Source organism: Microbulbifer yueqingensis (assembly GCF_900100355.1).
Lineage (GTDB): Bacteria > Pseudomonadota > Gammaproteobacteria > Pseudomonadales > Cellvibrionaceae > Microbulbifer > Microbulbifer yueqingensis.
Window position 1 is genome coordinate 229,387 of record NZ_FNFH01000005.1, and the last position, 57,671, is coordinate 287,057.

45 protein-coding genes (2 of these 45 only partly in view) are annotated in these 57,671 nt (G+C 64.0%); 10 read left to right on the forward strand and 35 right to left on the reverse strand.

From position 1 onward, the window contains the following. The 4 genes from BLT26_RS12980 to BLT26_RS12995 all read right to left on the reverse strand — a co-directional run. Positions 1 to 677, reverse strand: partial view of a hypothetical protein gene (locus tag BLT26_RS12980; RefSeq protein WP_139169550.1) — the start only. Its footprint begins 3,604 nt before the window's first position; 677 of the gene's 4,281 nt are visible here — the first part of the coding sequence; it begins with the start codon at positions 675 to 677; its stop codon lies beyond the left edge, outside the window. A gap of 309 nt (positions 678 to 986) precedes the next feature. Beyond that, positions 987 to 1,415 carry a YqaA family protein gene (locus BLT26_RS12985; RefSeq protein ID WP_091515033.1) on the reverse strand — a complete coding sequence of 143 codons (429 nt, stop codon included), beginning with the start codon at positions 1,413 to 1,415 and terminating at the stop codon, positions 987 to 989. Next, a complete protein-coding gene (locus BLT26_RS12990) occupies positions 1,412 to 2,080 on the reverse strand; it encodes a gamma-glutamyl-gamma-aminobutyrate hydrolase family protein (RefSeq protein ID WP_091515036.1) in 669 nt (222 codons plus the stop codon). Before BLT26_RS12990 ends, BLT26_RS12985 begins: the two co-directional genes overlap by 4 nt. Then, on the reverse strand, positions 2,053 to 3,039 hold the full coding sequence (locus BLT26_RS12995; RefSeq protein ID WP_245720705.1) for an amidoligase family protein: 987 nt from the start codon (positions 3,037 to 3,039) through the stop codon (positions 2,053 to 2,055). The genes BLT26_RS12990 and BLT26_RS12995 overlap by 28 nt, the downstream gene beginning before the upstream one ends. 152 nt (positions 3,040 to 3,191) lie before the next feature. Here BLT26_RS12995 and BLT26_RS13000 point away from each other — a divergent pair, with 152 nt between their 5' ends. Then, positions 3,192 to 4,208, forward strand: coding sequence for a succinylglutamate desuccinylase/aspartoacylase family protein (locus tag BLT26_RS13000; protein ID WP_091515039.1), 1,017 nt, complete (start codon positions 3,192 to 3,194; stop codon positions 4,206 to 4,208). Between the two features lie 58 nt (positions 4,209 to 4,266). Here the strand turns inward: BLT26_RS13000 and BLT26_RS13005 are convergent, their stop codons facing one another. The 13 genes from BLT26_RS13005 to BLT26_RS13065 all read right to left on the reverse strand — a co-directional run bounded on the left by BLT26_RS13005 (position 4,267) and on the right by BLT26_RS13065 (position 19,644). After that, positions 4,267 to 5,493 carry a lytic murein transglycosylase gene (locus BLT26_RS13005; RefSeq protein ID WP_091515041.1) on the reverse strand — a complete coding sequence of 409 codons (1,227 nt, stop codon included), beginning with the start codon at positions 5,491 to 5,493 and terminating at the stop codon, positions 4,267 to 4,269. 132 nt (positions 5,494 to 5,625) lie between these two features. Beyond that, a complete protein-coding gene (gene trhA / locus BLT26_RS13010; RefSeq protein ID WP_091515042.1) occupies positions 5,626 to 6,291 on the reverse strand; it encodes a PAQR family membrane homeostasis protein TrhA in 666 nt (221 codons plus the stop codon). A 239-nt stretch (positions 6,292 to 6,530) separates the two neighbouring features. Continuing rightward, positions 6,531 to 7,853, reverse strand: coding sequence for an adenylosuccinate synthase (locus BLT26_RS13015; protein WP_091515045.1), 1,323 nt, complete (start codon positions 7,851 to 7,853; stop codon positions 6,531 to 6,533). 76 nt (positions 7,854 to 7,929) lie between these two features. Continuing rightward, a complete protein-coding gene (locus BLT26_RS13020) occupies positions 7,930 to 9,114 on the reverse strand; it encodes an ATP phosphoribosyltransferase regulatory subunit (protein WP_091515049.1) in 1,185 nt (394 codons plus the stop codon). A gap of 185 nt (positions 9,115 to 9,299) precedes the next feature. After that, positions 9,300 to 10,175: a protease modulator HflC gene (hflC, locus tag BLT26_RS13025; RefSeq protein ID WP_091515053.1), complete on the reverse strand. Its 876-nt coding sequence runs from the start codon at positions 10,173 to 10,175 to the stop codon at positions 9,300 to 9,302. 11 nt (positions 10,176 to 10,186) lie between these two features. Beyond that, the gene (gene hflK, locus BLT26_RS13030; RefSeq protein WP_091515056.1) at positions 10,187 to 11,332 is read right to left on the reverse strand and encodes an FtsH protease activity modulator HflK; all 1,146 of its coding nucleotides are present in this window, start codon (positions 11,330 to 11,332) and stop codon (positions 10,187 to 10,189) included. Between the two features lie 80 nt (positions 11,333 to 11,412). Continuing rightward, positions 11,413 to 12,711, reverse strand: coding sequence for a ribosome rescue GTPase HflX (gene hflX / locus BLT26_RS13035; RefSeq protein WP_091515060.1), 1,299 nt, complete (start codon positions 12,709 to 12,711; stop codon positions 11,413 to 11,415). A 143-nt stretch (positions 12,712 to 12,854) separates the two neighbouring features. Then, positions 12,855 to 13,142, reverse strand: coding sequence for an RNA chaperone Hfq (gene hfq, locus BLT26_RS13040; protein WP_091515063.1), 288 nt, complete (start codon positions 13,140 to 13,142; stop codon positions 12,855 to 12,857). A 183-nt stretch (positions 13,143 to 13,325) separates the two neighbouring features. Beyond that, positions 13,326 to 14,249, reverse strand: coding sequence for a tRNA (adenosine(37)-N6)-dimethylallyltransferase MiaA (gene miaA, locus BLT26_RS13045; RefSeq protein ID WP_091515273.1), 924 nt, complete (start codon positions 14,247 to 14,249; stop codon positions 13,326 to 13,328). Positions 14,250 to 14,301: 52 nt separating this feature from the next. Then, positions 14,302 to 16,182 carry a DNA mismatch repair endonuclease MutL gene (gene mutL, locus BLT26_RS13050; protein WP_091515066.1) on the reverse strand — a complete coding sequence of 627 codons (1,881 nt, stop codon included), beginning with the start codon at positions 16,180 to 16,182 and terminating at the stop codon, positions 14,302 to 14,304. 59 nt (positions 16,183 to 16,241) lie between these two features. Beyond that, positions 16,242 to 17,624 (reverse strand): N-acetylmuramoyl-L-alanine amidase, encoded by a 1,383-nt coding sequence (locus BLT26_RS13055; RefSeq protein ID WP_091515070.1) that lies wholly within the window; start codon positions 17,622 to 17,624, stop codon positions 16,242 to 16,244. Positions 17,625 to 17,680: 56 nt separating this feature from the next. Beyond that, a complete protein-coding gene (tsaE, locus tag BLT26_RS13060; RefSeq protein WP_091515073.1) occupies positions 17,681 to 18,163 on the reverse strand; it encodes a tRNA (adenosine(37)-N6)-threonylcarbamoyltransferase complex ATPase subunit type 1 TsaE in 483 nt (160 codons plus the stop codon). Further along, complete coding sequence (locus BLT26_RS13065; protein WP_091515076.1) at positions 18,163 to 19,644, reverse strand: NAD(P)H-hydrate dehydratase; 1,482 nt, start codon at positions 19,642 to 19,644, stop codon at positions 18,163 to 18,165. Before BLT26_RS13065 ends, tsaE begins: the two co-directional genes overlap by 1 nt. 167 nt (positions 19,645 to 19,811) lie before the next feature. Here BLT26_RS13065 and queG point away from each other — a divergent pair, with 167 nt between their 5' ends. Then, a complete protein-coding gene (gene queG, locus BLT26_RS13070; RefSeq protein ID WP_091515079.1) occupies positions 19,812 to 20,933 on the forward strand; it encodes a tRNA epoxyqueuosine(34) reductase QueG in 1,122 nt (373 codons plus the stop codon). On the opposite strand, the gene orn is transcribed toward queG, so the two are convergent. Next, positions 20,930 to 21,469, reverse strand: a complete 540-nt coding sequence (gene orn / locus BLT26_RS13075; RefSeq protein ID WP_091515081.1) for an oligoribonuclease — start codon at positions 21,467 to 21,469, stop codon at positions 20,930 to 20,932. The genes queG and orn overlap by 4 nt on opposite strands. Positions 21,470 to 21,595: 126 nt before the next feature. On the opposite strand from orn, the gene rsgA reads away from it, so the two are divergent. The 4 genes from rsgA (at position 21,596) to BLT26_RS13095 (ending at position 25,716) form a co-directional block, all read left to right on the forward strand. Then, entirely contained in the window at positions 21,596 to 22,624 is a 1,029-nt protein-coding gene (gene rsgA, locus BLT26_RS13080) for a small ribosomal subunit biogenesis GTPase RsgA (protein WP_091515083.1), read from the forward strand. A gap of 72 nt (positions 22,625 to 22,696) precedes the next feature. Next, entirely contained in the window at positions 22,697 to 23,503 is an 807-nt protein-coding gene (locus BLT26_RS13085; protein WP_217631440.1) for a sulfurtransferase, read from the forward strand. Between the two features lie 64 nt (positions 23,504 to 23,567). Next, a complete protein-coding gene (asd, locus tag BLT26_RS13090; protein WP_091515086.1) occupies positions 23,568 to 24,425 on the forward strand; it encodes an archaetidylserine decarboxylase in 858 nt (285 codons plus the stop codon). A gap of 61 nt (positions 24,426 to 24,486) precedes the next feature. Then, positions 24,487 to 25,716 carry an MFS transporter gene (locus BLT26_RS13095; RefSeq protein ID WP_091515089.1) on the forward strand — a complete coding sequence of 410 codons (1,230 nt, stop codon included), beginning with the start codon at positions 24,487 to 24,489 and terminating at the stop codon, positions 25,714 to 25,716. Here BLT26_RS13095 and BLT26_RS13100 read toward each other — a convergent pair. From BLT26_RS13100 to BLT26_RS13150, 11 genes are all read right to left on the reverse strand, one after another. Further along, entirely contained in the window at positions 25,713 to 27,086 is a 1,374-nt protein-coding gene (locus BLT26_RS13100) for a cyclic di-GMP phosphodiesterase (RefSeq protein ID WP_091515091.1), read from the reverse strand. The genes BLT26_RS13095 and BLT26_RS13100 overlap by 4 nt on opposite strands. Before the next feature lie 188 nt (positions 27,087 to 27,274). Then, the gene (hemE, locus tag BLT26_RS13105) at positions 27,275 to 28,354 is read right to left on the reverse strand and encodes a uroporphyrinogen decarboxylase (protein ID WP_091515281.1); all 1,080 of its coding nucleotides are present in this window, start codon (positions 28,352 to 28,354) and stop codon (positions 27,275 to 27,277) included. Positions 28,355 to 28,463: 109 nt separating this feature from the next. Further along, entirely contained in the window at positions 28,464 to 29,882 is a 1,419-nt protein-coding gene (locus BLT26_RS13110; RefSeq protein ID WP_091515094.1) for an FAD-dependent oxidoreductase, read from the reverse strand. Between the two features lie 15 nt (positions 29,883 to 29,897). Next, on the reverse strand, positions 29,898 to 34,361 hold the full coding sequence (gltB, locus tag BLT26_RS13115; RefSeq protein ID WP_091515098.1) for a glutamate synthase large subunit: 4,464 nt from the start codon (positions 34,359 to 34,361) through the stop codon (positions 29,898 to 29,900). A gap of 245 nt (positions 34,362 to 34,606) precedes the next feature. Further along, positions 34,607 to 35,692, reverse strand: a complete 1,086-nt coding sequence (aroB, locus tag BLT26_RS13120; RefSeq protein WP_091515102.1) for a 3-dehydroquinate synthase — start codon at positions 35,690 to 35,692, stop codon at positions 34,607 to 34,609. Between the two features lie 119 nt (positions 35,693 to 35,811). After that, a complete protein-coding gene (gene aroK, locus BLT26_RS13125; protein ID WP_217631443.1) occupies positions 35,812 to 36,339 on the reverse strand; it encodes a shikimate kinase AroK in 528 nt (175 codons plus the stop codon). Positions 36,340 to 36,347: 8 nt separating this feature from the next. After that, positions 36,348 to 38,573, reverse strand: coding sequence for a type IV pilus secretin PilQ (locus tag BLT26_RS13130; protein WP_091515109.1), 2,226 nt, complete (start codon positions 38,571 to 38,573; stop codon positions 36,348 to 36,350). Beyond that, positions 38,573 to 39,103 carry a pilus assembly protein PilP gene (locus tag BLT26_RS13135; RefSeq protein ID WP_091515113.1) on the reverse strand — a complete coding sequence of 177 codons (531 nt, stop codon included), beginning with the start codon at positions 39,101 to 39,103 and terminating at the stop codon, positions 38,573 to 38,575. Before BLT26_RS13135 ends, BLT26_RS13130 begins: the two co-directional genes overlap by 1 nt. Then, positions 39,100 to 39,720 carry a type IV pilus inner membrane component PilO gene (locus tag BLT26_RS13140; protein ID WP_091515117.1) on the reverse strand — a complete coding sequence of 207 codons (621 nt, stop codon included), beginning with the start codon at positions 39,718 to 39,720 and terminating at the stop codon, positions 39,100 to 39,102. Before BLT26_RS13140 ends, BLT26_RS13135 begins: the two co-directional genes overlap by 4 nt. Positions 39,721 to 39,731: 11 nt before the next feature. After that, on the reverse strand, positions 39,732 to 40,328 hold the full coding sequence (locus tag BLT26_RS13145; RefSeq protein WP_091515120.1) for a PilN domain-containing protein: 597 nt from the start codon (positions 40,326 to 40,328) through the stop codon (positions 39,732 to 39,734). Positions 40,329 to 40,330: 2 nt separating this feature from the next. Further along, complete coding sequence (locus tag BLT26_RS13150) at positions 40,331 to 41,407, reverse strand: pilus assembly protein PilM (RefSeq protein WP_091515124.1); 1,077 nt, start codon at positions 41,405 to 41,407, stop codon at positions 40,331 to 40,333. 155 nt (positions 41,408 to 41,562) lie between these two features. Between BLT26_RS13150 and BLT26_RS13155 the strand changes: the two genes are divergently transcribed. Next, a complete protein-coding gene (locus BLT26_RS13155; RefSeq protein WP_091515284.1) occupies positions 41,563 to 44,235 on the forward strand; it encodes a penicillin-binding protein 1A in 2,673 nt (890 codons plus the stop codon). 87 nt (positions 44,236 to 44,322) lie between these two features. Here BLT26_RS13155 and BLT26_RS13160 read toward each other — a convergent pair whose 3' ends face one another. The 6 genes from BLT26_RS13160 to pilG form a co-directional block, all read right to left on the reverse strand. Continuing rightward, positions 44,323 to 44,805 (reverse strand): chemotaxis protein CheW, encoded by a 483-nt coding sequence (locus BLT26_RS13160; RefSeq protein ID WP_091515127.1) that lies wholly within the window; start codon positions 44,803 to 44,805, stop codon positions 44,323 to 44,325. A gap of 34 nt (positions 44,806 to 44,839) precedes the next feature. Beyond that, positions 44,840 to 50,845: a hybrid sensor histidine kinase/response regulator gene (locus tag BLT26_RS13165; RefSeq protein ID WP_091515131.1), complete on the reverse strand. Its 6,006-nt coding sequence runs from the start codon at positions 50,843 to 50,845 to the stop codon at positions 44,840 to 44,842. Positions 50,846 to 50,984: 139 nt separating this feature from the next. Continuing rightward, positions 50,985 to 53,129: a methyl-accepting chemotaxis protein gene (locus BLT26_RS13170; protein WP_091515135.1), complete on the reverse strand. Its 2,145-nt coding sequence runs from the start codon at positions 53,127 to 53,129 to the stop codon at positions 50,985 to 50,987. Between the two features lie 161 nt (positions 53,130 to 53,290). Continuing rightward, positions 53,291 to 53,833: a chemotaxis protein CheW gene (locus tag BLT26_RS13175; RefSeq protein ID WP_091515139.1), complete on the reverse strand. Its 543-nt coding sequence runs from the start codon at positions 53,831 to 53,833 to the stop codon at positions 53,291 to 53,293. 15 nt (positions 53,834 to 53,848) lie between these two features. Next, a complete protein-coding gene (gene pilH, locus BLT26_RS13180; RefSeq protein WP_091515142.1) occupies positions 53,849 to 54,211 on the reverse strand; it encodes a twitching motility response regulator PilH in 363 nt (120 codons plus the stop codon). A gap of 260 nt (positions 54,212 to 54,471) precedes the next feature. Beyond that, on the reverse strand, positions 54,472 to 54,867 hold the full coding sequence (gene pilG / locus BLT26_RS13185; RefSeq protein WP_091515145.1) for a twitching motility response regulator PilG: 396 nt from the start codon (positions 54,865 to 54,867) through the stop codon (positions 54,472 to 54,474). A gap of 311 nt (positions 54,868 to 55,178) precedes the next feature. Here pilG and gshB point away from each other — a divergent pair, with 311 nt between their 5' ends. The 3 genes from gshB to BLT26_RS13200 form a co-directional block, all read left to right on the forward strand. Then, on the forward strand, positions 55,179 to 56,135 hold the full coding sequence (gene gshB / locus BLT26_RS13190) for a glutathione synthase (RefSeq protein ID WP_091515148.1): 957 nt from the start codon (positions 55,179 to 55,181) through the stop codon (positions 56,133 to 56,135). A gap of 75 nt (positions 56,136 to 56,210) precedes the next feature. After that, a complete protein-coding gene (locus BLT26_RS13195; RefSeq protein ID WP_091515152.1) occupies positions 56,211 to 57,137 on the forward strand; it encodes an energy transducer TonB in 927 nt (308 codons plus the stop codon). A 47-nt stretch (positions 57,138 to 57,184) separates the two neighbouring features. Further along, a protein-coding gene (locus BLT26_RS13200) for a YqgE/AlgH family protein (protein ID WP_091515155.1) crosses the window boundary here: on the forward strand, positions 57,185 to 57,671 show its 5' portion. The gene runs 98 nt beyond the window's last position; only the first 487 of its 585 coding nucleotides appear in the window; it begins with the start codon at positions 57,185 to 57,187; its stop codon lies off the right edge, out of view.

The window sequence follows — 57,671 nt, forward strand, 5'->3', positions numbered from 1 at the left end:
TCCCCTTTGCTCCCGGGAAGCACTAAATCGACGCCCGAGCGCAGCCGGTATGGCTGGATATATACGCGCGACGCGCCGGAGCTCAGCACCATATCCACGTAATAGCTGTGCCCCGGTAACTCTTTCGTTTCGTCGATTTCCGAGCCTTCATTCTTCGAAACCAATCCCAGCCAGCTCTCCCCACCCTGCGCCTGGATTTCACGACTGATCGCACGGGTATCGATGATCGACAGGCCAGAGGCCCCGCCGGAGCTCCCGAGAACCCTGCCACTGGCATCGGCAAGCAGGTAGAGAACGAAGTCGCTGCCTGGATCGGGCAGAAGATCACTGATGGAAACCTTGTAAGCCTTGCCGGAACCGAGACAGCCGATGATGCGACTCCCCTTCAGGGTAAAGACGGAATCGTGCTCCATCTCCTTCTCCTTCTCCGGTCGTACCGCCGCGCGGACTCCGGGGCAATCCGCTTCAACGGCGGGTTTAAGCGTCGGGAAAATAGCAATCCTGGTGACTTTGCTCTCGCCCCACCAGTGTACGTTGTAGAGTTGCTGCAGGCGTGTATCCAGCTCCGCAGCGACTTCCTGAAGGGTGCGGAAGTAGGAGGTATTGGTGAAGACTTCCTGCTGTTCCTGGTAACGGAAGTAAAAGTAGAGCGATGCCAGCGACGCCAGTGCCAGCATTATCAGCCAGCCGCGTACCCGCCGCTTACTGCCGGCCCCCCCGTTTTTCTCGTTTTGCCTGTCCGCCGCCATGTTTCCAGCCCGACAAGAGAGGGTACCCCCGGACCCGGCGTCGGTCGGGGCAGGCCCTCAGGTACATTGACAGAATAGTTGGTATGCAGTCCCAGCCTAGTTCAGCGCCCCGGGCCACGCTAGCGCCGGCCGCGCATGGGAAGCTGCAATACAGGAAGTCACAATGGTGAGCATCGCCCTGTCCCGGCGAAGAGAGGGGAAGTGAAAACAAAGTTTTCGGCCAAAATCTTTGCGACGTTACCAGGCCGACAATCCCTGGAGGTAAACCACCGACAGGTACCGCAATCCCTTGCCGATACCCACCAGCAGCACAAACAACCACAGCCGCACACGCATGATCCCGGCAATCAGGGTGAGGGCATCGCCGCCAATTGGCATCCACGCCAGCAACAGGGTCCAGAAGCCATAGCGCTGGAACCACTCCTGGGCACGGGCAATCTGTTTGTGGGAAAAGTAGAACCAGCGCCGGTCCTGGAAGTGCAGCAGGTAACGCCCCAGGAACCAGTTCACCACTGCACCGAGCGTGTTACCCAGCGTTGCCACCGCTACCAGGAGAGCAGGATCACCTCCTTCCCGCAGCAGCGCGAACAATATCACCTCAGAGTAAAACGGCAGGATGGTTGCGGCCAGGAATGCCGAGGAGAAGAGGATCAGGTATTCGATCATGCCCGGCCCGCCCGTACCAGCCAGCGGAATAACGCGAGATGCGAGGGCAGGTACAGCAGGTATTCGGGATGCCACTGCACGCCCACCACCTGCTGGTCGTTGGTACCCTCAACCGCCTGCACGAAGTCATCGAGGTCGCGCCCCACTACCCGCAGGCCGTTGCCGAGCCGGTTGATGGCCTGGTGATGGAGGCTATTGACGCGCAGCTTGCTCTTGCCGGTCAGCTCTCCGAGCAGCGTGCCGGACTCGACGAAAACCTGCTTGGTGGGCAAGAGTCCCGGGCGGTTGTAGGTCTTGCGTCGCAACGGCCCGATATCCATGTGCAGGTCGCCACCCAGCACCACATTGATCAGTTGCGCGCCACGACAGATTCCCAGCAGCGGCAGGCCCTCGCGCAGTGCTCGCTCGATCCAGCGAATCTCCAGCAGGTCGCGCTCCGGGTCAGCCTTGACCTTTTCTCGCAGGTCGCCGTGATAGTGCTCTGGACTGATGTCGTCACCGCCGCCGATTACCAGTGCATCCAGCGGCTTACCCGAGGGTTTGTGATGCACACTGATACGCTCGGGCGTCGCACCGACGAGTCGCAGGGCCAGCGCCGTGCTCCACCACCCCGGAGACCAGCGCCTGGCGGTTCCGGTTACACCAATTCGCGGTCGCGCAGCCATTCCGATACAAATCCTGTCCAACGAAAACGGTTGATACCCAGCAGGCCATCGGCCTGTTCCAGAAACGCGTCGCCCAACTGCTCCAGCTCGGCCGGCTGATTGGCCAGGCGCTCGACCACGCACCAGATGTTCCAGCTCAAGGCAAGCGACCAGCCGGCCTTCTCTATCTGGCAGTTGGGCAGCCGGTAATGGAAGGCCGGCCGTGGCTTGATGCGCGGGTCGTCGATAGCCCGCCGTACCCGCTCTTCGTCGATATGGGCGAGCAGTGGCAGCAGGTCCAGGGCCCGGTTGCGCGAGGCGTTGTGCTCCAGGTAATCACTGAACAACTGGTCCATGGTGGGCTCGACCCTCGCCAGCAGTTGCCGGATATAGGCCTCCGGGAACAGGTCGATGTAGGGGCTTATACGCCGGGCGGGATCCACCTCATGGGCCTCCAGTAGCCACCACTGCAATAGCGCAAAGGCGCGCAGGTAGGCAGCCAGTGTAGGCGCGTTGAGCCGTGGGATTTCGGCATTGATATGTACACCGTAGGCGGCGATCAGGCTTTCCTCGGTTCCGGTGGCACCGGCGTCGCGCAGCGCTTCCACCAACGGGTGGAGTTCCTCGAGCCGATCGAGGGGCACCGGTGGGCACACCACTTCGAGAGGCACCACCAGGGCGGCGGTGCGACTTAGCAGCTCCAGCCAACGGTCGTCCCCGCCCTCACCTCCTGCATCGGCAGCAGTGCGCTTGAGGAAATCCCAGTCGACCTCGATATTGAAGCGGCCCAGGTCAGCATCCAACGTCAGCTCGGCCACGGATTCTGGCTTCAGCTCACCCCCGGCGGCCGACTGCACGGCTTGTCCGGCCTGTTCCAGGGTGACGCCGGAAAACTCCAGCTCAAAACCCACCCGCCGCACCTCACCGCTCTCAGCGGTGGTTTGCGGCGGCATCTCGAATCGTGTCATCTCATCCGGCATTGCTGCTGTTCCTTATTAGTTGCGGCACGCGCGGCTCCCGCTTTTTTGCGTTACACCGACCAAGTTAACATTTCAGGGTGCAATGACATAACCGCACATGGCACCCGCCTTTGCGGCTACAATGCCCAATCACCCCTCAGCGACGGATCGTCATGGCAGAAGAGTTTACGATAGGGGGCGTCAGCGTTGCCCCCGGAGAGACACGACGTATCGAGCTTCCCGTGGTGCGACTCTACACCGGCACCGATATGGCCATTCCCGTGTACGTCAAACGCGGCAAAAAGTCAGGACCCACCATGTTCGTCTGCGCCGCCATCCACGGTGACGAACTCAACGGGATAGAGATCGTCAGCAGGCTGATCAATAGCCGCTCGCTGAAGTCCCTGCGGGGCACGCTGATTGCGGTACCGGTGGTCAATGTCTACGGAGTGCTGGAACAGTCGCGTTACCTGCCGGACCGGCGCGACCTCAACCGCTCCTTCCCCGGCTCGGCCAAGGGGTCGCTCGCAGCGCGCATGGCGCACGTGGTCCTCGATGAGATTGTGTCAAAGTGCGATTACGGCATTGACCTGCATACCGGCGCGCTGCATCGCAGCAACCTGCCGCAGATCCGTGCCAATCTCGACGACCAGCCGACCCGTGATATGGCCAGGGCCTTCGGGGTACCGGTACTGCTGAATTCCACCCTTCGCGACGGTTCGCTACGCCAGGCTGCAGCCGACCTGGGCGTGCGCATACTGCTATACGAGGCCGGCGAGGCACTGCGCTTTGATGAATTTTCCGTGCGCGTCGGCTACAAGGGCATCATCAATGTGATGCGCCACCTGCAGATGCTGCCGCAGGTCAAGAAGAAGGGAAATATCGAGCCGTTTATTGCCCGGCGCAGCGGCTGGCTGCGCGCCACCGACAGCGGTATCGTCAATCACCGCAAGCGACTCGGTGACCACGTACTCGAAGGGGAGACCCTGGCGACCATTTCAGACCTCTATGGCGAGGAGCTCGATCGGGTGACCTGCAACGCGGACGGCATTATCATCGGCCGCCAGAACATCCCGCTGGTGCAGGAGGGCGAGGCCATGTTCCATATCGCGTATTTTCACGAACCGCATGAGGTGGCAGAGAACCTGGGGCTGCTGCAGGACAGCCTGCTGCCGGGCGAGAACTTCTGAGGCGGCGCCAATAAAGAATGCCGGGCGAACCCCGGCATTCTTAAGCACATTTCGTTGTTCATTGCCGCTTGCGCAGCTCCTGCAGCACTTCCTTGCTGGGATAGCCCTCGGCTTCCACCCCGATCTCCTTCTGGAACTGCTGGATCGCCCTGCGGGTTCCGGAACCCGCCTTGCCATCTATCTCGCCCTCGTAGAAGCCGCGCGCCTTGAGCAGTTGCTGCAATTCCTCCACCTCTGAGGTATCGAGGGGCGTAAACGGCCGCGGCCATTCCTGCACCAGGCCCTTGCCACCGCCGATCTGGTCGGCCAGCAGGCCCACGGCGGTGGCATAGCGATCGGAGTTGTTGTAACGCTTGATGACAAAGAAGTTCTTCAACATCAGGAATGCGGGGCCCTCGCGCCCGGCGGGCAATTTCAGCTCGGCGATATCGCCCGGGCGGGGAAATGACTTGCCCTTGACGCGCTTTACGCCCAGCTTTTCCCACTCCCGCAGTGACAGTTTGCCGGCCGGCAACTTACGCTCGGGGATGGTTACCTCGTAACCCCAGGTCTGGCCCTGGCGCCAGCCGTTTTTGGAGAGCAGGCTGGCAGCGGTGGCGAGGGCATCCGGCACCGAGTTCCAGATATCACGCCGTCCGTCACCGTCGATGTCCACGGCGTACGCCTGGTAGCTGGTGGGAATAAACTGGGTATGCCCCATGGCGCCGGCCCAGGAGCCCTCCAGGTGGTCCTTGTCGATGTCGCCGCTCTGCAGGATTTGCAGCGCCGCCAGCAACTGCTGGCGCCCGAACTTGCTGCGCTTGGGATCCGCGTACGCGAGGGTAGCCAGAGAGCGCACTACATTGCGGATCACCTTGTCGTTGTCGAGAATGGCTCCGAAGCTCGATTCGATGGACCAGATCGCCAACAGGACGTTCGGGTTGACCCCGAAACGTCGCTCGATCTTGTCCAGCCAGGGCGCCAGCTCCTCCTTCTTGGCGCGGCCCGTGCGGATAGCCCGCTTGGTCACGCGGTTGTCGAAGTACTGCCATACCGGCGCCTTGAATTCCGGCTGGTAGCTGGCCTTGTCGAGCACCCACTGGTCCGGGGAATCGATGCCCTTGAAGGCGCGATCGAAGACTTCCGGCGAGATGCCCTCCTTCAACGCAGTCTGGCGGAACTCCTTGATCCACTGCTGGAAGCCCTTGTCGGAGACCTCGGCAGCCGCCAACGGCAGGGAGAACAACAGGCAGAGAGACAGCGCGAGGCGGGAAAAGCCCCGGTGCAGGGCGGGCAGACTGGACATGTAAACTCCTTCGGCAGTCAGGTGCTCGCCATAGGGTAGAGCGAGGCACGGCAAACCGAAAGGCGAATCGACGATACCGTGACAGCGATCAAGGCGGGCCTGTCCACTCGCCCGGGTCGTGCCCGCCTAGCGTCATGGAATAACGTAGATCAGTACCGCGAAGAAATGCAGTATGCCGCCGGCCAGCACGAACAGGTGCCAGATGGCATGGTGAAAGCGCAGGCTGCGCCACAGGTAAAAGATGATGCCCCCGGTATAGCAGAGCCCGCCGAGCAACAGCAGCCACAGTCCGCCCGGAGCCAGGTTGTCCATCAGCGGCTTGGCCGCCACCACCACTACCCAGCCCATCAGCGCGCTGAGGGTGATCGACAGCGCGCGGATCTTCTTCAGCGGGGTGAACTGGATCACCAGGCCCGCCAGGGCGAGTCCCCAGATAATCCCGAACAGCCACCAGCCCCAGGAGCCCAGCCCGGTACTGGCCTCGCGCAGGGACACCAGGGTAAAAGGCGTGTAGCTGCCAGCGATCAGCAGGAAGATGGAGCTGTGGTCGATGGTGCGCAGCACTTCCTTGGCGGGGGGATGGGTAATGCTGTGGTACAGAGTCGAGGCGCCGAAACAGAGGATCAGGGTGGCCGCGTAGATGCTGGAGCTCACGATATGCCAGACATCGCCGTTCAGTGTTGCAAAGGCACACAGGACGCCGAGACCGGCGATGGCCAGCAGAGCGCCGACTCCGTGTGTCACGCTGCTGGCGATTTCCTCGGCCAGGCTGTAACGGTTGGCAAGACTCTCAGACATACATTCTCCCCGGTTGTGTGACGATGCCAGTCTGCGGCAAAAATGTGACCAGTTGTTTAAATCCAGTCCAATCATCGACATGTGCGACCGCTAACGCAAGGGGTAAACGGGACTGGCTGTCCACGCTGGTTCGGGAGCAGAGGCTGCGCTGTGGGAAGGGAGGAGAGGGTCGCACCGGTACAGATTGGCGCGACCGGGACTGAAGCCCGGTCGCGCATCGCCGTCAGCGAGTGGCGAGATCAGGTACTGGCTTTGTGGATGCCCATCTCGCACAGGGCCGAGGACTCGCGCACGATGGTCTCGTTGCGATCGGGGCCGGTGGAAATGATATCGATGGGCGCGCCAACCAGCTCCTCGATGCGGGCGATGTAGGCGCGCGCGCTGTCCGGCAGGTCCGCTTCGCGACGCACACCGAAAGTGGTTTCGCTCCAGCCGGGCATGCTCTCGTAGACCGGCTCCACGCCTTCCCAGCCCGCGGCATCGAACGGCACCGGCACTTCCTCACCGGCACTGTTGCGGTAACCGGTACAGATCTTCACCTCTTCCAGCCCGTCGAGCACGTCCAGCTTGGTCAGGCACAGGCCGGAGATGCTGTTGATGCGGATGGCGTGGCGTACCGCCACGGCATCAAACCAGCCGGTACGGCGCTGGCGGCCGGTGGTGGCACCGAATTCGTGGCCCTTTTCACCCAGGTGACGGCCCACGTCACAGCCCAGCTCGGTCGGGAAGGGTCCGCTGCCCACGCGGGTGGTGTAGGCCTTGGTGATCCCCAGCACATAATCCAGGTAGAGCGGGCCGAAACCGGAGCCGGTGGCGGTGCCGCCAGCGGTGGTGTTGGACGAGGTCACGAACGGATAGGTGCCGTGATCGATATCCAGCAGGGAGCCCTGGGCACCCTCGAACAGGATGTGCTCGCCGCGTTCCCGCGCGCAGTGCAGCCAGTCGGCCACATCAGTGATCATCGGCACCAGCTGGTCGCGCCACTCCCGCGCCTCGGCCACCGTATCCTCGTAACTGACCGGATCCACCTTGTAGTACTGGGTGAGTGCGAAGTTGTGGTATTCCAGCAACTCTTTCAGTTGCTCACAGAAGCTGTCCCAGTTGCACAGGTCACCCAGGCGCAGGCCGCGACGGGCCACCTTGTCTTCGTACGCCGGGCCGATGCCGCGGCCGGTGGTGCCAATCGCCTTCTCGCCACGCGCCTTCTCGCGCGCCTGGTCCAGGGCAACGTGGACCGGCAGGATCAGTGGGCAGGCTGGCGACAGGCGCAGGCGCTCGCGCACCGGCACACTCTTCTCCTCGAGTTCGCCCATTTCCTTCAGCAGCGCTTCCGGCGAAAGCACCACACCGTTGCCGATCAGGCAGGTCACTGACGGGCGCAAGATGCCGGAGGGAATCAGGTGCAGCACGGTCTTCTCGCCGTCGATCACCAGGGTGTGGCCGGCGTTGTGGCCGCCCTGGAAGCGGACCACCAGCGATACTTTCTCGGTCAGCAGGTCGACGATTTTGCCCTTGCCCTCGTCGCCCCACTGGGTGCCCAGAACTACTACGTTTTTGCCCATGTGCGTAAATCTCTGCGTCAACGTTTCCCGCGGCAGCGGGCCATTGGCCGCTACCGCAAATTCAATAATCTTAGGTTCAGCCCCGCGGCTGCACCACCCAGTCACCATTGCGCTGGACCAGTTCACGGTCGCAGCGCTCCAGCACCTCGCGCTCGCTGCAGTCCGGCATGGCGGTAATCACCACCTCGCCCCGGCCACGCAGCTCGTTCACCACCTGCCAGAGTGACTCGCCGTCAGCAGCCGGAGCAAATATTGCGCCCGGCTCGGCGGCGGCCTCGCGACCGAGGGTATTGAGGGATACCAGGTCAGTACTGAACCCGGTCGCGGCCCGCTCGCGCCCGAAAACGGCGCCGATGCCGTTATAGCGGCCGCCATTGGCCAGGGCCTGGCCGTAGCCCGGGGTGTAGGCCGCGAATACCAGCCCGGTTTCGTAGTCGTACCCGCGCACTTCGCTCAGGTCAAAGAAGAGCTCCACGGCCGGGTAGCGCAGTGCCAGGGCGTCTGCCACCTGGCGCAGGTCGGCCAGCGCGTCGCGCAGCGCCAGCGGTGCGTCGGCAAAGAGTTCCTGCGCCCGCTCCAGGCAGTCATTGCCGCCGGCCAGCCCCGGCAGTGCGCAGAGCCAGCTGGCGGTGCGGGTCTCGCCCACATTGTCGGCGACCCAGCTCTGGATATCGGCGGAGGCCTTGCTCTGCAGGAGCCGGAACAGCTCGCCCTGCTGCTCCGCGTCCAGGCCGGCGGCCGCCGCCAGACTGCGGTAAATCGCCACGTGACCCAGGTCCAGGTGAATCTGCTCGACGCCTGCCAGCAGCAGGCTCTCGAGCATCAGGGAGATGACCTCGATATCGGCCTGCAGGCTGTCCACGCCGTAGAGTTCGGCACCGATCTGGATGGGTGCGCGGGACCCCAGGGCCGTGCGCGGCCGGGTGTGCAGCACCTGCCCGGCGTAGCACAGGCGATTGGCGCCGCTACGGGGAAAACTGTGCGCGTCGATACGCGCCGCCTGGGGCGTGATATCAGCGCGGATACCGAGTGTGCGGCCGGAGAGCTGGTCGGTGACCTTGAAGGTACTCAGGTCGATGTCGCGCCCCATGCCGATCAGCAGGGAATCGGTGAATTCCACCATCGGCGGGATGATCAGGTCATAGCCCCAATTGTGGTAGAGGTCGAGCAAGCGGCGGCGCAGAGTCTCGATCCGCTTGGCATCCGCGGGCAGGATTTCGGCGATGCCTTCGGGCAGCATCCAGCGGTCAGGTTGGGTCATGATGGCAACAGGTGCTGATTACAGAGCAACGGGTGCCGGCCGGGGCCGGTCGGGATCCCACACAAAAAAACCGGGCAACGCCCGGTTTGGGTGATTTTACCATCAACTCGCCGGGGGAAGGTAGGGGTAACGGGGTGGCTCTCCACCGCATTTTTCTCCCTACCCGTCCCGGCCGGGCCGGGACGCTATTCGCGGCCCCCGGCGTCCTTGAGGTAACGGAAGAACTCGCTGTCCGGCTCGATCAGTATCATGTCCGAGCGATCGCTGAAGGACTCCCGGTACGCCTTGAGGCTGCGGGTAAAGCTATAGAATTCCGGGTCCTTGTTGAAGGCCTGGGCGTAGATGGAAGCCGCCAGGGCATCGCCCTGACCGCGCAGCTCCTCGGCCTTGCGCTCAGCCTCGGCCTCGATCTCCACCACCTGGCGGTCGGCGTTGGCGCGGATACGCTCACTGGCCTCCTGGCCCTTGGCCCGGTGGTCACGAGCTTCCAACTCACGGCCGGCGCGCATGCGCTGGAATACCGACTCGGATACCTCCGGCGGCAGGTCGATGCGCTTGACCCGCACGTCGATCACTTCCACGCCCAGGTTGCCCTGGGCAACCTGGTTGAGGTTCTTGGTGATCTCGGACATCAGCTCGTCGCGCTGGCCGCTCACCACCTCGTGCAGGTCGCGCACACCGAACTGGTTGCGCAGGCGGTCGTTGATCTGCTCTGACAGCAGCCGCACCGCATTGCGCTCGTCACCGCGGGTGGCGACGTAGAAGCGGCCCACATCAAAGATGCGGAACTTCGCATAGGAGTCCACCATCATGAACTTGTTTTCCGCATTCAGCATCCGCACCGGCTGGGAGTCCACGGTCTGGATGCGGGCATCGAACTTGCGCAGTTCGTGCACCAGCGGGATCTTGAAGTAGAGGCCCGGCCCGTAGTCGGTCCGCACCAGCTCACCGAAGCGCAGCAGCACGGCTTTTTCCGTCTCCTTGACCACGAAGGCACTGGAGGAAATCGCCAGTATTGCCAGCAGCAGCGCGGCAATGATTACCAGAGTTCTGTTGTTCATGCTTCTCCCCCTTAGCGTACGTCGCGGCTGCGGCGGCTGTTGGCGGCCTCGGTGCGGAGCCGGTCCACCACACGCTGGTAGACCTCGTCCACCACCTGGGTGGTCACGCCCTTGCGCTGCGCGCCGTTGTCGGCGCTGCGTTCCGCCAGTTTATCCAGCGGCAGGTACATAACGTTGTTGCCACCCTCGACGTCGACCATGACCTTGGAGGTGTTGCTCATCACGTCCTGCACCGCATCCAGGTATAGGCGCTCGCGGGTGACCTCCGGTGCCTGCTGGTATTCGTTCAGCAGCTGCTCGAAGCGCACCGTTTCACCGCGGGCCAGCTCGACCACGCGGGCCTTGTAGGCCTCGGCTTCCTCGAGGATGCGCTGGGCGCTACCACGGGCTACCGGGATCACCTGGTTGGCGTAGGCCTGGGCCTCGTTCTGCAGGCGCACCTCGTCCTCGCGGGCCTTGGTCACATCGTCAAACGCGTCCTGCACCTCGCGCGGTGCCTTGGCGTCGGTCAGGTTGACTACGTCGACGCGGATACCGGTCTGGTAGAGGTCAAGGTACTGCTGCAGGCGCTCCTGGGTCTCGGCGGAAACCTGGGTCCGGCTCTGGGAAATGACCCCGTTGAGGGTCGCGGATCCAACCACATGGCGCAGCGCGCTGTCGGTGGCCTCCTGCAGGCTCTTCAGCGGATCGGCCACGCGCAGGACGAAGGATTCGGCGTCGTCGATGTGCCACTGCACCGTGAGCACCACCTCGACGATATTGGCATCCTCGGTCAGCATCTGGCCGGTGGTACGCTCGGTACGCACCTCGGTCATGTTCACCTTGGTGACACTGTCGATCAGCGGTGGGTTCCAGTGCAGGCCTGAAGTCTCGCTGCTGTGATATTTGCCCAGCCGCAGGACAACGGCCTGCTCATTGGCGTCCACCTGGTAGAACCCCAGCAGGCCGTAGAGCACGGCCACCACGATGGCCACCAGCGCCCAGGGGAAACGCCCCTCGCCGCCGGTATCACCGCCCCCGCCGCCAAACAGGCCACCAAGCTTGCGCTGCAACTTGCGCAGCAGCTCGTCCAGGTCCGGCGGGCCGTCATTGCGGTTATTGCCGCCACCGCTGCCCCAGGGGTCTTTGTTGTTGCCACCCGGCTCGTTCCAGGCCATCGACTCACTCCAACTGTTTATCTGTATGGATCTTTAAACTTGTGACGGCATTCTACCATTGATCGCCGCCGCTTTTTGCCTCACTCGGCCGCGCGCCACTGCGGGCCGTCTGCTGCGCCGGCGAATGGCGCCAGCAGGCGCTGCAGGTCGCCGCGCGGTAACACCAATTCCAGCTCGCAGTCGCCGTTGTCGCGGTATTCCTCTCCCTTGACGGCATTCATCTCGTAGAGCTGCGCCCGCAGGCGCGAATGGCGGGCCGCCACCAGGAGGTGGCCGCGCACCATCTGTTCGCCGAGGCGCTCCGAGATGGCGTCCACCAGCAGCTCGCAGCCCTCGCCGGTAACCGCCGACAGCCACACGGCCCGCGGCACGCCGTCCGCGTCGCGGTCGATGGTGGGTTCCTTCGCCGCCAGCAGGTCAATCTTGTTGTATACCACCAGCTGCGGCAGGTCAGCCGCGCCGATCTCCTCCAGCACCAGCTGCACTTCTTCCATCAGTCGCAGGCGGTCGTCCGAGGCGGCGTCCACCACGTGCAGCAGCAGGGTGGCGCTGGCGGCCTCCTCCAGCGTGGCGCGAAATGCCTCGACCAGCCGGTGCGGCAAGTGCGACACGAAACCCACCGTGTCCGCCAGGATCATGCCCCCCACACTGGGCAGTTCCACCCGCCGCATGGTGGGATCCAGCGTCGCAAACAACTGGTCCCGGACATATACGCCGGCATCCGTCAGCCGGTTGAACAGGGTCGACTTGCCTGCGTTGGTGTAGCCCACCAGCGACACGGTAGGCACCTCGGCACGGGTGCGGGCGCGGCGCCCCTGGTCCCGCTGGCGGCGCACCTTCTCCAGGCGTTTCTCGATCGAGTCGATACGCGCGCGCAGCAGTCGCCGGTCGGTCTCCAGCTGTGTTTCACCGGGACCGCGCAGGCCGATACCACCCTTCTGTCGTTCCAGGTGGGTCCAGCCGCGCACCAGCCGGGTGGCCATGTGTCTCAGCTGTGCCAGCTCCACCTGCAGTTTGCCCTCGTGGGTGCGGGCCCGCTGGGCGAAGATATCCAGGATCAGGCCGGTGCGGTCCAGCACCCGGCAGCGCAGCTCGCGCTCAATATTGCGCTCCTGGCTCGGTGACAGGTTGTGATCGAAGATCACCAGCTCGGCGCCGTGCTCTCTCACCGCCTGCTGGATTTCCTCCAGCTTGCCGCGGCCCACAAAGGTGCGGGGATCCGGCTTGGCGCGCTGGCCGAAGATGAAGGTTACCGGGTCAGCACCCGCGGACAGGGCCAACTCCTCGAATTCGCGCGGGTCTTCCGGGCTGTCGATGGCCGACAGCTCAAGGTGCACCAGCACCGCCAGCTCACCGGATTCCGGACGTTCAAAAAACAATGGGATTTCTCAATTGTTGCGCGGGAGTCATTGTAGTCGCCTCCCGCAGCCGAATAGACAGGAACCGGGCGCCGCTACAGCCAGCGCCCAACCGCAAAAGCCCCGGGGGCCGGGGCTCTCACTGCATCGAGGGGGAACCGGTATCAGGCGAAGCTGTCGCGCTCACCGCCTTCACCAGCGCCCTCACCAGCACCGCCCTGGGCCGCCGGGTTGAGCAGCGGCACGCGCACCGCGCGCGATGGCACCACGGTGGAAATGGCGTGCTTGTATACCATCTGGCTCACGGTGTTTTTCAGCAACACCACGAACTGGTCGAAAGATTCAATTTGCCCCTGAAGCTTGATGCCGTTTACGAGATAGATAGAAACCGGGATACGCTCTTTGCGCAGAACATTGAGGTAAGGGTCTTGTAAGCTGTGCCCTTTTGACATCTTTTTTCTCCTTGTCAAAAGCTGGTAGCCGTATGCAGGCCATAATCGCGTCCGCGAACTCCGCGAACTAAGGGACGGTTACGGTTGAATACGCGTGCAAAATAGGTCGGAAACGCCCGACTCTGTGATAATAACTGACTGATCAATGCCGGCCTGGAGCCGGCACACTCACGTTATGGCTGCTCAGGCGAGAAATTTCAAGGCTTCCGCCAAGATTTCATCATTTTTGCGCAGTGTGCCATCGGGCGCCTGCAGGTAAATGTGCGCCAGATCCGGCCAGCGGCGCAGCCAGGTGAGCTGGCGCTTGGCTAGTTGCCGGGTGGCAGCGATCCCCGCCTCGGCCATCTCATCGTAGGTGAGCTCGCCTGACAGGTACTGCCACACCTGGCGGTAACCCACTGCGCGGATCGCCGGCAGGTCCTCGTGCAGGTCTCCCCTCGCCCGCAGCCCGCGCACCTCTTCCACGAACCCACGCTCCAGCATTTGCCGGAAGCGCCGCTCGATGCGCTCGTGCAGCAGCGCGCGGTCCCGCGGCAACAATGCCAGTTGCGTCACCCGGTAGTGATCGGTTACCGGCTCCCGCGCCTGCTCGCGGCGCAATTCCGACAGCGGCCGCCCCGTCAGGCGGTAGACCTCGAGACCCCGTTCGATGCGCACCGAATGATTGGGGTGCAGCTCGGCGGCGAGCTCCGGGTCCACTTGTGCCAGCTCGGCGTGCAGTGCCGGCCAGCCATCGCGCTGCGCTCGGGCCTCGATCTCGGCGCGCAGCCGCGGGTCCGCCTGTGGCAGCTCAGCCATTCCCTGCAGTAGAGCCCGGAAATAGAGCATGGTTCCGCCCACCAGCAGCGGAATACGGCCGGCGGCACTGATATCGGCCATCGCCGCCAGGGCATCGCGACGGAAATCCCCGGCCGAATAGGATTCAGAGGGATCGCAGATATCGATCAGGCGGTGGGGGTAGCGCGCCAGTTCCTGCTCGCTGGGCTTGGCGGAGCCGATGTCCAGGCCGCGATAGACCAGCGCCGAGTCGACACTCACCAGCTCTACGGGCAGGTGCTCACTGATGCCCATGGCCAGGTCGGTCTTGCCCGACGCGGTGGGGCCCATCAGGAAGATGGCCCGCGGCTTGTCATCATCGGGGCTGGCGCTCGGGCTCAAGTCACTGTCCCCGCATAAACCATTTGTCCATATCAGCCAGTTTAACCTCGGTCCAGGTGGGACGGCCGTGGTTGCACTGGCCACTGCGCTCGGTGCGCTCCATGTCCCGCAGCAGCGCATTCATTTCCGGCACCGTCAGCTTGCGGTTGGCCCGCACCGAACCGTGGCAGGCCATGGTGGACAACACCTCGTTGATGCGCTCGCCGATGCGGTCGCTGCCCCCCTGCGCCAGCAGGTCAGAGAGCACGTCGCGCACCAGCTGCTCCACTTCGGCGCCGTGCAGCATGGTCGGCACCTGGCGCACCAGCAGCGTCTCCGGGCCGGCCCGCTGGAGCACGAAGCCGAGCGCAGTGAAAACCTCGCTGCGCTCCTCGAAACAGTCGGCTTCGCGCTGGCTCACCGCCAGGCTCACCGGCACCAGCAGCGGCTGCGCCTGGATACCGCCGGCGGCGTGAGCCGCCTTCATCTGCTCATACACGATGCGCTCGTGGGCCGCATGCATATCCACGACAATCAGCCCCTGGGCGTTCTGCGCCAGGATATAGATGCCGTGCAGCTGGGCCAGGGCGTAACCGAGCGGCGGGGCCTCCGCATCGTCAGGTGCAGGCGGCATGGCGACACCGGCGCCCGGCAGGGGCGCCGACCCGGGCCCGGAAGCGATGGCAGTTTCCGCCACGCCGGCGGACCCGGCATAAGGCTGGTGAAGGGTGCCATACCCCTGCATCTGCCCCTGCAGCCGCTCCGGCGCGGGTGATGACGACAGCGGCATGCGCTGCTGGCCGCCGAACTCACCGGCCGCCACGCCGGAGACCGCGGGGGCCGGGGAAGGCTGTATCACCTCGCCGGTGTCGGCGGCCACCTGCTCCCGCTCGCCCGGGCGCACGGACGCCAGCGCGCGGTGCAGGCTGCCGAACAGGAAATCGTGCACCAGGCGACTGTCGCGAAAACGCACCTCGTGCTTGGTGGGGTGCACATTCACGTCCACCGATGCCGGGTCCAGCTCCAGGTAGAGCGCGAACGCCGGGTGGCGGCCGTGATAGAGCACGTCGGCAAAGGCCCGGCGTACCGCGTGGCTGACCACTTTGTCGCGGATGGCCCGGCCGTTGACATAGAAAAACTGCAGGTCGGCCTGGGAGCGCGAGAAGGCCGGCTCTGCCACCCACCCCCACAGGCGCAGGCCACTGCGCTCTACATCGATATGCAGTGCATTCTGCATGAAGGCCGGCCCGCACACCTGGGCCACACGGCGCTCCATCTCCACCCGACCGCTGCCGGCGCGGAGGTTGTGCACACCCTTGCCGTTGTGGCGCAGGCTGATGGCCACATCGAAACGCGACAGGGCCAGGCGCTTGATGGTCTCATCGACCCGATTGAATTCGGTCTTCTCGGTGCGCAGGAACTTGCGCCGCGCGGGCGTATTGAAGAACAGGTCCCGGACATCGACGGTGGTGCCGCGGGGATGGGCCGCCGGCGCCACCTGCGCCTGCATGTCGCGCCCCTCGGCACTGACCTGCCAGCCCTTGCCACTCTCCTCGCGGCTGCTGGTCAGCTCCAGGCGTGCCACCGAGGAGATACTGGCCAGTGCCTCGCCGCGGAAACCGAGCGTGGCGACTGCCTCCAGGTCCTCGAGGGCATGGATCTTGGATGTGGCGTGGCGGGCCAGGGCCAGCGGCAGGTCGTCCTTGCCGATGCCCTTGCCGTTATCCCGCACCTTGATGCGCTTGATGCCGCCGTTATCGATCTCCACGTCGAGGCGGGTAGCGCCGGCGTCCAGGCTGTTCTCCAGCAATTCCTTGATCACGGACGCCGGGCGCTCCACTACCTCGCCGGCGGCGATCTGGTTGGCGAGGCGGGGGGAGAGCTGCTGGATCTTGTCGTGCATAAACGGGGATCTGCGCCTGCGGACAGGCTCCTACATTCAGAAATTCTTACAGTGGGGCCTCAGCCCGAGGGAATGGTCAGGGTCTGGCCCACCCGGATGACCGAGTTGCGCATGCCGTTGACCTTCTTCAGCGCCGTCACTGATACGTTGTAGCGCGAGGCGATTGCCGACAGTGTGTCGCCCCGGGCAATCGTGTACTCGCGCCGGCTGCCGCGGTTGGCCGCCAGCCAGGTGCCCGCCGGCGGGCGGCTGCTGAAGTGCGCCACTATACCCTCGCTGAGCTTTTCTGCCAGTCGGCGCTGGAATGCCGGGTCGCGCAGCTGCCTGGCCTCGTGGGGATTGGTGATAAAGCCAGTTTCCACCAGGATCGACGGCACGTCGGGGGAACGGAGCACCGCAAAGTTGGCCTGCTCCACCTGTTTCTTGTGCAGGTGGGTGACCTGGCCCAGCTGCGCCAGCACGCTCGCGCCCACATCCAGGCTGGCCGTCATGGTGGCGGTCATGGACAGGTCCAGCAACACCCCGGCCAGGGTATCGTCCTTGTCGCCCAGGCTTAGGCTGCCGGCGCCGCCAATCAGGTCGGACTCGTTTTCCCGCTGCGCGAGGAAGCGCGCCGTCTCACTGGTGGCACCGCGCGAGGAAACCGCGTAAACGCCAGCCCCGCGAGCATCCTTGCGGGTAAAAGCATCGGCATGGATAGACACGAACAGGTCGGCGCGCAGCGCGCGACCCTTGTTGACCCGGTCCCGCAGCGGGATGTAGTAATCGCCGGTGCGCACCAGCTTGGCGGCGAAACCGGGCTTGCGATCGATGGCTTTATGCAGCTGGCGGCTGATGGCGAGCACCACGTCTTTCTCACGCAGTCCCCCCGGACCGGAGGCTCCCGGGTCCTCACCGCCATGGCCGGCATCGATAGCGATCACGATATCCCGCTCGCGGGCCACTTCCAGCAGGGTTTTCTCTTCCTGCTCGACCCGGTCGTACAGGTCGATCACCAGGCGGTCCGGCTTTTCCTCCAGCCTGCGCAGGGCAAAACTCCGCGGCCTGGTCGCCTGCTTGAGGTCCAGCACTACCCGCAGGTCCCTCTTGTTATGGCGGGCATGGCGCACCTGTGCGATGGGTGTACCGTCGAGCTCGAGAGCATCAAATGCCGCGGCGAGCCGCGTATCGCTCACATCGATCACGACCCGGTGGGGATTACTCAGGGTAAACAGCTTGTGCTCCGCCGGCCCACTGAGGTCGAAAACCAGGCGTGTGTGGTCCGGCGCGCGCCACAGGCGCACGCTCTCCACTTCCGCCGCTTCGGCAATCACCGACAACAGCAGTGGCAGCGTCGCCAGCGTGCGGCCGATTGCACGGGGAGTGAAAAGGTGGAAGAGCGCCGCTACCAGCCTGTTTGCCGGGCCCGTTGCCGAGCCGCCAATCCGCCACGATCTTTTCATGGTTCAGCCCTGTTAACGTTATTCTGCCTTACATTCCCGCCGGTCATCCGGGAAGTTTATCCCAACAGGGAATTCATTGCCCCGAGCACCCGCACACCCTGCTCCGACTGTGCCCGGGCCCGCAGCGTGCGGCCGCGGTCCGGCACTCCCAGCTCCACCACGAGGTCCGCGTCCGGCAATACACCCTGCCCCCGCTCCGGCCACTCCACCAGGCTGAGGCAGTGTGGCCCGAAATAGTCGCGCACCCCCATGAATTCCAGCTCCTCGGCGTCCCCGAGACGGTAGAGGTCGAAGTGGTACAGCCGCTGCTCGCCCAGCTCGTAGGGTTCCACCAGGGTGTAGGTGGGACTCTTGACCGCACCGTGGTGCCCGAACGCCCGCAGCACACCCCGGCAGAAGGTCGTCTTGCCAGCGCCCAGCTGCCCGTGCAGGAATACCATCATCCCCTGGGGCAGGCCCGTCGCCAGGCAGGCGCGGCCAAGCGCCGCACCCGCGGTGACGGTGGCCTCTTCGTCCGCCAGCTTCCGTTTCAGTTCCATCAGTCCACCAGTTTTCTCACCCAGGGCAACAGGTCGGTGGCCAGCAGGCCGCGCTGGCCATCTGCCGCCGCGCGGTTGCCGGCTTCGCCATGCAGCCACACCGCCAGCCGCGCAGCTTTCGGCAATGGCATGTGCTGGCCGATCAGGGCCGCCACGATGCCCGTGAGCAGGTCTCCCATGCCACCGGAGGCCATGCCCGGATTACCGCTGTTGATCAGGTCGACGCCGCCCTCGTGGGCGATCAGCGTGCCGGCTCCCTTTAGTATCACCACGCCACTGAACTTCTGCTGAATCGCCTGTGCGGCGGTGCGGGGATCGGCCAGCACCTCATTGGTCTCCCAGCCCAGCAGGCGCGCCGCTTCTCCTACATGGGGCGTGAGCACCCAGTCGTCGCGCCGGTGGCCGGCGAGCACGCGGCCCCCGGCAAGGATGTTGAGGGCATCGGCATCGAGTACCACCGGCACATCTGCGCGCGCGGCGCGCGCCAGCAGCTGTTCGCCCCACGGCTCCCGGCCAAGGCCCGGGCCTACGGCGACCACGCTGGGGGAATCCAGCAGCGGCTCCAGCTCCTGCCCGGAAATTACCGGCCGGGCCATGACTTCGGGGCAGCGGGTCAACGCCGCCGGCAGGTGCTCGGGGCGGGTGGCAAGGGAGACCAAGCCGGCGCCGGTGCGCGCCGCTGACTCTGCTGCCATCATCGCCGCCCCACCGAAACCGCGATCGCCACCCACCACCAGCACATGGCCAAACTGGTTCTTGTAGGCATCGGCGGGACGCCGGGGTAACCGGGGCACGCTGGCGGCACCGTAGCGCTGCGCCAGGGGCTGCTCGTCGCGATAGACAGAGTCGGGGGCACCCAGGCCGGCAAACACCACCTCGCCACTGAGCGCCGCCCCGCGGCCACAAAAAAGGCCGAACTTGCGCCCGATAAAGGTGACGGTGACATCCGCCTGGACGGCGGTTTCGGCGAAACCGCTGTCGGCCTCCACGCCGGAGGGCATGTCGACGGCCAGCACCGGGGCCGGCGCCCTGTTGATACGCTCGATCGCCTGCGCCATATGCTCGCGCACGGCACCGGAGAAGCCCGTGCCCAACAGCGCATCGACGATCACCGTATTCGCGTCGGCACTGTCCAGCTCCGCCAGGGAGGTAACCACCTGGACGCCCTCCTGCCCGGCGTAGCGGAACGCCTCAGCCGCATCACCGGAGAGCTTTTGTGGCTCGACACAGGCGTAGACAGTCACCGGGATCTGCCGCTCGGCCGCCAGGGCGGCTATCACGTAGCCGTCCCCACCATTGTTGCCGCCCCCGCAGAACACCTGCAGGCGGCCGGCCTCCGGCCAGCGAGCCAGCAGCTGCGTGAAAGCGGCCCGCCCCGCGCGCTTCATCAGGCTGATGGAGGGTATCCTGAGAGCGGCGATGGTGCGGCGGTCGAGCTCCCGGACCGACTCGGCGCTGTAGAGGGGCTGGGGGATGTCCATTGCGCTTCCCTGTGTAACTCTGGTTTGATTCAACCCTGGTGTGGTTAATTTTTAATCTGTGGCAGAATAGCCGCCGCCGGGCAGCTCCCGGCCGCATGGGACACGCCGGAAGTATACCTTTTCCGGGCGTACAATTTGTCCCCCTGTAGACACCCGACTGGAGCCACATGAGCGATTCACCCGACGCCGACAAGCTGCTCGCCGAACTGGCCGCGCACATCAAGACCTGGGGGCGCGAGCTGGGCTTCCAGCAGGTGGGCATTACCGACTGCCGGCTGGAAGCCCATGGTGAACGCCTGCGCCAGTGGCTGGCGGCCGGTTACCAGGGTGAGATGGACTGGATGGCAGCACATGGCGACAAGCGCTGGCGACCCGAGTTGCTGGAACCGGGCACCCTGCGCGCCATCAGCGTGCGACTCGACTACCTGCCGCCCGATACCGAACCGGTGCGGGTGCTGAAGGACGACAGCAAGGCCTATGTCTCCCGCTACGCCACCGGCCGCGACTACCACAAGCTTATCCGCAAGCGGCTCGCCCGACTGGCGGCCCAGGTCGAGGAGTTCTGTTCCCGCCACGGCCTGGCGGCAAAGGGACGGGCCTTTACCGACAGCGCACCGGTCATGGAGCGGGCGCTGGCGGAGAAGGCCGGCCTGGGCTGGATTGGCAAAAACTGCATGGTGCTTAACAGCGGCGCCGGCTCGTGGTTCTTCCTCGGCGAGATCTACACCAACCTGGCCCTGCCAGTGGACACCAGCACAGAGCCCAACCAGTGCGGCGAGTGTACCGCCTGCCTGAAGGTATGCCCCACCGACGCTTTCGTCGGCCCCTACCAGCTGGATGCGCGCCGCTGTATTTCTTACCTGACGATCGAAAACAAGGGCGCGATTCCGGAGGAATTCCGCGAGCCCATGGGTAACCGGGTTTTCGGCTGCGATGATTGCCAGATTATCTGTCCCTGGAACAGGTTCGCCAGACCCACCGCGGAGTCCGATTTCCACCCGCGTCACGGGCTGGACGACGGCGGGCTGCTGGCGCTGTTCGGCTGGAGCGAGCAGGAGTTTCTCGAGCGCACGGCCGGCTCGGCGATCCGCCGCATCGGTTACGAGCGCTGGCAGCGCAACCTGGCCGTGGCACTGGGCAACGGCGACGCGACGCCGGAAGTGATCACGGCGCTGGAGCAGCGACTGGCCGACACCACGCCGCTGGTGGCGGAGCATATTGAGTGGGCCCTGGCGCGGCTACGCAGCGGGCGGCGCCGCAGGCGCAAGATCAAGCGCGGGGCGGCCTAGACGCGGAAGAAATTGTCCCTGTAGTGACGCAGCTCGTTGATGGAATCGTGGATATCGTCGAGGGCCAGGTGACTGCTCTCCTTCTTGACCCCTTCCAGCACATCCGGCCGCCAGCGGCGCGCCAGCTCCTTCACCGAGCTGACGTCCAGGTTGCGGTAGTGGAAGTAGCTCTCGAGCTGTGGCATGTAACGCACCAGGAAGCGGCGGTCCTGGCCGATGGAGTTACCGCACATGGGAGAGGCACCCTCCGGCACCCACTGGCGCAGGAACTCGAGGGTCTCCCGCTCCGCTTCCCGCTCGGAAATATTTGATTCCCGCACGCGCTTCACCAGTCCCGAGCCGCCGTGCTGCTCGGTGTTCCACTCATCCATTGCCGCGAGCAGCGCGTCACTCTGGTGTACCGCCATCGTCGGGCCCTCGGCGAGCACATTCAGGCGCGAGTCGGTGACGATCGTGGCAATTTCGATAATGCGTTCTTTCTCCGGATCGAGGCCGGTCATTTCCAGGTCGATCCAGATCAGGTTGTTCTGGTCCAATGGGGGGTCTCCTCTGCCTCGTTGCAAGGTACCGCAACTTGCCCGGGTTGCAAACTGTGGAGCGGGAATGACGCAGGCTATGCCTGTCGGGCTATAATCCGCGGCGAATCGCCCACGGTCCCATCAATGAGCAAACGCAGACTGAACCGGCGCCAGAAGTGGCGCATCGAAAAGATCCAGCAGGAGCGGGAGGCGCGTGCCCAGAAGCGCGCCGAGGATGCCGAGCACGCGCTGGAGGAGGGCGACCTGGGTCCCGAGCAGACGGGACTGGTGATCGCCAATTACGGCACCCAGGTATTGGTTGAGAGCGAGAGCGACCCCGAATTGCGCCAGCGCTGCCACCTGCGCGCCAATATCGATACCCTGGTCACCGGTGACCGGGTCGCCTGGCGCCCGGCACTCCGGGAGGGAAGTGGCGGCACCGGCGTGGTAGGGGCGCGCCTTGCGCGCCATTCGGAACTGCAGCGACCGGACCGCTACGGCGACCTGAAGACGGTGGCAGCGAACATTGACCGGATCGTAATCGTCATCGCGCCCTACCCCGAGCCCTTTGCCAATGCCATCGATCGCTACCTGGTGGCCGCGGAAAGCACCGGCATCCCGCCAGTACTGCTGCTGAACAAAATCGACCTGATCGATGACAGCAACCGCGATGCACTCGAGGACCTGCTGGCACCCTACCCGGGGCTGGGTTACCCGGTGATGCGCCTGTCGACCAAGACCGGGGAGGGCCTGCCGGAACTGCTGGGGACGCTCGCCCGGGGCACCAGCGTTTTCGTGGGCCAGTCGGGCGTGGGCAAGTCATCACTGGTCAACGCGCTTCTGCCGGGAGCCGGTGCCCGTACCGGCGCGTTGTCGGAAGCAACCCGCAAGGGCACCCACACCACCACCGCGGCGGAACTGTTCCATCTGCCCGCCGGCGGCGATCTGATAGACTCCCCGGGCATCCGTGAATTTGGCCTGTGGCACATGAGCGAGGGTGCACTACTGGAGGGCTTTGTGGAGTTCCGGCCGTTTATCGGCCACTGCCGGTTCCGCGACTGCCGCCACCAGGGGGAACCCGGCTGCGCCATCACCGACGCACTGGCGCGCGGCGACATCAGCGAACGGCGCATGAACAGCTTTATCCACCTGCGCAACAGCCTGGAGGAGTGACCCACCGAACGGGAACGGGCGCTGCCACTTGCAGGCAAGAACTGACAGGCAAGAATTGAAAGGAGACGCAACTTGTCCGATCCACTGCCGCTGATTATCGAGCCGGAGCAGCTGGCCGCGCAGCTCGAGCGCGAGGACCTCCTGCTGGTGGACCTGAGTTCACCGCAGAATTACGCCAGTGGGCATATCCCCGGCGCATTGCACCTGCCCTTCCAGGCGCTGCTGGCGGGCACCCCCCCGGCGCCGGGCAAGCTACCCGGCACCGACAGGCTGGCCCGGCTCTTCCGCGCCATCGGCTTGCGCCCCGAACATCACGTTGTGGCTTTCGATGACGAGGGCGGCGGCTGGGCCGGGCGTTTCCTCTGGACCCTGGAAGTCATAGGGCACAAAAACTACAGCTATCTCAACGGTGGCATGCGCGCCTGGCACGGTGCCGGCCTGCCCCTCACTACCGATGAGCCACAAGTCACACCCAGCGAGATAGACGTGCAGGTAGATCCGGGCCCGATGATGGACAAGGATGAGATACTCCAGCGTATCGACTCGCCGCAATTCTGCATCTGGGACGCGCGCTCCCCGCAAGAGTACAGTGGAGAGAGAGTGGTGGCCCTGAGGGGCGGCCATATTCCGGGAGCCATCAACTGTGAGTGGACCCGGCTGATGGATCCGCAGCGCGACCTGCGCATCCGCAGCGACGCGCGCGAATTTCTCGCCGGCCTCGGCATCGATGACAGCAGCGAAATCGTTACCCACTGCCAGAGCCATCACCGTTCCGGCTTTACCTGGCTGGTAGGCAAGTCCCTCGGCATGAATATCCGCGCCTACCCGGGCTCCTGGAGCGAGTGGGGTAACCTGCCGGACACGCCGGTGGAGCAGTAAGATTCACGCTAACCGCAGAAATTTTCCGATTCAGTCCCTAGGAGCCTGGTGACAGGCAGTTTTTATGCATCCAAAACTCTTTACTACATTACAGTACCTCGCCCCCCAACATATGCTGTCCCGCGCTGCCGGCTGGCTGGCGGAGACGCGCGTGAAGGCCATCAAGGACCCTTTTACACGCTGGTTCGTGGACAAGTACGACGTGAACATGAGCGAGGCGCAGGAAGAAGACTTCACCGCCTATGCCAGCTTCAATGACTTTTTCACCCGCGCGCTCAAGGACGGCGCGCGGCCGGTCGCGGAAGGCGAAAACACCATCGCCTGCCCGGCGGACGGGGCGGTTAGCCAGGTGGGGGAAATCCAGAACGGCCGTATTTTCCAGGCCAAGGGCCACGACTACAGCCTGATTGAGCTTGTGGGCGGCGACGCCCAGGTAGCCGCGCAATTTTCCGGGGGCCACTTCGCCACCATTTATCTGTCACCCCAGGACTACCACCGCGTGCACATGCCGGTAGACGGCACCCTGCGGAGCATGACGTATGTTCCCGGCCAGCTGTTTTCCGTCAACACAGTCACCGCGGCAAATGTGCCGCGGGTGTTCGCCCGCAACGAACGGGTGGTGTGCATTTTCGACACTGCCGCGGGCCCCATGGCACTGGTGCTGGTCGGAGCCATGATCGTGGCAAGCATCGAAACGGTCTGGGCCGGCCTCGTGGCACCGCTCAAGCGCCGCATCCAGACAGTCAGTTACCAGGACAACAAGCCCATCGAACTCGACAAGGGCGAGGAAATGGGTCGCTTCAAGCTGGGCTCCACCGTCATCATGCTGTTTGGTGCCGACCAGGTGAGCTGGCTCGAATCACTGGATGCGGAGGAGAAGGTCCGGATGGGCGAGCACTTCGGCGATATCACCGCGACCTGAGACAATAAAGGGGCCCCGGCGCGGGCCCCTTTACACGCACCCCCGACTGCTGAAAGATTCGATGTCCCTGCTACCACCCTTCATGCGCGAACGCGCCAATCTCGTCTTTTTTGCCCTGTTTGCCGTCGCCGCCTCCGGTTTCGGGCAGACCTTCTTTATCTCGGTTTTCGGCGGCGCCCTGCGTGCGGAATTCGGGCTCAGCAACGCCTGGTATGGCGCCAGCTACAGCGCTGCCACGCTGGCTTCAGCCATCGCGCTGCTGGCCTGCGGCAGCCTGGCGGATCGCTGGCCGCTGCGGCGGATCACGGCGCTGGTGGTGATAATGCTGGCACTGGCCTGCCTGCTGATGGCCGGTGCCCAGCACCCGCTGATGCTGCTGCCCGCCTTCTTCCTGCTGCGCTTTGCCGGCCAGGGCTTCATGACGCACCTGGGGATGACAACCGCCGGACGCTATTTCAGCGGCAACCGGGGCAAGGTGATCGCAGTGGCGGCGCTCGGCTTCCCGCTGGCGGAAGTCCTGCTGCCAACGGGAGGCGCATGGCTGATTGAGACTTCTGGCTGGCGCAGTGCCTGGCTGGTGGCATCCCTGGTGCTGGTGGGGCTGGTGCTGCCCGGGCTGCTGTGGCTCGCGGATACCCGCTCGGCCGAAGGCAGCGGTGAGGCCGCTACAACCGGCTCTGGCGACGACCTTACCCGTGCCGAGGTCCTGCGCGAGCCCGGTTTTTACCTGCTGCTGCCGGCAGCGCTGATGACACCAATGGTGGTTACTGCGGTGTTGTTTCACCAGGGTGCCATCGGTGAAGCGCGGGGATGGTCGCTGGGCCTGCTGGCCGCTGCCTTCGGCGGCTATGCAGCCGGTCACCTGCTCATGCTGTTCCTGGCCGGCAGCCTCGTGGATCGCTTCGGGGCCCAGCGCAGCCTGCCGCTCGCGCTGTTGCCCATGCTGATCGGCCTTCTCTTGCTGGCCTGGGTCGAGCGCGACTGGGTACCGCTGGCCTACCTGACCCTGTTCGGGATCACCCAGGCGGGCACCGGTACCGCCGGTGGCGCCCTCTGGCCCGAGCGCTACGGCACTCGCCACCTGGGGGCAATCCGCGCGGTATCCCAGGGAGCAATGGTGCTATCTACAGCGATCTCGCCCCTGCTTGCCGGGCTGCTGCTCGATGGAGGGATCGGTGTGCACTGGCTGGCCGGTTCGATGGCAGCGGCAGTGGCGGGTTCCGCACTGCTGGCACTGCTGGCGCGACCGATGCGGCGCGGGGGTTACGAGGAAGGAAAGGAAGAAGCCTAGCTGGCAAATAACCGCGAGAGCACCGCGGACAGCCCACCGCCCTGCAGCAGGTATTGGTCACGTACCGCCGCCACGTCCACCTGGGGATACTTGCGCGGCTCCAGGTCCTGCACGATGGTGATCTTGTCGGCGGGGCTGAGCTTGCCCTGATCGATCAGTCGCTGCTTGCGGTCGTCCTCCGCTGCCAGGTCCAGCAGGCGCGGCTTCGGCAGCGGCTGCCTGGCCCGATCGAGCACCACGGCCACCCGCGGGCGCAGGCGATGATGATAGGTCTGTTCCACCACTACGGCGACCTCGCCGGTGGACAGCTCGACCTCGGTGCCGGTGGGGTACAGGCCAATCGCCTGGATAAACTCCACCACCAGTTGCTCGTGAAACCCCCTGCCACGCAAGTCATACAGCTGGGCAACCGCCCGTGAAGGGGCTACCGGGAAGTGCTCGCCACGGGGATTGGTGGCCTCATCGTAGAAAGTGACAATGCCGCACATGCGCGCCAGCACCGGGATCTTCCCACCGCTGAGGCCACGCGGGAAACCACTGCCATCGTGGCGCTCACAGTGGCAGTGAATGATATCGAGCACCTGCGGATCCAGGCCGGGCTCGGCCGACAGCATTTTCACACTGTGCTCGACGAAGCGCCGGTATGCGCCGTCGGCCACGGGGTCACGCCGGGAAGATCGCAGCACCTCGTCGGGGATTTCCATCTTGCCCACGTCTTTCAGCAGGCACGCCGTGCCCAGCTGCACCAGCTCGTGCCGGCGCAGTCCTATATGGCGGCCGAAGATCACCGCCCAGATACCCGCGCGCAGCGAGTGGCTGAATGTGTACTCGTCCTTCTCCCGCACGCGGGCGAGCCAGGCCGCAGCGTCGGGGCTGCGAAGCACGTTGTCCACCAGCTCCTCGACCACTTCGCCGACCTGCCGGAGCGGCAGCGGCGCGCCGCTTCTCAACTGCACCATGACCTGGTGCATGCAGTGTTGCAGCTGGCGGAAGAGTTTGCGCGCCCGGGGGGCCGCTTTGCGGGCAGGCTGCGGTGGCGGGTAGGCCTGGTGCGAAACCTTGACCGGCCGGCATGGAATGGCGACCGGGGAGCGCTCCTTGCCACGTGCAGATTTCGGCGCCGCACCGGTGAAATCACGATCGTTCTGGCGGGCCAGTTGGCGCAGGCTCGCGCCGACAACCCCGACCGTCTTGGCCATGTCGACGTAAACATAGCTGCAATAGCGCTGCAGCTGCCGGATTTCCTCCAGGTCACGGATATAGAAACCCTGCAGCGCGAACGGCGTATGGGTCCACGGCCGGTCGAGCCGGGACACAAACATGCCGCGCTGCAGCTGTTCTACATGTACCTTGACCTGCTTGATCGCCACGCGGGTAGAGGCTCCCAGTCAATTATTCTTTATTCATTCGGCTGTTTTTTGACGCGGCTCACAGCCCTGAGCCGTACCAATTGGCCTTTATAGCACGGAAATCCACCACCATGCACCACGTCGCGCAAATAGCAGCAGCAAATAGGCCTTTCGCCGGCAGAAATTCGCGCCAAATCCGTCAAAACATCCTATTGATGGTACGCGGGTGACATTTCGCACACCGCTTCGATCATCACCCGGGCGTGCTCCGGGTCAACCCGCGGGGTGATGCCATGCCCCAGGTTGAAGACATGCCCCGAGCCATGGCCGAAGGACTGGAGTACCGCGGCAACCTCGGCGCGGATTCTCTCCGGCGGGGCGTAGAGCACCGCCGGATCCAGGTTGCCCTGCAGGGCCACGCGGTCACCAACGCGCGCGCGCGCGGATCCGATGTCGGTGGTCCAGTCCAGACCCAGTCCAGTGGCGCCACTCTCGGCCATGGCTTCCAGCCACTGGCCACCGCCCTTGGTAAACAGGATCGCGGGCACGGGCCGGCCACCCGACTCCTTGATCAGCCCCCCCAGGATGCGGGCCATATACTGCAGCGAGAATTCACGGTAGGCGCCATGGCTCAGGGCCCCACCCCAGGTATCAAAAATCTGGACCGCCTGGGCGCCGGCGCGAATCTGGGCGTTGAGGTAGTCCGTCACCGAGTCCGCCAGCACCGTCAACAGATGGTGCATCAACTCGGGCCGGGAGTAGAGCAGCTCCTTGCAGCGGGCGAAGTCGCGGCTGGAACCGCCCTCCACCATGTAAGTGGCCAGGGTCCAGGGGCTGCCGGAAAAGCCGATCAGCGGCACGCGCCCGTTCAACTCGCGCCGGATGGTGCTGACCGCATTCATTACATAGTCCAGGTCGCGGGCACTGTTCACTACCTCGAGTGCCTCGATATCCGCCTGGGTGCGCACCGGCTTGCGGAATTTGGGGCCCTCGCCCTCCTCGAAATACAGCCCCAGCCCCATGGCGTCGGGGATGGTTAGAATGTCCGAGAACAGGATGGCCGCGTCCAGGGGATAACGCTCCAGCGGCTGCAGCGTCACCTCGCAGGCCAGCTCGGTGTTGCGACAAAGGTCCATGAAGCTGCCCGCCTCGGCGCGGGTGGCGCGGTACTCCGGCAGGTAACGCCCGGCCTGGCGCATCATCCACACCGGGGTGCGGTCCACCGGCTGGCGCAGCAGGGCACGGAGGAAACGGTCGTTCTTCAGTTCGGGAAACTTGCTGTCGGACATGGGTACACAGGCCGCGGTCGAAAAATGGGCGGCCATTGTACAGAGGACAGCGAGACTAGGACAGGGCCCCGCATGCCGCACCCGGTGGCGCGGCGTGCGGGGCCGGGGATCAGACGTCCAGGTAGTCGAGGATACCCTCGGCAGCCTGGCGCCCCTCCCAGATGGCGGTTACCACCAGGTCGGAGCCGCGCACCATGTCGCCGCCGGCGAACACCTTCTCGTTGGAGGTCTGGAACTTGAACTCCTGCTGCTCCGGGGCCACCACACCGCCCCAGTCGGCGGTCTCGATATTGTGGTCGCCGAACCACTCCGCCGGGCTGGGGCGGAAGCCGAAGGCCACCAGCACCACGTCCGCCGGGATGATCTCCTCGGAGCCGGGCACTACCTGCGGCCGCCGGCGGCCGTTCTCGTCCGGCTCGCCCAGCCGGGTGGTCACCACCTTGACCCCACTGACCTTGTCGTCACCGACAATCTCCACCGGCTGCCGGTTAAAGAGGAACTTCACTCCCTCTTCCTTTGCATTCGCCACCTCACGGCGCGAGCCGGGCATGTTTTCCTCGTCGCGGCGGTAGGCACAGGTCACGCTGCGTGCCTGTTGCCGGATGGAGGTGCGGTTGCAGTCCATGGCGGTGTCGCCACCACCGAGCACCACCACCCGCTTGCCCTCGACCGAGACAAACTCCTCGGGGTTGGTCTCCCAGCCCATATTGCGATTCACGTTGGCCACCAGGAACGGCAGCGCATCGTGAACGCCGGGGAGGTCCTCGCCGGGGAAGCCGCCCTTCATATAGGTGTAGGTGCCCATGCCCATAAACACCGCATCGTAGTCATTGAGCAGCTGCTCGAAGCTGATGTCCTTGCCGATCTCGGTATTGAGGCAGAACTCGATACCCATTTCCGTAAAGACCTCACGGCGCCGCTGCATGACGGATTTTTCCAGCTTGAATTCCGGAATGCCGAAGGTGAGCAGGCCACCGATCTCGGGGTATTTGTCGAACACCACCGGCTGCACACCGTTGCGCACCAGCACGTCGGCGCAACCCAGGCCGGCCGGGCCGGCACCGATTACCGCTACGCGCTTGTCGGTTTTCACCACATGGCTCAGGTCGGGGCGCCAGCCCAGCGCAAAGGCGGTGTCGGTAATGTACTTTTCCGCGCTGCCGATGGTCACCGCACCGAAACCGTCGTTGAGGGTGCAGGCACCCTCGCACAGGCGATCCTGCGGGCACACCCGACCGCACACCTCCGGCAGGGTATTGGTCTGGTGGCTCAGCTCGGCCGCCTCCATGATGTTGCCGTCGGTAACCAGCCGCAGCCAGTTGGGGATGTAGTTGTGTACCGGGCAACCGGTTTCACAGTAAGGGTTGCCGCAGTCGAGGCAGCGGTGCGCCTGGTTGGCCACCTGCCGCTCGCTGAACGGCTGGTAGATCTCCACGAACTCGTTGGTGCGGGTGATGATGTCCTTCTTCGGCGGGTCGTTGCGACCCACGTCGATAAACTGGAAATCGTTACTCAGTCTGTCTTTCATACTCTCATCACCCCTTTATTCACCGCGCTTGCGCACGTCTGCCAGCAGGCTGGCCAGGCTCGCCGCCTTGGGTTTCACCAGCCAGAAGCGGTGCAGGTAGTCGTCGAAGTTGTCCAGCAGCTCCGCCCCCCACTCGCTGCCGGTCTCGGCCACGTATTCCTCGATCACCTCGCGCAGGTGGCTCTGGTTCGGTTCGAGGGTTTCACTGCTGATACGGCGCAGCTCGATCAGCTCGTGGTTGCACTTGTCAAAGAAGTCGCGCTCCATATCGAGCACATAGGCAAAGCCCCCGGTCATTCCGGCACCGAAATTGATCCCGGTCTTGCCCAGCACTGCCACCATGCCGCCGGTCATGTACTCACAGCAGTGGTCACCCGCGCCCTCGACCACGGCGAAGGCACCGGAGTTGCGCACGGCGAAGCGCTCGCCGGCGCGGCCGGCGGCGAACAGCTTGCCGCCGGTGGCGCCGTACAGGCAGGTATTGCCGACGATGCTGGTCTGCTGGGACTCGAAGCTGCTGCCGGCAGGCGGGCGGATCACCAGCTTGCCGCCGGCCATGCCCTTGCCCACATAATCGTTGGCGTCGCCATCCAGGTACATCTCCAGTCCGCCGGCGTTCCACACCCCGAACGACTGGCCGGCAACGCCCTCGAGGCGCACCTTCACCGGCGCGTCCACCATGCCCTGGTTGCCGTGGCGTTTGGCGATCTCGCCGGACAGGCGCGCGCCGATGGAGCGGTCACAGTTGGTTACGCGGTAGCTGAACTCCCCACCGGAGAGGCCCTCGATGGCCGGCAGCATGTCGGCGACCATACGCTCCGCCAGCTCACCCTTGTCCCAGGGATCATTCTGCGGGATCTGGCAGGTCTGCGGCTTGCTGGCCAGCAGCTCGTCGGTGTGCAGCAACGGCGCCAGGTCAAGCTTCTTCTGCTTGTCGGTGTCGCCTTCCAGCACGCGCAGCAGGTCCACGCGGCCGACCAGCTCATCCATGGTGCGCACACCCAGGCGGGCCATCCACTCGCGGGTCTCCTCGGCCACGAACCTGAAGAAGTTCATCGCCATTTCCACGGTGCCGATGTAGTGGTCGTCGCGCAGTTCCTTGTTCTGGGTGGCGACGCCGGTGGCACAGTTGTTCAGGTGGCAGATACGCAGGTACTTGCAGCCCAGTGCGACCATGGGCGCAGTGCCGAAGCCGAAGCTCTCGGCGCCGAGCATGGCCGCCTTGACGACATCGAGCCCGGACTTGAGACCGCCATCGGTCTGCACCCGGACGTTGCCGCGCAGGTCATTGGCGCGCAGGGTCTGGTGGGTCTCGGCCAGGCCCAGCTCCCACGGTGAACCCGCGTAGCGGATCGAGGTGATCGGGCTGGCCGCCGTGCCGCCATCGTAGCCGGAAATAGTGATCAGGTCGGCGTAGGCCTTGGCCACGCCGGCGGCGATGGTGCCCACACCCGGGCGCGACACCAGCTTCACCGATACCAACGCATCCGGGTTGACCTGCTTGAGGTCGAAGATCAGCTGGGCCAGGTCCTCGATGGAGTAGATATCGTGGTGCGGCGGCGGCGAGATCAGGGTCACGCCGGGCACCGAGTAGCGCAGGCGCGCGATCAGCTCGTTGACCTTGCCACCGGGCAGCTGGCCGCCCTCACCGGGCTTGGCGCCCTGGGCGACCTTGATCTGGAGTACCTCTGCGTTGACCAGGTAGTGCGGCGTGACACCGAAGCGGCCGGACGCCACCTGCTTGATCTTGGAAACCTTGTCGGTGCCGAAGCGCGCCGGGTCCTCGCCACCCTCACCACTGTTGGAGCGGCCGCCCAGGCGGTTCATGGCCTGCGCCAGCGACTCGTGCGCCTCCGGTGACAACGCGCCCAGGGACATGGCGGCGGAATCGAACCGGCGCAGGATGCTCTCGACGGGCTCCACTTCGTCCAGGGGCACCGGGTCCACGTCCTCGCGCAGGGCCAGCAGGTCGCGCAGGGTGGCGACCGGGCGCTTGTTCACCAGCTCCGCATAGTCGCGCCATGCCGAGTAGTCGCCGGTGCGCACCGCCTGCTGCAGCGACATGACCACATCCGGGTTAAAGGCGTGGTATTCCTGGCCGTATACGAACTTGTGCAGGCCGCCCGGGGAGACCGGCTTGCGCGATTTCCAGGCGAGCCTGGCCCGCGCCGCCATATCCTCCTGCAGGTCGGTAAAGCCGGCCCCCTGGATGCGGCTGGCCGCGCCCGGGAAACACAGGTCCACCACCTCGCGATCGAGGCCCACCAGTTCGAACAGCAGGGCGCCGCGGTATGAGGCGACCGTGGAGATACCCATCTTGGACAGGATCTTGAGCATGCCCTTGATGATGCCGTTGCGGTAATTCTTCTGTGCCTCAGCCGCGTCCAGCAGCAGCTCGCCGGTATCGATCAGGTGGTTGATGATGCTGTAGGAGAAGTAGGGATGCACGGCGGTGGCGCCGACACCGACCAGGCAGGCGAGCTGGTGCGCGTCGCGGGCGCTGGCGGTATCCACCAGGATATTGGAGTCGCAGCGCAGGCCGGCGTGCACCAGGTGGTGGTGGACGGCACCGGTGGCGAGCAGTGCGTCGACCGGCAGCTTGCCCTCGGCAATCTCGCGGTCCGACAGGACCACCAGCACGATACCGTCGTCGCGCACCGCCGCCTCCACGTCGGCACACAGCTTCTCGACCGCCGACTTGAGGTCCAGCTTGGCCGGGTCGTAGTTCAGGTCAAAGATCCTCGACTCGAACCCCACCCGGTCCACATCCAGCAATGCGGTGTACTTCATGTGCGAGAGCACCGGCGACGACAGGATCACCCGGTCCGCATGCTCCGGGGTTTCCTCGAATACGGACTTCTCCCGGCCCAGGCAGGTCTCCAGCGACATCACCACGGTTTCCCGCAGGGGGTCGATGGGCGGGTTGGTGACCTGGGCAAACTGCTGGCGGAAGTAATCGTACAGCGAGCGGTTGTAGCGTGACAGCACGGCCATGGGGGTATCGTCGCCCATGGAGCCCACCGCCTCCTGGCCGGCTTCGGCCATGGGGCGCACCACCGTGTCACGCTCTTCCAGCGAGGAGCTGAAGAGCTTCTGGTAGACCTTGAACTGCTCGTAGGAGAAATTGTTGTCCACCGGTGCCGTGACCAGGGTCGAGCGGATGCGGCGCGCCTTGTCTTTCAACCAGCGCTTGTACGGCTGGCGCTCCTTGAGCATGTTGTCGATATCGGCGGTGTGGTGCAGCTTGCCCTCACGGGTATCCACCGACAGCATCTGGCCCGGCCCCAGCCGGCCCTTGGCCACCACATCCTCCGGCTTGTAGTCGTAGGTTCCGATTTCCGACGCAACGGTAATGACATCGTCCTTGGTGATCACCCAGCGCGACGGACGCAGGCCATTGCGGTCGAGGGTACACACGGCGTAGCGGCCATCGGTCATCACGAGGCCCGCGGGGCCGTCCCAGGGCTCCATATGCATGGAGATATATTCGTAGAAGGCGCGCAGGTCGGAATCCATCTGCTCGACATTCTGCCAGGCCGGCGGCACCAGCATGCGCACGGCGCGATGCAGTTCCATGCCACCCGCGGTCAGCATTTCCAGCATGTTGTCGAGGCTGGAGGAGTCGGATCCCTCGCGGTTCACCAGGGGGGAGAGTTCGGCCAGCTCCGGCAGCAGCTCGCTGCAGAACTTCGGCGTGCGCGCAACGGACCAGTTACGGTTACCGGTGATCGTGTTGATCTCGCCATTGTGGGCGAGCAGGCGGAACGGCTGCGCCAGGGGCCAGCGTGGCATGGTGTTGGTGGAGAAGCGCTGGTGGAAGACACAGATGGCCGTCTCCAGGCGCGGGTCGGCAAGCTCGGGAAAGAAACGCGGCAGGTCGGCCGGAATCATCAGTCCCTTGTAGGAGACCACCTGCGCCGACAGGCTGGCGACATAGACATCGGCCAGTTTCTGCTCGGCGAGTTTCTGCTCCGCCAGGCGGCGGGCGACGAAGAGCCGCGCGTTAAAGCGCGCCTCGCCCAGGGGCTCTTCCGCGTCATTGATCAGCAGGTGCTCGAATTGCGGCAGTGACTCGCGCGCGATCGGCCCCAGGCATTCCGGGTTGGTGGGCACCGGGCGCCAGCCGGCGACCCGCAGGCCCTGCGCCTCGATTTCGGCGGCGAGGATATCCCGGCCTGCCTGGGCGGTTTCCTCATCCAGCGGCAGCATGACGGCGCCGACCGCGTAGTTGTCAGTGAGCTCGACACCGATGACGCTGCGCGCCTCTTCCCGCAGGAAGGCGTCGGGCTTCTGGATCAGGAGTCCGCAACCGTCACCCGTCTTGCCGTCCGCGGCGATACCGCCCCGGTGCGTCATGCAGGTCAGGGACTCGATCGCGGTTTCCAGCAGCCTGTGGCTGGCCTTGCCTTTCAAGTGGGCGATCAGGCCAAAACCGCAGTTGTCCTTGAACTCATCCAACCGATACAGACCGCTACCCATAGAGCTCCTCACATTCTTTCATGGCCGACCGCAGACAAAAAAAGCCCACGGGTGGGGCTTTTTATTATGCGCTCTTTTTATTGGCCGCTTTTTTCAAAGGGCGCGCAATATTACTTGCGCCCCACTGAAATTGCAAGAATTGGCAGTCTTATCTTCTGCTTGGCAGGGCAAAAGCCGATTTATCTGCTTTTGGGAACCCCTTTTGTTAAATAGTCCTCAGCCGGCCCCTTTTCGCACCGTCACCATCATACTGCGCCGCAGTTCTCAAGCGCCCTGACCAGCAGTTCACGGGGCGTGTCGGCGCAGACGGTGGCATCACCCAGCCCGCACAGGAGCACCAGGCGCAGCCGGCCATCGAGAACTTTCTTGTCCACCGCCATCACCTCGAGAAACTGCTGTACCGTCATGCCGTCCGGCGCGGCCTGCGGCAGGCCAGCCAGCCCCAGCAGCGCGCGCAGGCGCTCGACGACGTCCGCGCCAATGTCGCCGCGCAGCCGGGACAGTTCTGCAGCCATCACCATCCCGGCGGCGACCGCCTCGCCATGTAACCAGTTGCCGTAGCCCTGCACCGTCTCGATGGCGTGCCCGAAGGTGTGGCCGAAGTTCAGAATCGCGCGGCGACCGGACTCGCGCTCATCCTCGGCCACCACCGCTGCCTTGTCCTGACAACTCCGCTCCACGGCGTAAGCCAGGGCGTCGGCATCGCGGTCGAGCAGGCGTCCCATGTTGTCCTCCAGCCACTCGAAGAACCCCGCATCGCAGATCATGCCGTACTTGATCACTTCGGCGATGCCGGCAGCCAGTTCGCGCTCCGGCAGGCTCGCCAGGGTATCCGTATCGGCCAATACCAGGCGCGGCTGGTAAAAAGCGCCGATCATATTCTTCCCGAGTGGGTGGTTTACCCCGGTCTTACCGCCTACCGATGAATCCACCTGTGACAGCAGGGTGGTGGGCACCTGGATAAAGTCCACCCCGCGCTGGTAACAGGCCGCCGCGAAGCCGGTCATGTCGCCCACCACCCCGCCGCCGAGCGCTACCAGGGTGGTAGTGCGGTTGTGCCGGCGCTCAAGCAGGCGATCGAAAATGCGGTTGACCGTTTCCAGGGTCTTGAAAGCCTCCCCGTCGGGCAGCTCGACGGTATCAATGAGGTCGCATTCAGGCAGGCCGTCCAGTAAACGGGCCAGGTACAGGGGAGAAACCGTCTCGTTGGTGACCACGCAGACTTGGCGTCCGCGGATGTAGCGCGCCAAATGCCTGGACTGGCCCAGCAGGCCCGGGCCGATCAGGATGGGGTAACTGCGTTCCCCCAGCTCAACATTCAAGCGACGCATAGGCGCTCTCCGGCAGGATTGACGTAGATGGTATTGGGTGATGGCCCGAGCAGGGCCGCCCGCTGCAAGCGGACTCTAGCACGACATCAGTGTCGCTGGGGAAGCTGCAAGGAGGCGGCTCAGCCTGGGGGAGAGTCCTCCGAGGCAAGCTGTACAGCCACCCTGTGCGCTGCCTGGCGGGGCGTACAGTCGTCGGTGTCGCAGACGATGTCGGCAACCTCGCGATAGAGCGGATCACGCTCGCGCACCAGCTCGATGATGCGCGCCCGCGGGTCGGGCACCTGCAACAGGGGCCGGTTGGCATTTTTGGATGTGCGCTCCAGCAACTGCTCGATGCTTGCCTGCAGGTAGACGACCAGGCCGTGCTTGCGCAGCAGGCGTCGGTTCTCCGCTGCCAGCACGATCCCTCCACCGGTGGCGACCACACGTACCGGACCGGTACACAGGTCGCGCAGCACGTCGCTCTCGCGACGGCGGAAGCCTTCTTCCCCCTCGACGTCGAAGATCCAGGGGATGTCCGCACCAGTGCGCTCCTCGAGCACCTTGTCCGAATCGGCAAAAGGCAGCTGCAGCTCAGCGGCCAGCATCTTGCCGATGGTGGACTTGCCGGCCCCCATGGGGCCGACCAGGAAAATGGTGCGGTTGATCACCGGGTTTACTTCGCAAAGAACAGGTCGTCTTCCATGATGCGCGGGGTGATAAACATCAGCAGCTCGCGCTTGTCGTCATTGCGGGTGGTCTTCTTGAACAGGTTGCCAAGGTAGGGAATATCGCCCAGCAACGGCACCTTGGTCTCGCCTTCGATCACCTGGCTCTCGAAAATCCCGCCGAGCACGATGGTCTCGCCATTGCGTACCAGCACCTTGGTCTGCAGCGAGTTGATATTGATCGCCGGGATCTGGCTGCCGCTGACGATATCAGTAAACAGCTCGCCGACACTGTTCTGGTCGATCACCAGGTCCATGATGATGTTGTTGTCCGGCGTGATCTGGGGAGTCACATTCAGCTCCAGCACCGCCTCACGGAAGGTAACCGATGCCGCACCGGAGGAAGTCGCCTCGAGGTATGGGATTTCCACACCGGACTGGATGCTCGCCTGCTGCTTGTCGCCAGTCACCACCTTGGGCTGTGAGACGATCTCGGCCTTGCCGACGTCTTCCAGGGCAGAAAGCTCAAGGCCCAGGAAGAAGTCTTCCTTGAGGATCGCATAGGCGATGTTACCCGCGGGGTTGCTGACGCCCAGGTCCACCAGGAGCGGATCGAAAACCCCCTGAGGCGCACTGACGTCCGGGCCAGTGCCGTCGCCATCGCGGAAACCGCTTGCCTGGCGGCCAGAGCCAATACCGATGGTGTCGTCACTGACATCGTGGTCCTCGGTGTAATCCCAGCGCACACCGAATTCATGCATGAAATCGGTATTGGCATTGACGATACGTGCCTCGATCATCACCTGGCGGATGGGTACGTCTATCGCCGCGATCAGCTCCCGGAACTGGGCGATCTTTTCTTCGGTATCGGTGAGGATGATGGTGTTCGTGCGCTCGTCGACGATTGCGCTGCCACGGGCGGACAGGATGCTGCGTTGGTCATCATCCGCCTGGCGGCCACCGGCGAAGTTGCCCTGGTTAAGGCCACCCGCGCCCTGACCTCCGCGCATCTCTCCCTGGAAGAGGGAGAACAGCTCGCGAGCATCGGCATAACGGACCTGAATGTACTCTGTGCGCAGCGGTGCCAGCTCCTGCAGCTGTCGGCGGGTCTCCAGTTCCTGGCGCTCGCGCTCGGCAATTTCAGCCGCCGGTGCCACCATGATGACATTACCCTCCTGGCGCTTGTCGAGACCCTTGGCGCGCAGGATCAGCTCCAGCGCCTGGTCCCAGGGCACGCCGTCAAGGCGCAGGGTAATGCGGCCGGAGACGGTATCGCTGGCAACCAGGTTCAGGTCGGTGAAGTCTGCAATCAGCTGCAGCACCGAGCGGACCTCGATATCCTGGAAGTTCAGCGACAGCTTCTCGCCGGTAAACTGGAACTCCTGGGCTTTCTCGCGCTGCTGGGCCACCGTCAGGGGCTTCACGCTGAGCACGTACTCGTTGTCCGCCTGATAGGCCAGGTAGTCGTACTCGCTGTCGCTGGGATCGACAGTAATTACGGTGTTGCGACCGTCGTAGTCCACCGATATGGAGTTAACCGGCGTGGCAAAATCGGTAACATCCAGCCGCTGGCGCAGTGCGTCCGGCAGGTCGGCACCGAGGAAGGTAAGATAGATCTTGCCCTTGGTGCGCTCGACATCGATGTTCACCGCCGGGTCGCTCAGGCTCACGATGACCTTGCCCTCACCGCCCTCACCCCGGCGAAAGTCCACATTGTTGATCGCCACACTTGAGGCCGCGCGGAAGCGCTGCTGGCCACCCAGGTCGACCGCGCTGGAACGGCTGCTCGCAGCGCGCGCCGGTGCGGCCGCCACGGTAGCCGTGGTGGCGGAATCAGCGCCGATTTCCATCACTACCTGGTTGCCCTGGCGCTCACTGGTGTACACCGGCAGTTCGTCCAGGTTGACAATCAGGCGGGTGCGGTCATCACTGGACACGATCACCGCGCTGCGGGCAGCGCCGACGCCCAGGGAATACTTCTTCTGCGGCAGGGCGCTCTCCACGCCGGCAAAGTCCATAACAATCCGCGCTGGCTCTTCAATGGTGTAACCGGTGGGCTCCGGTGGAGTGTCACTGAAAGACAGGCGCAACTGCAGGCGGCTGCCCGGCAGCTCGGAAAACTGGATATCATTCAGCTGGTTGGTCTGGGCCTGAAGCGCAAGCGGAAAGACCGCCAGGCCCAGCAACAACGCCTTCAACGGGGCCAATACCTTGGCGAGCTGCTTGTGAGTCATTATTTGTTGTCCTTCTCTTCCAAAGTCAGAGCGCGTGGCCGTTCAATCCAGCCGCCGGTACCGTCAGGGACTATTTCCAGTACATCCACCTGCGATGCAGTGGCATTGACCACCTTGCCGTGATTCTTGCCAACGTAATTCCCCACGGTAATCCGGTGGATCCCGCCGTCGCCATCATCGATCAGGGCCCAGAGCTGCCCGCTCCGGGAAAGGGTGCCGACCATGGTCAGCGCGTCGAAATTAAAGCGCTCCAGGAGTTCTTTCTGACGGTCCTGGTCCGGCGCCACGTCCAGCCGGCGCCCGACCACCCGCTGATCAGCCTCAAGCATCGGTCGAGAAAAGGGGCTGCGCTCGCCAGCGGCACTGTATACATATGGCTGGTAGGGCGTAAATACCGGGATCGGGTCAATCTGGCCTTTGGGCTGACGCTTCACATCCGCCATTTTCTGGCGCAGGTCGCTATGCCCGCCATCCAGACTGCAGCCGGTTACCAGCAATATTCCCAGAAGCGGGATCCAATGCCTGTTCATCCCTCTCCCTCCTGCTCTTTGTAGCGGTAGGTCTTGGCATTGATGACCATGGTAAGCAGGGCACTCACATCCTTGTCAGCCTCGATATTAAAGTCGTGCAGGGTGACGATGCGGGGCATACCGGCAATACCACTGACGAAAGCGCCGAATTCATGGTAGCCGCCCTGCACCTCGATACGAATGGGCAACTCCACGTAAAACTCCCCCACCTGCTCGTCCTCGAGTGCAATCTCCTGAATCGTGAGGCCACTGCCGCGCCCGAACTCATCAATATCCTCAAGCAGACCCGGCACCTCGGTGTCTTTCGGCAACTGCTGCAGCAGGGCCCCGAAGGTCTCCTCCATTTCCGCCAGTTGCTCGCGGTACGCCTCGAGGTTGGCAGCCTCAAAAGACTTCTTCTCGAACTCGGTAAATAACTCGACTTCTTTCCGCTCCGCGAACTCAAGTTGCTGATAGCGATCACTGACCAGAAAATAATAAGCGGCGCCAACGATCAGGGCAGAGATGAGCGCGAGCAGGGCCACCCGCCCAGCGAGGGGCCATACGCCGACCCGCGAAAAATCGATATCGTTGATATCGAGTGCGCTCAGCTGCTCAAGCATATTTTGCGATGCCATGGACCGATTCCTTATCTACTCGCTTGCGCGTTTTGTCCCGCGCTCGGCTCGTCTTCGTCATTGTTCTTGCGGCCTGTGACGTCAACCGTCATCTGGAAGGCACTCGCCTGTTCCCCAAACTCCGGTTTCGCAGTAACGCCGGTCAGGTTTGGCGACTCATACCAGTCGGAACCGTCGAGGTTTCGCATAAAGGACGACACTCGATGATTGGACTCGGCGACACCTGAAACCTGTACGGTCTTGCCGCTGCGCTTGAGGCTCGTCAGCCAGAGGCCCTCGGGCGTTGCCCGAACCATTTCATCGAAATAGCGTACCGACAGGGGCCGGTTGCCCTGCAGTTCCTGGATAACACGCATGCGGTCTTCCAGCTGCTGGCGGCGCTTCTTCAATTCCTTGATCTCCGCAACCTGCTGGTTCAGCACATTGATCTCGGACTGAAGTATCTGGTTGCGCTCATTCTGGTTGCTTATCTGGCCATCGACCGTTTTCATCCACAGGAATGACGCCACGCAGGCGGCCAGCACTACTACCACCAGCACCTGGTTGAACTCGTTCTGTTTCTGCTCACGGTATTCCTGGCGCCAGGGCAACAGGTTGATATTTGCCATGGTTAGAACTCCCGTTCGCGCATTGCCAGGCCGGCCGCGATCATAAGCGACGGCGCCTCACTGGCCAGTGCCTGCCGGTTTACCCTCGAGGCGACGGCCATATCGTGGAAGGGATTGGCCACTATGGCGGGTTTACCGAGTTTCTCACTGATCAGGTCGGCAAGCCCGTCCATTGCCGCCACCCCACCGGCGAGCAGGATGTAGTCAACGTCACTGTGCGAGGAAGAGGAATAGAAGAATTGCAGTGAGCGGGTTACCTGCTGCACCACAGCATCGCGGAAAGGCTCAAGCACCTCGGGAAAGTAGTCGTCGGGCAGCCCGCTGCCGCCCTGGCGCTTGGCCAGGCCGGCTTCCTCCGCGGAGAGCCCGTAACGGCGCTGGATCTCATCGGTGAGCTGGCGACCGCCGAACAGCTGCTCGCGCGTATAGACCGTCTTGCCGTCCACCAGCACCGAAAGCGCACTCATGGTCGCGCCGATATCAATCACCGCCACCACCAGCTCCTCCTGGGGCGGGAACTGACGCTCGAGCAGGGTGTAGGCGCGCTCGGTGGCGTAAGCCTCGACATCCACCACGACGGCCTTGAGGTCGGCGCCCTCCAGGGCTGCGACCCGCTGGTCGATGTTTTCACTGCGGCAGGCAGCCAGCAATACCTCGACCTGCTCCTCGCTGCGACTCGATGGGCCCTGAACTTCGAAATCCAGGTTGACCTCGTCCAGCGGATAGGGAATGTACTGGTCGGCCTCCAGCGCGATCTGCGCCTCCAGGGCATCGTCGTTCAGGTCTGCGGCCATCTCCAGGGTCTTGGTAATCACGGCGGAACCGGATACCGCCACCGCAGCGCGGCGCAGGCGGGTCTTGGACCGGCGCACTACCTTGCGGATTGCTTCCGCTGTGGCCTCGATATCGTTGATATTCTTGTCGACGACGGCGTTGGGCGGCAGGGGCTCAACCGCATAACATTCGACGCGGTATTTGCTGCCATTGCGACTTAGCTCCAGCAACTTTACTGCAGTCGAGCTAATATCGAGGCCCAGCATGCCCTTGGGACCTTTGTTGAGAAAAGGGAGCATCCCCATTTTTCTTATCTTTTCCGTGGGTTATGAGGGTTTGATGTTATAGCACTTTAAATTAAAGCTGCAACCGGGATTTGCATAGGTATTAGCGCACAATCTTCGTATAATTGGTAATCTGGCCTGATTACGACCTGAACAGACTGAATAGAAGTACTTTCATGACCGAAAAAGCCCGCAACCGCCTCCTCTCGTTGCTCTGGCTCGGCCTCGCGGGGCTTGCCGCCGCTGGCATGGGGTTTTCCAGCATCTACATATACCTGAAACCGGGTTTGCCTTCAGTGGAGAGCCTGCGCGATATCCGCCTGCAGACCCCGCTGCGGGTCTACTCGCGGGATATGAAGCTGATTGGCGAATTCGGCGAGAAACGCCGCACCCCGATCACCATCGAGCAGACGCCGGAGACCTTCATCAAGGCGGTGCTCGCGGCGGAGGATGCCGGATTTTACTCCCATAACGGCGTTTCCATTAAAGGTCTGATGAGAGCTGCCTCACAAATCCTGCAAACAGGCTCCATTCAGTCTGGCGGCAGCACGCTGACCATGCAGGTAGCGCGAAACTTCTTCCTCAGCCGCGAACAGCGATTCGTGAGGAAATTCAACGAGATACTGCTTTCCCTGCAGATCGAGCGCGAACTCACCAAGGACGAGATCCTCGCCCTCTATATCAACAAGATCTTCCTCGGCAACCGGGCCTACGGTTTCCAGGCCGCCGCCCAGGTTTACTACGGCCGCGACATCAATGAGCTCAATGTGGCCCAGTGGGCCATGATGGCTGGACTGCCCAAGGCACCGTCCACCTACAACCCCATCGCCAACCCCTCGCGGGCGCTGGTGCGGCGCAACTGGATCCTGAAGCGGATGCTGGACCTCGGTTATATCAGCCAGTCCGAGTACAAGAATTCCATTACCGCGCCGGTAACCGCGCGCTGGCACGGGCACGACCTTGACCTGCACGCGCCCTATATCGCCGAAATGGCCCGCAAGGAGGCTGTGGAGCTGTTCGGTGACAGCGCCTACACCGAGGGATACCAGGTCATCACCAGCGTGGACAGCCGGCTCCAGGAGGCCGCCCAGGACGCCCTGCAGCGCGGGCTCGAAGCCTATGACAGCAGGCATGGTTACCGGGGGCCGGAGCAGCAGCTCGAGAAGGAGCTGCTGGATGACAACGACCAGATGGTCGATATCCTCAATGAAATTCCCGTGCTCGGCGGACTGGAGCCGGCGGTGGTCACCGCCGTCGAGCCGCGCCGCCTGCAGGTCCAGCTGCGCGACCGCAGCGTGGTTGAGGTGGCGTGGGAGAACGGTCTCAGCGAGATACGCCCCTACATTTCCGAGAATGCGCGCGGGGCCCGCATCGAGAGCGCCGAGGAAATGTTCGCTCCCGGAGACGTGATTCGCCTGCGCCGGGTCGAGATATCGCCCAGTGGCCAGGAAATGGTGGAAACCGAAGCGACTGAAGAACTCGCCGATGACGCGGAGCGCCAGCCCACCGCCGATCCGTTTGCCGATCCGGGCGAGCCGGCGGCCATCTTGGACGAGCCTCAGGTACGGGTGGAATGGCACCTGGCCCAGGTCCCTGCCGCCCAGGGCACCCTGATTTCACTCGAGCCCTCCGATGGCGCCATCCGCGCCATGGTGGGCGGTTATGATTTCCGCCAGAGCCACTTCAACCGGGCCACCCAGGCAGCACGGCAACCGGGTTCCAGCTTCAAGCCGTTCATCTACGCCGCCGCCCTGGAGAAGGGCTACACCGCGGCCAGCATGATCAATGACGCGCCGATCATCTTCGAAGAAACCAACATGCAGGATGTCTGGCGCCCGGAAAACGACACCGGCACCTTCCTCGGCCCCACACGCCTGCGCAAGGCGCTGTACAAGTCCCGCAACATGGTCTCAATCCGGCTCCTGCAGGCCCTCGGCATCGACTATGCACTGGATTTCGCCGAGAACTTCGGTTTTGAGCGGAGCAAACTCGCTCGCAACCTGACCATTGCCCTGGGCAGCTCGGCGCTGACTCCACTGGAGATGGTCCGCGGCTACGCCGCCTTTGCCAACGGCGGCTATCGGGTCGAGCCCTACCTGGTAGAGCGCGTGCTCGACGTGAATGGTGAGACCATCTACCAGGCCCTGCCGCTTACCGTCTGCCGCGACTGCCCCGACATGGCCGAAGCCGGCGCGGAGGCACCCGAGCCCATCGACCTGGCCGGGACCAGCGTGGAAGAAGACATGGCGCTTCCGGCAGGAGAGCCCATCGAGCTGCGTACCCTGCAGGTGAACCCGCTCAGCGCCGACCCGAACGCCCAGGCGCTCCCCCGCGCCCCGCGCGCCATGTCCCCGGAGACGGCGTTCATCATCGATTCGATGCTCAAGGACGTCATCAAGCGGGGTACCGGGCGCAAGGCCCTGGTAATGAAGCGCGGTGATATCGCCGGGAAGACCGGCACCACCAATGGTCCCCGCGATGCCTGGTTCTCGGGCTACAGCCCGCACCTGGCCACCAGCGCCTGGGTCGGCTTCGACTCCAACGGCGAGCTGGGCAAGAACGAGTACGGCGGCTCGGCGGCCCTGCCCATCTGGATCGATTTCATGTCGGCTGCGCTGGAGGGCCTGCCGGAACGGCATTTGCCGCAACCCGACAACATAGTCACTGTGCGGATCAACCCCCGAACTGGACTGCGCACCTCTCGCGGCGGCATGTTCGAAGTATTCCGGGCCGACCGGGTTCCCGGGCACGAGTCCTATAGCTCCTACCGCCCGGGTTACCCGTCCGGCAGGAACGGCTCGGGCAGCCAGGAAGAAGAAGAGGAATCCCTGCCGGAAGAACTCTTCTAGGGGTTGCCTGGCGACCAGACAATAAAAAACGGGGCCTCTGGCCCCGTTTTTTATTGTCCGCATACCCGGCGCAGGGTAGAAAATCCGCTACGAGAGATTGCGGTACTCGAGACAGGCCCGCTCGAGGGCGGAAAAATCAGGGATCACGGCCTCCTCGCCGGCGAGGGAGACATGCACCAGCTCTCCCATGGCACAGGGCGCATCCCGCCGCGCCAGTTGATCCTGCGTCACCCTGACCAGGCGCGGCGTACCCTGCAGGACCATGGCGAAGAATGGCAGGCGGCCTTCGGGGTTGCCGCTGGCCAGCACTGCGATGCGGCCCTCGCTGTCCATGGAGGCCAGCGAGCGACCTCGCATCACCTCGAACGAGAGCACCGGCAGGCGCTGCTCGCGCCAGTTGATCTCCCCCAGGTACCAGTCGGGCGCATCGTAGGCCGAGACCGGCGTCTGTACCGCGATCACCTCTGACAGGATATCCACCGGCACCAGCAACTGGCCGTCTGCCAGCGGCAGCAGCAGGCTGCTGACCTCCCGGGGAGTCTCCAGCGAGAGCGCTTCAGTTCCGTTCATACTTCAACCCTTATGCCGATAGTCACTCGGCCAGTCACTGGCTGGCCGGCGCAACCGTATAGTCGCGAATTGCCTCCAGCAGGACCTCTTCCTGGTAGGGCTTGCCGAGATAGTGGTTTACCCCCAGGGAGAGCGCGTGGTCGCGGTGTTTCTGCCCGGTGCGCGAGGTAATCATGATGATCGGGATATCCCGCAAGCGGCTGTTGCCACGGATATGGCGTGCCACCTCGAAGCCGTCCATGCGCGGCATCTCGATATCCAGCAGGATCACGTCGGGGCGGATGTCCTGCAGCTGGATTACCGCATCCTGCCCGTCCTTGGCGGTATTCACCAGGTAACCCTCCCGCTCCAGGAAGCGGGTGGTGACCTTGCGCACGGTAACCGAGTCATCCACCACCATGACTCGCTGCTGGGTCTCCACTGGCTCCGGCTTGACCCGCGGCGCCGACGGCAGTGCCAGCTCTGCGGGACGTGCCAGTAGGGCCGCCTGCTGGCGCAGCAGCGCGTGGGCATCCAGGATCACCACCACGGTACCATCACCGGTAACCGTCGCGCCGGAAACGCCCTGGACCGCCGCAAACTGGGGCCCCAGGCTCTTCACCACGATCTCGCGGCTGCCCAGTACGGCATCTACCTGCAGCGCCATGGCGTGGCCCTCGGAGCGCACCAGCAGCACCGGCAGCTGGGCATCTTCGACTTCCAGCTTGGGGCGGGCCTCGGACTGCAGCAGGGTGCCGAAATAATTCACCTGGTAGGGTTCGCCCGCATACTCGAACCGCGCGTCGGGAGAGCTGTAGTAATGCTCCAGTTCATAGGGGCTGAGCCGCACGATACCCTCGATGGTGTTGAGCGGCAGGGCAAAGACGTCATCGCCGACACTCACCATCAGCGCCCGGTTTACCGACACGGTAAACGGCAGGCGCACCGTGAACTCGGTACCGGCGCCCAGTTTGGAGTCGATATGCACGGTACCACCGATCTGCTTGATCTCGGCGGATACCACATCCATACCCACGCCGCGCCCGGAAATCTGCGTCACCCGGTCGGCGGTACTGAAACCGGCCTGCAGAATGAACTGCAGGATTTCGTTATTCGTGAGTTCCGCATCCGCGCGCATGAGTCCGCGCTCGATCGCCTTTTCGCGCACCTTCATCAGGTTGATGCCGGCACCATCGTCGCCAATGGTCAGCACCACCTCACTGCCCTCGCGCTCCAGCGCTACCGTAATACGGCCCCGCTCCGGCTTGCCAGACTCCTGCCGCCGGGCTGGCAACTCGATGCCGTGGTCCACCGCGTTGCGCAGCATGTGCTCGAGCGGCGCCACCATGCGCTCCAGCATGGAACGGTCCAGCTCCCCCTCAACGTTGGAGAACACCAGGTCCACCTGCTTGCCGAGTTCAGCACTTACCTGGCGCACGATACGGCGCAGGCGCGGCACCAGGCGCGAGAAGGGCACCATGCGGCTGCGCATCAGGCCTTCCTGCAATTCGGTGTTTACGCGCGACTGCTGCAGCAGGAGGGTTTCGGTGTCGCGTGCCTTGTTACCCAGGGTATTGCGCAACTCCAGCAAGTCAGAGGTGGACTCCAGCAATGAGCGCGACAGCTGCTGGATGGAGGAATAGCGGTCCATTTCCAGCGGGTCAAAATTGTCATCCTGCTCCGCGAGCTGTTCCTGGCGGAACAGGATCTGCGCCTCGGTCTCCATATCCAGTCGGCGCAGCTGCTCGTTCAGGCGTGTGATGGTCGAATCCATCTCGTCCAGCGCGAAGCCGAACTCGCTCACCTGCTCCTCGAGGCGGCTCCGGGAAATAGAGGTCTCACCGGCCAGGTTCACCAGCTCCTCGAGCAGTTCAGCCGCTACCCGCACCATCTCCTGGGGCTGGCCGCGGTTACCGCCGCGTTGCTCGTTCGGGTGCAGGCTGTCTTTCTTGCGGACGAAAGGCAGTACATTGCTGGCTGCCTCGGCCGGCGCCAGCGGCACCGGCTTGGTGTCCACGGCGCCGAGCAGGGCCGGCGTAGCCGCCTCGCCCTCTGGTTGCGGCGCTATTTCATCTTGCGGCGCTGTCTCATCGGCCGCTGCGCCACCGTCGTCCGGCTGCAGTTCGTCGTCGACCACCGGGGCCGGCTCGGCAGCCTCAGGGGTTTCCGCAACCTGGCTGTCCGCCCACGCGGTATCGAGCAGCTCGGCAAAAGCCTCCAGCTCATCCCCGGCCATCCATGCCCGAACCGTCTCCACTCCACCGGCAATGCGGTCATAGATACCGTGTGCGTTGGCAAAAAAATCAGGTCCGGGATGGTCACTGGACGGCATGGCCTCGATAACCGTCTCGAACCGGTGCGCCACCTCACCGAGCCCCATCAGGCCAGCCATGCGTGCACCGCCCTTGAAAGTGTGCAGCACGCGCTTGAGCGCCTCCGCGCGGCTGTAGTCAGCCGGGTCGGCCTCCCACCCCTGGATCAGCTCCTCGAGCTCATCGACCAGGTCACCGGCTTCCTCCATAAATACATCAACCACGTCCGGGTCGATATCCGCCACGGGGGTGTTGTCACGGGCAGCAGTTTCCGGGCTGTCAGGGGCGCTCGTGGGCTGCCGGTTATCGCCAGCGCCAGCTTCGGATGCGGGGCCGTCACCGCCAAGCAGGCTCTCGTCGAGGCCGAGATCGGCAGCCTGGTCCTGGCCGGACAGGTCGTAACCCGTTTCCTGCTGGTGGGTGGTAGGAAGGTCTGTACTGTCGAGCTCCAGCGCCGCCCAGTCATCGGTCACCGCGGGATCATCACTGCCAGTATCGCCGGCATCTGCGGACCGCTCGTCCGCGCCGTCCGGGGTGGAATAAGATATTGGCAGGTCGGTATGGTCGATACCGAGCTCCGCCCAATCGAAGTCTTCTTCCTCGCTGGCGCTCTCGCCCTGGGCGAGCGCCCGCAGCGCCTCGCCCACCGCGTCGCTGACATCCGGCAGGTCCTGCGCCGCCGCGACGGCGTCAACCAGGTCGAGCAGTTCGCTGTGGCCCTGCTCCAGCGAGGCCCACAGGGCCGGCTCACCTTCCAGGGTGTTGTCCAGTATCCGCGCGTAGACCTCCAGCAGCAGCCGGGACAGTTCGGCCAGCGTCGGCAGTTGCGCCCGCTGGGCGGCCTCCTCGAGGACCCTCAGTTCTTCCGCGATAGGCTCGAGCAGGCCGGTGTTGGCGGGCTCGCGGCGCCATGCGCCGAGGACCTCGTCGGCATCGAGCAGCACCTTCATGCCGTCGGCCATGATGACCGCCAGCAGCTGCGGATCCACTTCGCGCGGCTCGCTGGACTCACGCTCGCGGATCAGGTGCCCGACGGCGCGCTCCTGCAATTCCGCAGTGCGGGCGAGAAACGGTTCCGCCTTGGCGATGTGGATCGGCTGCTGGTTACGGATCTGGTCGAGGACCTCGCGCACATAGGTGGCCCCGTCCTCGAGCAGCTCGTAGATATCCTCGTCGATATTGACCTGGTAGGTCCGAAGCTCCTTGACGAACCGCTCCAGCGGCGTCACCAGCTCGGCCACCGGGGTGACGTCGGCCATGTGGGCGGAACCCTTCATGGTATGGAGCGCGCGGTGCAGGGGATCGGAGGGCACGCCGTAGAGCGGCGCCGCAGCGCGCATGTCCGCGAGGAATTCATCCAGCGTCGCCAGGTGGGTCTCGGTCTCCTGGGCAAAGATCTCCCACAGCTGGGCATTGTCGTCGCTGTCATCGTCTGTGGCAGCCCCACCCGCTGGCGACGCAGCCGCGCCGCTGTCAGCCACAGCCGGCGCGTCCAGGTCCGCCGGGCTCTCGCCGTGGGCAAGCTGTTCGGCCCACGCGCGCAGCTGCTCGGTACGCTCCGGATCCGGATCGGCGGCCTGGGCGCGGAACGCGTCGATCATGGACGGCAGCTTGGCGCACACGTGTTCGATCAGGTGTACGTGGCCGCGCTGGGGTTTGACCGTCTCGTCGATCACCCGGTTGAGCATATTCTCGACGGCCCAGGCCAGCTCGCCGATATCCAGGGCCTCCACCATGCGACCGGAGCCTTTCAGGGTATGGAAGCCCCGGCGGAATTCCACCAGCGCCGCACGGTCGCTGAAATCTGCCGCCCAGCGCGGGAAGAACTCGCGGATGGTCTCCAGAACCTCATCCGCTTCCTCGAGGAAGATCTCCAGGATCTCTTCGTCAATCAGGTTCTCGTCGTCATCGTCGGCGACCTGCGCCGGCTCGGGTTCCGCCGCCTGCGGTGTGCCGGTTTCGCCCGGCGCGGACTCAGGCTCGGCGGGTGCCGGCGCTATGGACTCCGGGGAGAATTCTTCAGGCTCCTCAGTCGCAGCGAACTCCTGCGGTGCCGGTTCGGCCGGGACCGCGCCAGTCGGCGCCACTTCCCGGTTATCGACGCCGAATCCAAGCGCGGAGACACTGTCCTCCGCCAGTGCCAACAGCATGTCCGCGTCCTCGATCCCTTCGGCGCGGCGCTCGAGATAATACTCGACGCTGGTGATGGCATCGGCGAGGGTGTCGAGCACCTTCCATTCCGGCTGCTCGGCGGCCTCGATCAGGCGCTCGCGGATATAGCGGGTACAGGCGGCAACAATATCGCCAGCACGCTGGAAGCCCACCATATCCAGTCCGCCGCCCACTTCCTGCAATCGCTCGGGAACGCGGTGTAGGTGGCTTACGTCCCAGTGGCTGGCGATATACTCAACCACGGCTTCCTTGACCGACTCCAGGCCGGTGCGCGCCTCGCGCAGGACCGAGTCAGTCGCATCGCCCATCAGGGGCTGCTCGCTATGTCCCTGGTGCTGGCGGTTGAGCGCTGACGCCAGTGATGAATCCAGCTGCACTACTTCGCTCGCAGCCTGAAGCAGGAGCTCCTGGGGATCGTCGGTGCGGGAGGCATCGCGCAGTGATTCATAGATCCCGCGGGCGCGCAGGCGCTGGCTTTCCAGGCCCAATACGCCGAGCGTATCGGCAATCCGCTGCGCGACGGTGGCAATATCACTCAGCGATGCCGGTTCCTCACCGGTAATGGTGGGATCCAGGGCTTCACGCACCCCGTCCAGCTCCTCGCGCAACGCCTTGATGGCAGTGCCCATGGCTTCCGGCCCCATGGCCAGGGCTTCACCAGTATCGGGCCTGGGCGTGCCGGGCACGGCGCGATCCAGGGCAAAAGTTGCATAAAGGGATTTGCAGCGCGCGCTGTTCGGCCCCGCCATATAGACGTAAAAGAGCAGGTTGCGGACCAGGCCGCGGTCGAGGGGTGCGTCCAGCACCTGTGCGCCGCGCCCCTGCAACAGGCGGAACTCCACATCGATCCGTCGCAGCAGCTGGCGCAGGGCGGGGAGGACATTGATGCGCTGCTCGCCAATGGCCTCTAGCAAGCCCTCGAGGATCTGCCACAGGGGTTGCCGAACACTGCCGCTGTAGAGCAGCTGCATCTTTTCGGCGACCTTGCGCAGGTAACTGAGGCTATCACCACCATTGACGTCGCGAATCAGGCCCGCTGCCGCCACGTGGTACATCTTGCGCAACTTGTTGACCAGCTCCTGCAACCGGGCGCTATCCGCAACCAGCGGCTGGCGCGCGCCATGGGCCTGGCCCAGCGCGGAGAGATCCGGGGAGAAGAGCGCACCCTCAGTCACCAGGCGCTCACGGCGCACGGCGCGGAGGTCGTTGAGCAATGGCAGCAGCAGCACCGCGTTGTCACGGCGCTGGTAGGCGACCTTGTCCAGGTACAGGGGCAGCTCCAACAGGGCCCGCATAAGGAACTCGCGGGTCTCCTCGCTGTTTTCCACCTCGTCTGTCGAGAGAGCCTGTATCAGCTGCTCCATTTCCTCGGCGAGCATGGCGGCACCGGTGAGCTCCGCCATGTGCAGGCTGCCGTGGACCTGGTGGATCAGTTCCAGACAGGCCTGCAGTTTGTCCGGTTCGGCGGCGCCTTCGTTTGCGTAGCTCTCCAGGGCGTGGCGGGCCTGCGCCAGAGTCTCGTTGATCTCGCCGGTCAGCCAGTCGAGGGCTTCGAAATTCGGATTGTCGTGACTCACGCCAAGTCCTCAATAATTCTGTCGTTAGTCCGGCGCGAGCTGTACCCGGCCAGCACGGCGGGAGCGCTCACGCGCTACCGCCCGCCTGGTGCCAGGGGCGCGGCGCCTGGGGCCCGGTGAGGTTTCTGCGGTCGGGCAATCACGCCAGTGCGCGGTCTTCATGGGTGGCCGCACTTTCATCCTCGCCATCGAGCATGGGGAAGTCGTCATCACCCATTTCCGGCAAGTCCACATCGTACAGTTCGTCAGTGGTGTCCATACCGGTGTCTTCCGCCGGCAGCTTGAAGCCGGCAACGGACTCACGCAAGGCGGTGGCAGTTTTCGCCAGGTTACCAATCGACTGCGCCGTTGCCTGGGTACCCGCTGAGGTCTGGGAGGTAATCTCCTGAATCACGTTCATCGTGTTGGAGATGTGGCCGGCAGAAGAAGCCTGCTGGCGAGCCGCGTTGGAGATGTTCTGGATCAGGGCCGCCAGGTTGGTGGATACGCCCTCAATCTCTTCCAGGGCAACACCGGCGTCCTGGGCCAGGCGGGCACCGCGCACCACCTCGGTGGTGGTCTGTTCCATCGAGGTCACCGCCTCGTTGGTGTCCGACTGAATCGCTTTTACCAGGCCTTCGATCTGCTTGGTCGCGCCGGCAGAACGTTCCGCGAGGCGCTGGACCTCGTCCGCTACCACCGCGAAGCCGCGGCCCGCGTCACCGGCCATGCTGGCCTGGATTGCGGCGTTAAGGGCCAGGATGTTGGTCTGGTCGGCAATGTCGTTAATCAGGCTCACGATATCGCCAATTTCCTGCGAGGATTCACCCAGGCGCTTGATCCGCTTGGAGGTGTCCTGGATCTGTTCGCGGATGTTGTCCATGCCCTTGATGGTGTTCTGTACCACCTTGGCGCCGTTACTTGCGATCTGTACCGAGCGCTCGGCTACCTGGGCCGACTCGGCGGCGTTGGCAGATACCTGGTCAATGGTTACCGCCATCTCGTTCACCGCCGCGGAGGCACCGGCGATCTCCTGAGCCTGGTGCTCGGAAGCCTCGGCCAGGTGCAGGGCGGTCTGCTGGGTTTCCTCGGACAGGCCGGATACTTCCTGGGCAGCGCCGTTAATCCGCGATACCAGCACCCGCAGCTGGTCAATGGTGTAGTTGATGGAGTCCGCAATGGCGCCGGTGAAGGCCTCGGTTACTGTCGCCGAGGTGGTAAGGTCACCATCAGCGAGGTCGGCCAGCTCATCCAGCAGCTGCATAATCGCCTGCTGGTTGCGCTCGTTGGTTTCGGACTCTTCGCGCAGGCTGCGGCGGGTGCCGGAGAAGGCGTTGATCATCATGCCGAAGATCAGCAGAACGAAGATACCGGCCAGGATGGCGATGGTCATGTTGTTCGGCTGGCGTTCCCCGGCCAGGTTTACGATGCGGTCGTTCAGCACGTTCAGGGATTCAAGCAGTTCCGGCGAGGAGGACAGGATGCCGTCAGCGGCCTGGCGGGCGGCGAACAGGGCCGGGGTCGCCTCGAAGATCTCCCGCACCGAGGAGCTCACGAACTGGAACAGCTCGGTAATCTCGTCCAGGGACTCCCGCGCTTCAGGGTCGGTAACGCGGGAAATTCCCATTACCACGTCGCCGGTCTTCATACCCTCGACCACTTTACCGAACAGGCTGGCGTCGGTGTTGAACTGGTCTGCCGCGGCCTCCGCGTCCGTGCCGCCCTGCAGCATCTTGTCGATGTTCCGGCCGATCCGCTCGGCGCGCCATACCTGCAGCTGAGCCTGCTCTACCTGGTTGGCCGGGGCGTTGTTGGCCAGCAGGATCTCCACGATGTTGTTGTGCTCAGCCTGCAGTTCCGGCAGGGAGTCGTTCAGGGTGCTGGCAACATCGTTCAGGAAGATGATGGTGTCGCGGTTGCCGATAATGGTGTCCGCCTGGGCGCGTACCTGCCGCCAGATTTCGCCGTAGTCGGCCAGCTCCTGGCGCAGCGCCTCGCGTGTGGCTTCGTCCGCGCCCTGGAGTTCATTCCAGGTACTGGTCATCTCCTTGATGACACTCTCCAGCTCGACGAAGGCCTGCTCGTTACCCGCTGTGGCCGCCGGGGCGTAAGTCACCACCTGGTAGGCAAGGGCCCGCAGCTCGGCTACCTGCTGCAGGTATTCTTTATCCCGGTCACCCCGGGTCTGCACCAGGTACATACTGACGATCAGGCTCGCCAACGCGGCGAGCACCAGCAGACCCAAGAACAGCACTGCCGGATTACGGCGCAGCGCGGAAAAGGAACTCTGGGAGCCTGTTTTCATAGTTTACTCCTGGCGGGCCCTTCTGGGTTGAGGCCTACTCTTTTTATCACCACTGTTGAACCGAACAACCGGGTGGCAGGCGGGCAGTGCGCGATGACTGCCGGCCTTACCGCCCCGGAATCATGCCCCCACGGGGCTTGCAAGACAGCCGCGGGCCTCACTCAGTGAGCCGCGGCGTCCATAAATTGAAAATCATTGATCAAAGCGAGCATGTCGAATACCAGCCAGCGGTCCTGCTGAAGTACGAACTGGCCGCTGATCATGGGAGCGAACGGCTCGAGCAAATCCCCCGGCGCTCGACGCGCGAACTCCACAGCCAGGTGCTGCATGCCGTGGAGCTCATCGACGATCAGGCCGGCATAGACTTTCTCGTGCTCCACGACGAGTACGCGGCGCCGCTGGCGATTGCTCGTCAGGTTGCCCCCGAAGAACATTGCGAGATCGAACAGGGGCAGCAGGCGGCCGCGGACGTTGGCGACGCCGCGCACCCATGGCTGCACCCCCGGAATGAAGGTATGCGGGGGGACCTCCAGCAGCTCCACCACCTCGTCCATGGGTGCAACAAACCGGTGCCCCAGCAGGGAGAAGCCGATGCCGCTCCAGTAAGGTTTTACTTCCTGGCGACCGGGCAGGCCGGCGGCCTGCGCCTTGGCGCGGTTGGCGAGCTCAACCAGCGCGAGATAGGGGGACTGATCTGATTGCACCGAATTGCCGTTGGCTTAAGCCAACACCTCCTCGATTACACCCAGCAGCTTGCTCTCGGCCACGGGCTTGGTCAGGTAGGCACGCGCACCCTGGCGCATGCCCCAGACACGATCGGTATCCTGGTCCTTGGTGGTGACCATGATGATCGGAATACCATTGGTGTGGCTGTCCTTGCTCAGCTGGCGCGTGGCCTGGAAGCCGTTGAGGCCGGGCATCACGATATCCATCAGGATGACGTCGGGGCGCTGTTCACGCGCGACGTCCACGCCGGTTTCTCCGCTGGTAGCCGAGAGAACGGAATGACCGTTCTTTTCCAGAATGGTTGTAAGCTTGTGCGTCTCCGTCGGAGAGTCGTCAACAATCAATACTTTAGCCATGTTTTCCCCGTGACGTTATCTGCCCGCACAGCCGCCTTACCCCCAAAAGGTTGATGAAGCTGCGCAGGTATTTCTGGTCATGTTTGGCGGATGCGAATCGGGACGACTGCATCCACTCACCGTTTAAAAAGTTTCTTATTGTTGCTTTTGCCCCGCCGGCACAAAAGGTAGGGCTCAGAAGCCGGGGCTTTCGGCCAGCGGGACCTTATTGTTTTATGTTACGCCAGTTCCGGGCACAAAGTCACAGGCCGCAACCACCATCAGGCGGCGTGATGCGGCTTCGCGTGCGCCGAGATGGCCCCCATCAGCTCACTTTTGCTGAAGGGCTTGGTTAAATATTGGTCACAACCCACCACGCGCCCCTTGGCCCGGTCAAACAGGCCATCCTTGCTGGAGAGCATCACTACGGGCGTCGCGCGGAATTCGCTATTGTTCTTGATGAGTGCACAGGTCTGGTAGCCGTCCAGGCGCGGCATCATGATGTCGACGAAGATGATATCGGGCCGGGAATCGGCAATTTTTGCCAGCGCATCGAAGCCATCCGTGGCGGTGACCACGGTACAACCCGCCTTCTGTAGCAGCGTCTCTGCGGTCCGGCGGATCGTCTTACTATCATCGATCACCATTACCGTGAGGCTTTCCCAGTTGAGCTCCATAGTATTGTTGTATCCCCTGAATATTTATTTTCGGCGCCGGCCAGGCGCAGCCGCGCCGCTTTGTCTGAACCACTCGCAGGGTCTGGGCGCCTCGGATGTGTCAGCGCTAGCCGCCAAGGACGCACACCAAGGGGAACTTTTAACACAGAACCTGTACACAATCCACCGGTCCAACGGGGGTTGGGGAGGACTGCACAAATTGTCACCAGGTCGCCATCCGCTGCCAATTGGCGAGGGGACGGTTGCCTCCCCGCCGATCTGACCTTACTTTACGCTTGGGCAATAATGACCACCTCACGGAACCCAAATCTATGAGCCAGACTCTCGGCGTGGTGATGGACCCCATCGCCAACATCCATTTCAAGAAAGACACCACCCTGGCGCTGTTGCTGGCGGCCAAGCATCGCGGCTTCCAGCTGTTCTATTTCGAGCAGGGGGATTTATACCTGGAAGACGGTCGCGCCATGGGGCGGGGCCGACCGCTGGATGTTTTCGCCGATCCCGAGAGGTGGTTCGAGCTGGGGGAACTCCACGATATCGCCCTGGGCGAACTGGACACGCTGCTGATGCGCGTCGACCCGCCCTTCGATAACGAATACGTCTACTCCACCTATATCCTCGAGGCCGCCGAGCGCGAAGGCACCCTGGTGGTGAACCGTCCCCAGGCGCTGCGTGACTGCAACGAGAAGATTTTTGCCACCACCTTTCCGCATTGCTGCCCGCCGCTGATCGTGAGCCGCAACATCCAGCGGCTGCGCGACTTCCACGCCACGCACCGGGATGTGATCTTCAAGCCACTCGACGGCATGGGCGGCAGCGGCGTCTTTCACTGCAAGCCAGACGGCAGCAATCTCGGCGCGATCCTGGAGACCCTGACCGACGAGGGTCGCAAGCAGATCATGGGGCAGCGCTATATCCCCGAGATCAAGGACGGGGACAAGCGTATCCTGGTGGTAAACGGCGAGGCCGTGCCCTACTGCCTCGCTCGTATCCCCGAGGCGGGTGAGACCCGCGGCAACCTGGCTGCCGGCGGGCGCGGCGAGGCGCGCCCGCTGAGCGACCGCGATCGCTGGATCGTGGAACAGGTGGCTCCTTCCCTGAAGGCCAGGGGCCTGCTGTTCGTCGGCCTGGACGTGATCGGTGACTACCTCACGGAGATCAACGTGACCAGCCCCACCTGTGTGCGCGAGATCGATGCCGCCTATGGTACCGACATCGGCGGGCAGCTGATGGACGCGATCACAGACCTGCTGGCGCAAAAAGGATAGACTCCATATCCGCCAGCCCGTTTCCCGACACCCGGTCCGGGCGGGATTACAGATAGCAGTACACAACCAATAACAATGAATCCGACCGCGAGCACCAACAATATCCAGGCCGCTACGAGCGCGCAGGCCGCCCAGGGCGAACGCTTTGTCTTTGCCCTGTTCCTGGCCTGCGCCGTCCACGCCGTGGTGATTTTCGGCGTGGCATTCGCGGCGCCGGAGGCGCGGCAGGCCCCGCCGACGCTCGAGGTCACGCTGGCCCAGCACCACACCTCCCAGGCCCCCGAGGATGCCGACTACCTCGCCCAGCACAACCAGCAGGCCAGCGGGACGGCGGACACCCCCAGGGAGCTGTCGAGCAACCGGCGCGCCGAGATCGCCGATACGACCATCCAGGAGGTCAACCCGCTCCCCCAGCAGCAGGCAGCGCGGCCGGCCGAGCAGCGCCGGCAACTGGTCACCACCGTCGGCGACAGCACCCGGCAGGCGCCGGAGCTGCCCGCGGAGGACAAGCGTTCGGATGAAAAACGGGGCGACGCTCCCACCGACCTGCCCCAGGTCAACCCCGAGATCGCCAGCCTGCAGGCGCGACTGGACAAGATTCGCCAGACCATCGCGCAGCGGCCGCGCGTGCGCCGGCTGACCTCGGTGGCCACCCGGGCCTCGGCCGATGCGGCGTACCTCCACGGCTGGCGCCAGAAAGTGGAGTCCGTCGGCAATGACAACTTCCCGGAGGAGGCCCTCCAACACCAGATCACCGGCAGCCTGCGCATGATGGTCCGCCTGCTTCCCACCGGCGCGGTGGAAGAAGTGGTAATCCTCGAGTCCTCGGGAGAGCGTATCCTCGACGACGCGGCACAGCAGATCGTGCGCCTCGCGGCACCTTTCGAGCCTTTCCCGGCCGAAATCCGCAAGGAGGCCGACCGCCTGGAGATCATCCGCACCTGGCGATTCGAGATGACGGGCCTTTCCACGGCAGCAACAAAGATGCCCTCCCGCGGGTAGCCGCCTGCGCCCGGGCCGCCAGGGGCCCCAACTACTAGACTGAGCGTATGCATCGAGACAACATCGACAGCGACCTGACCCATTCCAGCCTGCGCGGCCAGTTCCTGCTGGCCATGCCCGGCATGCAGGACCCGCGTTTCCAGCACGCCATCGCGCTGGTCTGTGAACACACGCCCGATGGCACCATGGCAATCGTGCTGAACGTCCCCAGCAAGGTGCACTGGCGGGAGGTGTTCGACCAGCTGTCGCTGGATGATGCCAGCCTGCGGGGCGAGGAAGTCGTGTTACTGGGCGGGCCGGTCTCACCGGAACAGGGCTTTGTCCTCCACGGCGCCGGGACCACTTTCGATTCCACCGTCGAAGTAAACGAAGACATCAGCCTCACGGCATCGCGCGATATCCTCGAGTCCCTGGCCTCGGGACGCGGCCCTGACGACGTGCTGGTGGCACTCGGCTACGCCGGCTGGGGTCCCGGCCAGCTTGAGGAGGAACTGGTAGAAAACGCCTGGCTCACCCTCCCCGCCGAGCCGGAGA

Bases quoted from the DNA above. Each gene is read 5' to 3' on its own strand.
- gshB (WP_091515148.1), top strand. From the start codon at position 55,179: ATGAGCCAGACTCTCGGCGTGGTGATGGACCCCATCGCCAACATCCAT.
- BLT26_RS13140 (WP_091515117.1), bottom strand. From the start codon at position 39,720: ATGGCATCGCAAAATATGCTTGAGCAGCTGAGCGCACTCGATATCAAC.
- BLT26_RS13000 (WP_091515039.1), top strand. From the start codon at position 3,192: ATGGCAGAAGAGTTTACGATAGGGGGCGTCAGCGTTGCCCCCGGAGAG.
- BLT26_RS13160 (WP_091515127.1), bottom strand. From the start codon at position 44,805: ATGAACGGAACTGAAGCGCTCTCGCTGGAGACTCCCCGGGAGGTCAGC.
- queG (WP_091515079.1), top strand. From the start codon at position 19,812: ATGAGCGATTCACCCGACGCCGACAAGCTGCTCGCCGAACTGGCCGCG.
- BLT26_RS13195 (WP_091515152.1), top strand. From the start codon at position 56,211: ATGAATCCGACCGCGAGCACCAACAATATCCAGGCCGCTACGAGCGCG.
- BLT26_RS13135 (WP_091515113.1), bottom strand. From the start codon at position 39,103: ATGAACAGGCATTGGATCCCGCTTCTGGGAATATTGCTGGTAACCGGC.
- BLT26_RS13015 (WP_091515045.1), bottom strand. From the start codon at position 7,853: ATGGGCAAAAACGTAGTAGTTCTGGGCACCCAGTGGGGCGACGAGGGC.
- BLT26_RS12995 (WP_245720705.1), bottom strand. From the start codon at position 3,039: ATGCCGGATGAGATGACACGATTCGAGATGCCGCCGCAAACCACCGCT.
- BLT26_RS13145 (WP_091515120.1), bottom strand. From the start codon at position 40,328: ATGGCAAATATCAACCTGTTGCCCTGGCGCCAGGAATACCGTGAGCAG.
- aroB (WP_091515102.1), bottom strand. From the start codon at position 35,692: ATGCGTCGCTTGAATGTTGAGCTGGGGGAACGCAGTTACCCCATCCTG.
- pilH (WP_091515142.1), bottom strand. From the start codon at position 54,211: ATGGCTAAAGTATTGATTGTTGACGACTCTCCGACGGAGACGCACAAG.
- hflK (WP_091515056.1), bottom strand. From the start codon at position 11,332: ATGGCCTGGAACGAGCCGGGTGGCAACAACAAAGACCCCTGGGGCAGC.
- BLT26_RS12985 (WP_091515033.1), bottom strand. From the start codon at position 1,415: ATGATCGAATACCTGATCCTCTTCTCCTCGGCATTCCTGGCCGCAACC.
- pilG (WP_091515145.1), bottom strand. From the start codon at position 54,867: ATGGAGCTCAACTGGGAAAGCCTCACGGTAATGGTGATCGATGATAGT.
- gltB (WP_091515098.1), bottom strand. From the start codon at position 34,361: ATGGGTAGCGGTCTGTATCGGTTGGATGAGTTCAAGGACAACTGCGGT.
- BLT26_RS12990 (WP_091515036.1), bottom strand. From the start codon at position 2,080: ATGGCTGCGCGACCGCGAATTGGTGTAACCGGAACCGCCAGGCGCTGG.
- asd (WP_091515086.1), top strand. From the start codon at position 23,568: ATGCATCCAAAACTCTTTACTACATTACAGTACCTCGCCCCCCAACAT.
- BLT26_RS13005 (WP_091515041.1), bottom strand. From the start codon at position 5,493: ATGTCCAGTCTGCCCGCCCTGCACCGGGGCTTTTCCCGCCTCGCGCTG.
- BLT26_RS13150 (WP_091515124.1), bottom strand. From the start codon at position 41,407: ATGGGGATGCTCCCTTTTCTCAACAAAGGTCCCAAGGGCATGCTGGGC.
- miaA (WP_091515273.1), bottom strand. From the start codon at position 14,249: ATGGGCCCCACCGCGTCGGGCAAGACCGACCTGGCCATGGGCATCAGT.
- BLT26_RS13155 (WP_091515284.1), top strand. From the start codon at position 41,563: ATGACCGAAAAAGCCCGCAACCGCCTCCTCTCGTTGCTCTGGCTCGGC.
- BLT26_RS13110 (WP_091515094.1), bottom strand. From the start codon at position 29,882: ATGAAAGACAGACTGAGTAACGATTTCCAGTTTATCGACGTGGGTCGC.
- hemE (WP_091515281.1), bottom strand. From the start codon at position 28,354: ATGTCCGACAGCAAGTTTCCCGAACTGAAGAACGACCGTTTCCTCCGT.
- BLT26_RS13130 (WP_091515109.1), bottom strand. From the start codon at position 38,573: ATGACTCACAAGCAGCTCGCCAAGGTATTGGCCCCGTTGAAGGCGTTG.
- rsgA (WP_091515083.1), top strand. From the start codon at position 21,596: ATGAGCAAACGCAGACTGAACCGGCGCCAGAAGTGGCGCATCGAAAAG.
- BLT26_RS13170 (WP_091515135.1), bottom strand. From the start codon at position 53,129: ATGAAAACAGGCTCCCAGAGTTCCTTTTCCGCGCTGCGCCGTAATCCG.
- trhA (WP_091515042.1), bottom strand. From the start codon at position 6,291: ATGTCTGAGAGTCTTGCCAACCGTTACAGCCTGGCCGAGGAAATCGCC.
- tsaE (WP_091515073.1), bottom strand. From the start codon at position 18,163: ATGGAACTGAAACGGAAGCTGGCGGACGAAGAGGCCACCGTCACCGCG.
- hfq (WP_091515063.1), bottom strand. From the start codon at position 13,142: ATGTCAAAAGGGCACAGCTTACAAGACCCTTACCTCAATGTTCTGCGC.
- BLT26_RS13095 (WP_091515089.1), top strand. From the start codon at position 24,487: ATGTCCCTGCTACCACCCTTCATGCGCGAACGCGCCAATCTCGTCTTT.
- hflC (WP_091515053.1), bottom strand. From the start codon at position 10,175: ATGAACAACAGAACTCTGGTAATCATTGCCGCGCTGCTGCTGGCAATA.
- BLT26_RS13020 (WP_091515049.1), bottom strand. From the start codon at position 9,114: ATGACCCAACCTGACCGCTGGATGCTGCCCGAAGGCATCGCCGAAATC.
- BLT26_RS13065 (WP_091515076.1), bottom strand. From the start codon at position 19,644: ATGGACATCCCCCAGCCCCTCTACAGCGCCGAGTCGGTCCGGGAGCTC.
- mutL (WP_091515066.1), bottom strand. From the start codon at position 16,182: ATGCACGACAAGATCCAGCAGCTCTCCCCCCGCCTCGCCAACCAGATC.
- BLT26_RS13055 (WP_091515070.1), bottom strand. From the start codon at position 17,624: ATGAAAAGATCGTGGCGGATTGGCGGCTCGGCAACGGGCCCGGCAAAC.